The sequence below is a fragment of the Bacteroidales bacterium genome, from assembly GCA_035353855.1.
Classification (GTDB): domain Bacteria; phylum Bacteroidota; class Bacteroidia; order Bacteroidales; family CG2-30-32-10; genus DAOQAK01.
The window spans coordinates 1-57,671 of sequence record DAOQAK010000006.1; the positions used below are offsets into that span (position 1 = coordinate 1).

Genomic DNA, 57,671 nt, shown 5'->3' on the forward strand with positions numbered 1-57,671 from the left:
TTTAAGTTTTTTACATACCTTTGTTAATATCTATATTTTTACCGAACTATTATTATAACATAAATATTAATAAACTAAAATGAAAAAGATTCTAATAATTTTTTCAATTGTTGCTCTCTCATACTCTAATTATGGGCAGATAGTCTACCATGATTTCAATCCTGATATAGAAATTCAAATAAATCAAATGGAAGGAGATACAACAAAATCCGTATTAATTGATGTTAATAGTGATTCCATTTATGACTTAAAATTTAGTCTTCGTTATTGGTATGATTTTGCTACTCCACAAACTAATTATGCTTTCAGCACATCTGCGCAATCAATTAATGGAATGAAGGAAATAGCATATATCACACCATCAACATATTCATATTGTGACGCATTAGCATTAAATCAACTTGATACTATTTTTAATCAGTCAGATTGGGTAAATAGTGCTTATTTAATGTACACAGACCCTGCAATGTACACTAATTGTAATTCTTTTGGTAGTAATAAATACCTTGCATTCAGATTAGATACTTCTGGCAATATAAATTATGGATGGGTAAAAGCAAGCACTGCTATTTATCCTGGATACGGGCAAAATCATAGTAACGCGATTTTAACAATTAAAGAATTTGCATATAATTCAAATATTGGAGAAGGCTTAATTGCAGGAGATACATTAACAAGTTTAATCTCTTTTATTCATCAAATTAATACGGATGAACAAGATATTATTATTAAACCTAACCCTGTGAATGATTTCATTACAGTAAGTTCATTTAATAATTATTATGACAATTTAAAATTATATAATATGTATGGTCAAGAAATAATTACTTTGAAAAATATTAAAAATTATGCAAAAGTTGATTGTACTAGTTTAATAAGTGGTACATATTATTTGATATTATATAATAATAATAAGTCCATTTCAAAAAAAATAATAATCTGTAAATAAATTAAATAATATATAGCTTATACCTGATTAAAGCAATAGAACACAATTTAAGACGTTATATAATTTATTTTTAGCTGTAACAAAACCCATGATAATTTCGTCTTAAAATTTATGAAAAACACACTACTCCTTTTATCGATTTTTTTATTCCCTTTTGCTGCTAATTCTCAGAATTACTTTCAACAGGATGTAAAATATACTATTCAAGTTAAGCTTGATGATGTAAAACACGAATTGAATGCATTCGAAAATATCGAATACACTAACAATTCGCCAAACACATTAACATTTCTCTACTTTCATCTGTGGCCAAACGGTTATAAAAATGATTCCACTGCAATGGCAAAACAACTTCTGAAAAGTGGTAATACATTTTTCCATTATTCCGACAGTACAAGTAAAGGATACATTGATAGCCTCAATTTCAAAATAGATAATAAAAATATAAAATGGGAATACGACCCACAAAATATCGACATCTGCAAACTCTTGCTAAATGAGCCTTTAAAGCCGGGTCAAACAATTTCTATATCCACTCCTTTTCATGTAAAAATCCCAAGTCATCGTATTTCACGAATGGGACACGATGGGCAGTCCTATCAAATAACACAATGGTTTCCGAAGCCAGCAGTTTATGATATGACCGGATGGAATGAATTTCCATATTTGAATCAAGGTGAATTTTATTCCGAATTTGGAACTTTTGATGTTTACATCACACTACCCGAAAACTACGTAGTTGGCGCTACCGGTGATTTGATTGATAATGAAAAAGAAATTTTGTGGCTCGACAGTATTGCAAAAGCAACAAGTGAAATAAAAACTTACGACAGAAAAGACCTTGCTTTTCCTGCATCATCAGCCAAAAGCAAAACATTGCATTATCACCAGGAAAACGTTCACGACTTTGCCTGGTTTGCTGATAAACGCTATCATGTATTGAAAGGTGAAGTTGAATTACCATATACAAAAAGAAAAGTTACTACATGGGTAATGTTCACTAATCGCAGGGCAAACATTTGGAAAGGCGGAATTGAATATGTTAACGACGCCATTTATTATTATTCAAAATGGATTGGCGAATATCCATACAATCATGCAACTGCTGTTGATGGTGGTTTGTCGGCAGGTGGCGGAATGGAATATCCGAATATTACAGTTATCAGTTCAGGCGAAGATTCAATGGCTCTTGAAATGGTTATCATGCACGAGGTTGGACACAACTGGTTTTACAGCATACTTGGAAGTAATGAAAGAAAATTTCCGTGGATGGATGAAGGAATAAATTCGTTTTACGAATACCGATATCTGCAAAATAAATATCCCGGAAGTACTTTGTTTGTAGGGAAAGCAGATAAGTATATTCACCTCCCTGAACATACTGAACGTGTTGAAAGAAGCATTATATATGAAGTTGCCGCTCACCTGAATAATGATCAGCCTATAGGACTTTCAGCCGAAAAATATTCTTCGATGAATTATAGTGGAATTGTTTATGAAAAATCCGCAGTAGCTATGGCTTTCCTGAAAGACTACCTGGGTGAAGATAAATTTGACAAAGCCATGAAAGAATATTTTTCACAATGGAAGTTCAAGCATCCGCAACCAGATGACCTTAAAAATATTCTTGAAAAATCAACAAGCGAAAACCTTGATTGGTTTTTCAACGACATGATTAATACAAATAAAAAAATTGATTATAAAATTTGCAGTGAAAAATCATCTAAAGATTCGATTACACTGAAAATAAAAAATAAAGGAGAAATCAATTATCCTCTTGAAATTGCCGGATACTCTGATAATACAAAGGTTGCAAATAAATGGTTCGCTGGTTTTGATGGTAAGAAAAAAATAAGTATTCCATTTTCTGATGCAGATATGATTTGTATAAACAGAGAAAATAATTGTCCGGAATACAACAGAAAAAATAATTTTATTCGCACAAAAGGAATTTTAAAAAAATCAAAACCTTTGTGTTTACAACTTTTACCGGGCATTGACGATCCTTTAAAAACACAGCTCAGCATTACACCAATAGTTGGATTTAATTTATATAATGGAGTAATGCCGGGAGTTGCTATATATAATAACCCTATACCATTAAAAAAGTTTTCATATTTCGTTGCTCCGCTTTATGGAACTTTTAATAATACAATAAATGGATATTCAAGAGCAGGATTTACATTGCTTCCTAAATGTGATAAGGTACAGATGATATGGGTAGGTGCATCTTTCTCGCATTTTTCATATGCAAAAGAACCTTTAGAACTTAGTTTCTCGAAATTGGTTCCCGAAATACTGGTAAAATTTAAAAATAAAAATCCTCTAAGTCCAGTTCATTCTGAAATCAGGCTAAGAAGCTTCAATATTTATAAAGATATTGCTGAATGGGGATTCTCAGGAGATGGCAACGTTTTTTATCTGAAAAAAAATAAATATTACTTTGTAAATCAATTTTCATATAACCTTAATAATGTCCGAAAAATAAATCCCTTTTCATTTACTTTTAATGCGGAACAGGGAGAAGAATTTATGAAAGCATCTATTGAAGGGAAGTATAGAATTTCTTATAAAAAACCTTTTAAAGGTCTTGATATTAGGGCTTTTTTCGGAAGTTTTATTTATCATGATGAATCAATCTCAGAAGATTTTAGATATAAAATGGATGGGCTTCAAGGCTATAATGATTATCTGTTCAGTAATTATTATATCGGACGAAGCGAACGCAGTGGTATTTTATCTCAACAATTCAGTGAAGCCGATGGTGCATTTAAAGTTTATACTCCTCTTGGACAAACATGGGATTGGCTTGCGGCAATCAATTTAAAAACTTCTATTCCCGGTAAGATTCCTTTAAAACTTTATTCAGATATAGCCATACTTCCTGATAATAGTTCGGGTAGTATTATAAAAATTCCTTCATTCAATTTATATTATAATGCAGGAGTACAGCTAACAATAATTAAAAATATATTTGAAATATACTTCCCTCTCGTTATGTCAAAAGATATAAAGGAAACAAACGACCTTAACAAACTGAATTACTGGCAAACTATTCGTTATACATTTAGTCTTGAAAAAATTGACCCATTTAAACTGATAAGGGATATTAGATAATTCAAAAACTTAAATTAGTTTTTTTGGCGCCCTTACAGGGCGCCAAAAAAATTCTCGAATAATAGAATAAAAATTATATATTTGAGAATGAAATTTGAAGAGCAACTTGATTCTTTAATGGACATTACAAAACGAAATAAAATATATTTTGCATCCGATTGTCATCTTGGGGTTCCCGACTACAACTCAAGCCTGGAGCGCGAGAAACGTTTTGTTAAGTGGCTCGATTCAATAAAAAATGATGCTAAGGAATTATATCTGCTTGGTGATATTTTCGATTTTTGGTTTGAATATAAAACTGTTATCCCTAAAGGTTATACGCGCTTGCTTGGCAAACTTGCCGAACTGAGCGATGCCGGAATAAAAATTCATTACTTCACCGGAAACCATGATATGTGGATGTTCGGGTATTTACAAAAAGAACTGAATGTTCAGCTTTATAGAAAGCCTATCATCCTTGAAATTGAAGGGAAAAAATTATATATCGCCCATGGTGATGGCTTAGGCCCCGGCGACCATAAATATAAATTCATAAAAAAAGTTTTTGCAAATAAATTTTGTCAATGGCTGTTTGCCCGATTTCATCCTAATTTCGGGATAGGACTTGCAAATTATTTTTCTAAAAAAAGTCGTATCGCTAATGGAATCACCGATGAAATTTTTCTTGGCGAAAATGATGAACGATTAATTCAATTCATCAAGCAAACAGAAAAAGAAAATCATTACGATTTTTATATTTTCGGACATCGCCATCTGCCAATCGATATACTCATAGGGAACTCGCGCTACATCAATCTTGGCGAGTGGGTAAAAAATAATTCATATGCAGTTTGGGAAAACGAAAATGTTTTCCTGAAATATTTCAACGAATAAATTCTGATTAAAAAAATCTATTCTTTTAATATTTTTTTATTGAAGATAACCTTATCTGTCTTCACAGAAATAAAATACATACCTGCCGGAACATCTGAAAAATCAATAGTTCTGCTATATATGCCTGTTGAATTATCTACATCTTCATAAAATATTTTTTGACCAAGCACATTTGAAATCTGCACTTTAATATTATCAGAAGAATTATATTCAAAACCTATATTTAAATAATCTTTTGCAGGAACAGGATAAACAGAAAAATTATTTACGATTATTTCTTCATCAATACCAGCACCGTTTGTAACATATATATCAACAACTGCAGTATCGCTTCCACATTGATTGTATACAATGAAAGTTACAGTATACGTACCTGCAGCAGGATAAATATGAACAGGATTCTGTAACTGCGAAGTGCTGCCATCGCCAAAATTCCACAAATATGTTTCTCCATTTAATGAAAAATCATAGAAGTTTATTGTTAACCCATTGCTGCCATAATTCATATACGCAACCGGGTTTGGAGTAAATGTTATTTGTGCCGAAGTTGTGCTTGCTGCGCTGCATCCATGAATATCAGTTACTGTTACACTATAATATCCCATGCTTGTAACATGAATCATCGAGGTACTTGAGCCACTCGACCATTGATAAACAGAATACTGATCGGCAGTGTAAAGATTAACAGCAATAGAATCACCTTCACAGAAATTGGTTGGCCCGTCAGCAAGAATTACCGGAGGGTCTGGCGATTGATAATTTCCAACGATAATCACATTAGATGTATCGGAACATCCATTCGATAATGCAGCTATGCAATAATACGACCCTGCTGTTGTTACATGAATTGATGAAGTAGCTGCACTATTACTCCATTGATAAGTATTGTAACCAGAAGTTGAAATTAAATTTACATCTATAGGAGCATTATCACAGAATGATACCGGTCCATCGGCTGAGATCACAGGCGGTTCAAATGGCAACACTGTAATAGTTACATTATCTGTATTTACACAACCATTCAAATCGGTACTCGTTACTGAATATACAGTTGTCGAAGTCGGGTTGACCAATGTTGAATCATTATGTTCTCCATTACTCCAGGAATAATAATAGCCTCCTGTTGCAACAAGCTGAATATTTTGATATTTGCAAATTGAAGTAGATTGTCCTGCATCAATATTGGGTAATTGATGAACATTAACAATAATATTATCTGATGCTGAACATCCATTCACTCCTATTGTGGTTACTGTATATGTAGTGGTTGTTTGTGGATTGGCGATGGGGTCAGCAACAATATTTGAATTCAGATTAGTGTTAGGCTGCCAAATATATGAATCGCCACCGCTTGCATGAAGTTGTATTGAAGCACCATTGCATATTGCAACATCAGTACCGGCGCTAATATTAGGACTTTCTTTTACTGTTATAATTACCTTTGCAATGTCAGAACATCCAACACCATTCGAAACAGTAACATAATATGTTGTTGTGCTTTGCGGCGATGCTGTAGGGTTAGCAACTGTAGTACTGCTCAATCCGGCAGCAGGACTCCAGTAGTAATTTGTACCACCTGCCGCTGATAGTGTAATTGCACTTCCATAACAAATTGTTGTGTCATTGCTAACAATTGCAGTTACGTTCTGAACTACATTCACAACAACATCATCCATCGAGGTACAACCATGATTATCTGTAGCTGTTACATAATATGTCGTATTTGTAGTAGGTGTTGCAATAGGATTTGAAATAGTTGACGAACTTAATGTAGATGCTGGCGACCATACAAAACTTTGTCCTCCCGATGCATTTAAATATGCTTCATGTCCATTGCAAATTGTCTGGTCAATTCCTGCATTCACATATTCCGTATTATACAAAGTAATTTTAATATCATCTGTTCCTTTACATCCGTTTGCATCTGTAACAGTAACAATATATGTTATTCCGGATGTTGGAGTTGAAACAGGATTATAAACATTTGTTGCACTTAAAAAAGTTCCCGGCGACCATGCATATGAACCGCCTGCACCTGCTCCACTTGCATTTAAATTAAGATTAAAACCTGAACACATCATTGTATCATTTCCCGCAGATGCAACAGGATTCGGATTTACTGTAACAGTAATGGATGCTGATGTTGTGTTGAAGTTATCATTTGCTACAACTGTATATATTGTAGTTATTGTTGGCGAAATAACAGGATTAGTAATATTTGAAGTAAAACCTGCAGGATTTGAAGTCCATGAGTATGTATATGAACCATTTCCTCCTGTAGCAAAAGCATTCAATTGTGTAGATGCACCATAACATATCGAGTTTGGAGTTGCAGTAAGTGTGCTTATATTTATTGGGACTCCTGAAAGTGTTATATTAACCTGATCAGTGCCGGAACAACCACTTGCCCAGTCTAAAACAGTTAGTGTAAAAGTTGTACTCGAAAATAAATTTGTTGTTGTTGGATTTTGGTTTGTTGCATTTACCAGGCTATCAGCAGGAGTCCATGAATATGAATATGAACCACTGCCACCAGAAGCTGAACCATTAAGAGTAGTATATGTTCCATATGGAATTGAAATATCAACACCAGCATCTGCTATAGGAGGACTACTAATACTTATAGTTGCGTTTCCATTCATATTGTTTACACAGGATGTTGAAGGATTGGTTGCAACAACAGTGTATGTACCAGTTGTAGTTAAATTAGTAAAACACAATGCCGAGCCTGTTCCTGCCAAAGGCGCTCCTGTATTTACTCCATTACATTGTAACTGATAATCTACTCCTACTTGTGAAAGGCTTACACATACCGACAATCCTGTTCCACCTGTACAATATGAACCTCCACCTGAAACGGAATATGCAGTAGGCAAAGAACTTTGAGTTACTGTTGTATTTGCTGTATTCGTGCAACCATTAGCCGGGTTAGTTACAGTAACGGTATATGTTCCAGCAGTATTTACTGTTGGAATAGATGTATTTCCACCTGATACGATTCCCGGACCTGCCCAATTATATGTGACTCCACCGGTAGCAGAACTTGCACTTATTGTCCCTGATGTTACAGCACATGTTAAATTTAATGCAGCGCCCATTGTTACATCAGGTTGAGTGGTATTTGAAGAAACGGTTACAGTTCCTGTTCTGTTACAAGATGCTACTGTCACAGTAACTGTATATGTTCCGGCTGCATTTACTGTTGGTGTTGAAGTACCGTCTCCTGATACTATGCCCGGGCCTGCCCAGCTATATGAAACGCCACCAGTTGTTGATGATGCACTAATTGTCCCGCTAGTTGTTGAACACGTTAATGTTAAAGGCGAACCCATAGTTAAATCAGAACCATCAATTGTTAAAGAATATGTAACTGTTGAAGTTAAGCCTACATTGTTTGTAATAGCAAGCTGAACATTATATGTACCAGGGGCATCATAAATATGAGTAGGATTTGTATCAGCAGAGGTCTGACCATCACCAAAATCCCATGCATAGCTGGTTATAGGCGAAGTACTTGAACTTAAATCAGTGAAACTGGTAGCATTCCCGGCACATGCAGTCGAATATGAAAAATCAGCTGATATACCCAAACAAATCTTCTGAATATTATAACAAGCTCCTGTTGATGCAGCAAAACCCCAATATACTTCAGGATTTCCACTAAAAATATTACTTACGATATCGCCGGTATAGCTAAACATTTGCGTTCCGTCAAACCATACGTTTATTGTTTTGGTTGAAGCTGTCCATTGAAAACGAAAAGTATGATCATTCCCATCTTCTACTTCAGATGGATATCCTGCGGTATTTGTTGTTGAACACGAAACTAACTCATTCGATGTTAAATGAACGATATCGCCGTTTTTGTTCAACGACATGTGATCATAGGCAGGATCATTATCAGCACCATTCTCATAATCATCCATTACAACTCCTATAGAAGGAGTTATCCCATCGAAACCCATACCATCGCCTGTTCCGCCTAAACCACTGCTTACCGATTGAAGTACAAATGACATTCCATCACCACCACAGGGAGGGTTTGTATGATCATCAGCTGTTATACTTCCAAAATTTATATTTAAAATTATATCAAAAGAATTGGTTAAATTTAATTCTTTTGTATTCCACACGGCTCCGGCTTCGCTTGTGTTACTTGTTAATGTATAACAACCCGAGCTAGATGAAACAGCTGCACCAACAATATTAAACTGTCCGTTAGCTTTTCCTAAAAAAACAAAAACTCCTATTAAAGAAATCCATATAGCTTTCCTTAATACATTATCATTTTTTCTTCCCATAAAATATAAAGTATTTATTTATACCGATATTTGATGATATCATTTGAAAAACTTTTTATTAAAAAAACAAGTATGCAAGTTATGAAATTCAACCCTTTATGTCAATAGCAACCATTATTTTATAAAATTTTTAATCAGTCTATTTTTTATGTTTATATAACTTATGAGTTCTTCTATATTTTATTTGATATTATTAAACTAAATAAATAAATTTTATAAACATTTATAAAAAATACAAATATAGCTAAATGGATTAAGATTTCAATTTGCAAAATATTTATCAGTCAAATAAATTTTAACAAATCATGTCATTAATAAAATAAAAAACTCCCCTGAAGGATCAGAGGAGTTTTAATTCTATTTTTAATACGTTAATTTCTTATTATGACAAAGTTTCCATTTTTAACAACTTCGCCTTCGAAAACTATTTTATAAAAATATATCCCTTCGTTTAAACCGGATACATTTATTTTGAATTGCATATTATCAGGTTTTGTTGCGATTATTGATTTTCCTGATGGTTCAAAAATCTCAACATTCACTTTACTGATATCCATTCCATCGAATGAAAAATATAAATCATTATTTACCGGATTAGGAAATACTTTTATATTTTCTGTCATGATGTAATTTTCAATACCAACATTCGGGACAAAATATGTAGCCTCAAAACCCGAAGCAGTAATAGATGTGTTGGAAGTAAAAATAATTCTCATTTTCCCGCTGGGAGAAGTAATATCAGGAGGAATTGTTGTTCCCGAATAAATTCCAAGTGGCACGGAAGGATTATCGATATCAAGTATACGTACTTTATCATTTACAGGTTCAAGGTTGAAGCGATTGAAATGAAGTGTTACCGTTGCAGCATCAGTGGGAACAATGTCCCATTTACAATTTGAATTATTATCATAATTTGTAATTCCGCTACCATCGGTAATAGTATCTGAAAGTGCTGTCAATACTGTTGTTCCAGTGCAATAATCAGGATAGGCTTCCACTTTAGGCAGCACTTTAGATTTCGGGTCAAAAATAATTGATATTGGTTCTTTTGAAAAATAATATGTGTAAGTTTGATTATTCTGGTCGTTCATGACATGCACAATGGTATCAGTAAAATCACTAAAATCGATTTCCCATTCAAGAGGCATTTTGAAAAATGGAGCATTAGTTTGAATCTGCTCGGTTGTAATCTGCACTTTCCAAGTACCCGATGAATCCTCAACATTATAATGATTGCTATAATTCGGGTGATTCGGTTGTTTCAGCCATTCATTGAAGAACCATGATAAATCTGCACTGTAATGCGCACTTACCTTATTACAAAAATCATTGATAGTTGCGGCCTTAAACATCAGGTTAGGGTCAGTTGCATAATCTTTAATGATAGCAAAGAAAATACTATCGCCAACAATATTACGAAGCATATGCAAAACAAAAGGAGATTTACAATATGTAATTCCATAATCAAACAATATTGTTGAAGGCGGTGTTGTTGTTGCCCACGAGCTATCACTTATAGGCCATGCCGGAACGGGGTTAAAATAAAAATAATCACCTAATACATTATTCATTGCTGTGTTATATCCGCTTTCTCCACCTAAATGTTCATTCCAAAGAAATACAGAATACTGGGCAAATCCTTCTTTCAGAAAAATATCTGACCATGTTGCAGGCGTTATCAAATCACCAAACCAGTGATGTGCAAATTCATGAGTTGTTGTAGTTTTATCTGCCCAGCCTTTTGCATATAAACTTATTATTGTTTGATTTTCCATCCCTGCCCATGGAAACTGGCTGTCCAACGTAGCCCATGCGATTTTTTGAAAAGGGTATTCACCGTAAATGGAAGAAAAATAATCAGTCATTTCAAGCATCACATCTTTTAGCGGACTTATATCTTCACCATTATTGTAATAAAAAATCACAGGAATGCTATCATTATTATTTGAAGGTTTCTTCCAGTAGATTTCAGAAACATTATAGTTTTGATTTGATAGAATTGCCATAATAAAAGTTGCCACAGGATTCGCGCTTTTCCAATGATACCTCAAAGTATCATTAGTAGTAAGGCTATCTACCAATGCGCCATTAGAACACAACTCAACATCTTTTTCTGCATCAACAAAGACTTCAAAAGTAGCTTTGTCGAAAGTTTTATCCCAACAAGGAAACCAGCTCCTTGCTTTTTCTGGCGAACAATCCGTATACACAAAACCATTACCGGTATAAAATGCATAATCAATTACATCATTATGCCTGTAATATATTTTCACATCAATTGTATCACCTGGATTATATGTAGAATCTAATAATACTGTTAATGTATCGTTCTGATGAATAAATGATGTTCCAGCAAGTTTTACAGAATCAACAGTAAGGAAACTATCGATTGCATTCAATTTAATGCAGCTCAATAATGAATCGGCTAAAACAGTAATGGTTTCAATACCATTATAACTGTGCAAATACGGTGAAGAATAATTATCATGAAAGTTGAGTTCCAATTTGTAATGTAAAACATCGAATGTATGAAAAGTTACAACTTTTGAAGATTTTGATTTATAGATTTTATCTTGAACTGTATATGGATTGATAAAATCTTTTGTCATTACAAAACCTTTCTTCATTTGAGGGGGGTCCTGCGCAAATATTTTTCCTGTTATAAATACAACAGATAAAAAAATAAAAAGTAAGGGTTTTTTCATGGTGGAGTTTTTTACAAAAATAAAAAAATTATGTAAAAACCCTAACATAAATTTTATTAAGAATCGAGCCATTTTTTAAAAGCAGCCGAACGATATGAACTGACAATAATTTCTTTGTCTATTACCGGCTTTAAAGCAAGCTTAAAACAACTTTTAGGATATGTATGTATTTCATTAATTAATTCTCTCTTTAAGTAAAAAACTCCGCCGGTATAAAACGACGGAGTGATGGCAAGTACAAAAAAAAACACACAATTGATTATTCGCTACTTCCTTAAGACTACAAATTTTTCGGTTGTAATAATCTCACCATTATATATGATTTTATAAAAGTAAATTCCTTCTTTCAGGTTCAGCACATCAATAGTATATTGCTCGTTGTCCGGTTTTACTTTCATTACCGGCTGTCCTGTAAGTTCAAATATTTCAATTTCTGTTTTGCTTAATTCAATTCCTGTAAATGAAAATGTTAAAATTTTATTTGCCGGATTGGGATATGAAAAAATATTTATTTTCTCTTTGTTTATAATAGCTTCATCCTTGAAAGATTGAGAGAAAACTTGAAATGAAAATAGAAATGGAAGAAGTATAAGTATGAAGTATATCTTTTTCATGATTATTTTTTTTAAAAAAAACACCAAAGATTATACCAAAAAGAAGCCCTGTTATTTTTTTAACAGGGCTTACAAATATTAAATTTATTTTAATTTTTTAAGAAATCTTTTTTACTAAATCTACTAATCGTGTGGAGTAACCCAGTTCATTATCATACCATGAAACGACTTTAATAAAATTACCATCAAGTACCTGGGTTAATAGTGAATCAAAAATTGATGAATGAGGATTGCCAACAATATCACAACTTACAATAGGATCTGTGCAATATTCCATTATTCCCTTTAAAGAACCTTGTGCTGCTTTTTTCATCGCTTCATTGATTTCTTCTTTCGAAACTTTCTTTGAAAGCTCGCAAGTTAAATCAACAACTGAACCGTCAGGTGTAGGTACTCGCATAGAGAAACCATCCAATTTTTTATCAAGTTCAGGCATAACTAAACCAACTGCTTTAGCTGCACCTGTTTTTGTTGGAATGATAGACATAGCAGCAGCTCTTGCCCTGCGTAAATCTTTATGAGGAAAATCAAGAATAACCTGATCATTAGTATAAGAATGAATGGTATTCATTAATCCACGTATAATTCCAAAGTTTTCATGTAACACTTTCACTACAGGAGCAAGACAGTTAGTAGTACATGATGCATTCGAAATCAATTGATGTTCTGGTTTAATTTTATCATCATTTACACCTAGAACCACAGTAATATCAACATCTTCTTTACTATCTGCAGGAACTGAAAGAACAACTTTTTTTGCTCCGGCAGTTAAATGCCTGGTAAGTTTTTCCCTGTTACGAAAAACGCCGGTACATTCAATAACTATTGATACACCTAAATCTTTCCATGGTAAATTAGCGGGATCTTTTTCAGCAAATATTTTTATTTTATTTCCGTTAACAATTAAATATCCTTCTTCTGCGCTAACATCACCCTGAAATTTTCCATGAACCGAATCGTATTTTAATAAATGGGCAAGAGTTTTACTATCGGTTAGGTCGTTTATTGCCACTACTTCAATATCATTTTGTTTCAGAATCTGCCTGTAAGTAATTCTTCCGATTCTTCCGAAACCATTGATTGCAACTTTTATTTTTGCCATATCTGTATAAATTTAATGTTCGTAATTTTCTTCAAAATTAAAGATAATTTATCATTTAAAACCAAAAAGTGCTTCGTTTTTTATGAAGAAGAAGAATAAAAAGCATTTTTTTTCTATCTTATCAGACTAATACGGCCATAAATATTATGAAACTTCTTTAAAGCGTCTGTATATTTTATAACATATACATAAACCCCTTCAGGAGCTTTGCCTTCTGGTGTAGAGCCATTCCATCCTTCATTAATATCATTGGTTTCAAAAATCAAATTTCCAAAACTGTTAAAAATTTTCAAATTATAATCAAGTAATCCTATACCGTAGGCTTTGAATTCATCATTTTTTGAATCATTATTAGGAGTAAATGCATTGGGAACAAAAATGGTATTATCCGGTTGAACAACAACATAATTGTATGTAGAATCAACACAACCATATTCATTCCATACGGTTAATGTTACCAAATAAGTTCCTGTATCAGAATAGGTATAAAAAAAATGTTCCTGAGTAGATATATCACCGTTACCCATGTTCCATTCACGCTGTACTGCATTATCCGATTCATCATAAAATGCTATAACAGGATCAAAAATTGATACCACATCAGGATGAGGAGCAAAATAAGCCTTTGGCAACGGGTATATATGCATGATTTGCTGTAGAGTCATTGTATCAGAACAATAACTTCCATTTGTGGTAATTAATGTTACACTATATATTCCAGCTGTATTATATGTGTGTAGCGGATTTTCTATAGAAGAAACTGCACCATCGCCAAATTTCCATAGATAATGAGTAGTAGCATCTGTACTTTGCGAATGATTACTAAAAGATACCATTACAGGAACACAACCACCGGAATCAGAAATAGAAAAATCGGCTATCGGTATTGAATAAACAATCACTGGCACATAAGACGTGTTTAAGCAACCATATTCATCGGTTCCTACTACAGTATATAATGTAGATTGTATTGGAAAAACCACGGGACTGGCATCTGTATCCTGACCTACTAATGAAGAATCTATAGGACTCGAAGACCATATATATGAAACTCCACCTGTAACATTCAATGATACTCCTGAGCCATAACAAATTGATTGAGAAGCTGACGAAGCAATAATTGATGCCGGAGCTCTTACTGATACAACAACTGAATCAAAGACAGAACATACATTAGTGGCCGTAACATAATAAACAGTGGTTTGTAATGGACTTACTGTATTTGTAGCCCCTGTAATTCCGTTACTCCATTGGTAATTTGCACTTCCGGATGCAGAAAGAGTAATAGTACCACTGTTACAAATAGTCGTATCATCGCTAACTATAAGCCCTTCATTTATTAATGATACCGCTATATTATCCGTTGATGTATTCCCACATACATCACTAATGGTAACAATATATATAGTATTAGCTGTGGGAGTAACCGTTACCTCACTATTTGCTCCAGCTGAATTACTCCAATTATATGAATAAGGCTGTATCCCACCATTTGCGCTTGATGTAAGGGTTATATCAAAACCGGGGCATATGGCGGTATCGTTCCCGGCTATAGCAATAATCTGTGTATTATCGCGGATATATACTGTATCTGCCTGTAACCCTCCGCAAATAGATGTCTGAATAGTAATAATTACAGTTTCAATACCTTCGGTAATACCATCATTAATTGGAGAAATTATAAGTTCTGTAGAATTTTGTCCGGGGAGAATTGTAACACTTGAAGGTATTGTTGTATAATCTATCCCATTTAAAGCTGTCCCAGTAATAGTATAATCAATAGTTAAAGGTGAAGTGGTAGTATGACTCAATGAAAATTTTATAATTGCATCGTTACAACCTTCAATGGCCATGTTATCAACATTTGTTGAATAAGTAGTATTCATGCCCACTGCATTACTTGAGAAACTGCTTTCTTCAAGAAAAACCGCAGAATCTAAAACCGAATCACTGGCATCACCTACTGCCAATTTAATATGATATGAAATACAAGGCGTAACTTTACACCATGCTGTAATTACAGTTGTAAAACCATCATATACAATTGATAAACCACTTTCATTATCAACATAGTATTGAGAATATGAAGATCCGTTTACATTATTTATAGTTACAGGAGTAGAAGTTCCGGGGATCATTGCAATATTATAATTAGTATAAGTTCCACCATCAGGATTTTGACCTGAAATAAAAAACCCAAAAACATCATTAAAATGCGACCCTACCCACTCCGGGTATTCCTCTGAAGCGAATACATAACGAAACTTGATCGTATCAGATAAAGGAATAAAATCAAATTCCAATATACTTGCATCTTTTGTTTTATAACCGGGTATTAAACTATCAAGATCCGGATCGCTACCCGTTCCTAAAGCATACGAATTCTTGTTTCCCGCAACTGAACCTATAGGATACTCGTTATTAGCTCCATCTCCATTAACAAGCCCTGTTGCCATAATTATCCCCCCAGATAACCCGAGATTAGTTGGGATTGTATCTGTTGTAAAATATCCTATAGAGTTTGACGAACCATTATATGTAACATTACTCACAGCTACACCAGAACCAACTAATACATCTTGTACTAACTGTTGCGGTGTTAAAGATGTGTTAACGGAAAGTTGTGCCTCAACATTTGAGATAATAAAAATACAAATGACAATATTTATTATTCCCTTTATTTTCATCCTTTTTAACATACTCATTTTTTATTTTTTAAATGAATACGTTTAAATAGTTATTTTCATTATATTTTATGTCTTATCAAGGACATATAAATGTATAAATAATTTTATTTAAATTATTTATACATTTATATAAAAGAGACATACTACTATAGTTTATGGTTGCCTTAACAATATAAAAATTTAATTTATATTAAACATTTAATACGAATAAAAAACAAAACTGTTTTAATTATTACCACTTTATTTTCAAAAGGATACAAATTAATTTTAATATATTGCTCTTTAAAGTGAAAAAATATATAATTCTTAACATATAATAAAACTAGAACAAGTATTCGTTTATAAAATAAAAGTTTACGGTACAAAATTTCAAGTTAAAGGCAAGGTAAATATTATCGTTTTATAGGAATGAAGTAATTTTAATTATTTATTATTTTTACAAAAAATATTAAAATGGAAGATTTAAAAAAATATATTGAATCAAATAGCAAGCAATTTTTAAATGAGTTATTTGAATTTCTAAGAATACCATCTGTAAGTGCTAAGCCTGAGCATAAAGATGACATGTATAAAGCCTGCGATTATATTAAAAATAAACTAATGAACGCAGGTGCTGATACTGTTGAAATCATTAATACCAAAGGTCATCCTATTGTATATGGAGAAAAAATCATTGATAAAACGAAACCTACCGTTTTAGTATATGGGCATTATGATGTACAACCACCCGAACCCCTGGATTTATGGAAAAGCAAGCCATTTGAACCCGAAATCAGAGATGAGCGAATATACGCTCGCGGCGCTGATGACGACAAAGGCCAGTTATTCATGCATATAAAAGCTTTTGAATACCTTGTTTCAAAAAACAAACTTTTATGTAATGTAAAATTTATGTTCGAAGGGGAAGAAGAAGTGGGTTCGGTGAATCTTGAAGAATTTTGTAAAAACAATAAAGAAAGACTGAAATGTGATATAATCCTTGTTTCGGATACAGCTATGATTGCTCAGAACACTCCAAGTATTACAGTTGGGTTGCGAGGGTTAACCTATATGGAGGTAGAAGTAACCGGACCTTGTCGCGACTTGCATTCAGGACATTTCGGTGGAGCAGTTGCAAATCCGGCAAATATACTTGCCAAGATGATAGCATCATTAACCGATAATGATAATTGCATTACTATACCCGGATTTTACGATGATGTTTTAATTTTGACAGATGCTGAAAGAACCGAAATAAATAAAGCACCATTTGATATGGAGCATTATAAAAAGCAAATTGCAATCAATGAAGTACAGGGTGAAAAAGGATATACGACCATTGAACGTGTGGGTATAAGACCATCTCTGGATGTAAACGGTATGTGGAGTGGATATATTGGCGAAGGTGCAAAGACTGTTCTACCATCAAAAGCTGGTGCAAAAATTTCGATGCGCCTGGTACCCAATCAAAACCCTGAAAAAATTGCAAAACTTTTTGAAAAATATTTTTTATCCATTGCTCCCAATAGTGTAAATGTTACTGTAAAATCATTACACGGAGGTAATGGTTTTGTTGCTCCCACAAATACAATTGGATATGCAGCCGCAAGTAAAGCTTTTGAAACCACTTATAACAAGAAACCAATACCTGTAAGAGGCGGTGGAAGTATCCCTATAATTTCGTTATTTGAAAAAGAACTGGGAGCAAAATCTATACTTATGGGATTTGGCCTGGAATCGGACGCTATTCATTCTCCAAACGAAAGTTTTACATTATACAATTTCTATAAAGGTATTGAAACCATTCCATACTTTTATAAATATTTTGCCGAAATGATGAAATAGTACACTCCTTATTATGTTATAAAATCATTGAAATTATATGATCCTAAAAATAATTCTAATTAAATATCTTAATAAACGCATTATTTACGACCTAAATTATTTGCAGTTTTTTAAGGGAAATCGTATTTTTGATTTAATTTTATATATTTAGTTTGTGCGTTTCAGCCATTATAATTTTACTCTTTATTTGTGAACCTTATAAGCTCTAATGACCAAAATATTCTTGATATTATGTTTTCTTTGTATAACCTATTCACAAACGGTGAATACTTTAACAGGTAAATGGAAATTGATACAATATAAAGATGTTATTACAGGACAAACAGAGAACGAACCTGAAGAATATAAAAATTCAGAAAGCATGACATTTACTTTTAACGATAACCATTTACAGGGGAAATTTAACGGTATAACATTAAATAATAATACCAAAGGGACTTATAGCCTTTATGATAATAATAAAATTACTGTTAATTATTTTAGTCAAACAAAAATATCCGAACCATATTGGGGAAATAAATTCTGGGAAACCATTATTCAGGCTTCAAGTTATGCTATCAGTAACGATACATTAAATATATTTTATGACAATGATACCAAAGCAATGGTTTTTATAAGAAAACAGTAGAAATACCAAACCCTTTTCCTATCTTTAGATTTTCCAATTTTAATTTTTATCTTTGACAAATAAAATTTTATAATAATTTTCCGACAATTATCAAGGTAATAATGAAAACAAAATTATTTATTATTCTATTATTTATCATTGGTTTTTCAATAGGATGTCGCAAAGAAATCGATGTTCCGGATTCTCAAATGGAAAAGCTATTTGGGGAATGGAATTGGTATAAAACATCCGGAGGTACAGATGGTTTAACATACACACCATACAATCAGGGATACAACTTAAAAATTAAATTTACTGACAAAGGCATTTATAAAACATATAAAAACAAAGCAAATAATGGAAAAGCAAAATATGAACTGACTTTGGGTCCCACGATATTTGGAGGAAGTACTGTAGATTTGATTACATATTATTTTCATTATGGATTTGTAGGCTCCAAAGTCGACACTAATGTGCAATCAATTAAGTTTGGAGGAAACGATACTTTAGTATTGATTGATGAAAGCTATGATGGATATAATCATTATTATGTAAGGGCAGATTAATTTTCCTATATTTTCCTTTAGCAATTCTATTTTTCTATTTAGTAGCCTGTCCGATAATTTTACCTTTCAAGTTTATCCTGTAAGTACTTCCATCAATTTCGACCTGAGCTTCTTCATTTTTAAAAGATGTAGCTTTATCATATTTCAATGGGATAAATTCATTTCCTTTTTCATCAATAAATCCCCACAACTTCCCTTTCCTTACAGCAGCCGGTCCATCAATAAAAGGTTTTATTTCATCATAAGGAAATATTCTGACTAAAGCTCCAAAAACATCAATCATCTGATAATATTTACCTGATTTTACTATTGCATAACCATTATAAAAATTATACGCATTACTGTATTTTCCGGGAAATGCAATTTTCCCTGTTTTATTGATATAACGATAATATCCCGAATCTTTTACTACAGCTTTCCCATAAGAAAAGAAATCTGCCCAAACATATTTTGCAGGAATTACTTGTTTTCCTTGTATACTATAATAACCAAATAATCCATCCTTTTTTATTAAAGCAAGACCTTCTGTAAAAAAAGAATTATTCGTAGTGTTATAAAGTATATTGTCCAGTTCCATCGGAATCACCAGGCTACCTGTTTTGTCCAATAAACCATAATTTAAATCCATATCCTGAACCCGGGCAAACCCTTTTGCATAAGTTGTTGCATCGAGATATTGCAAGGGTATTAATTCTACTCCGTTTTTATCAACATATCCATATAATCCATTTAATTTAACAAGTGCAAGGCCATCAGAAAAATCATAAACTTCATTATATTTCATTGGAATGATCTCTTCTCCTTTTTTATTAATAAATCCCCACAACAGATATTCTCTTACTGCCGCCATCTCTTCGCTGAACTTTCCAATATTAGCATATTTGAAAGGAATTACCATTTTTCCTTCCTGCGAATAATAAGAATATTTATTAATACTATCATTATATGCTTTAATTATCCCATAGGTCTTCCATGAGTCCCATTCAATACTTACGCTATATTCAGGAGCAACTATAATTTTACCACTGCTGTTTACAACACCAACTTTTCCGTTGGCAGTTGTAATAACATACATGTTATCTGATTTCACATATGAAATGGAATACTCAAAAGGTAATAAAACCTGTCCTGAACTACTTATCAGCCCGAATTTATTAATGGTATTATTTGTATTTTCTTCAAATTTGTAATATCCTGCTATGGCAACATCGTTATTAAAGCTCTGGCAGTAATCATATATAAAAGGAATTGCAATGCTATCCTGCATATTAATATAACCCCATTTCCCGTTGAGGCTTGCAGCAGCATATCCATAACTGAAACAATCAAGCTCTTCATATTTACATGGAATAACAACATTATCTTTTTCATCAACAACTCCCCATAATTCATTTTTCTTTACATTAAACAAATTCTTATCCCTGTATTTTATAGGAATTGTTAAATTCATTAAAGGATCATAATCCCAAGTGATTTCTTCATATTTACAAGGGATGATCTCTTTACCATTTTTATTTATTATCCCTTTCATTCCATTCATAATCACATCGGTATATTTTGTAAAAATCGGCAAGCGAAATTCCCAGTCATATTTACATTCCACTATTGTTTTTCCTTTGCTATCTATCACTCCGTATTTGCCATATTTTTTTATAGTAACATTACCAAGTGGAAAATAATTTTTCTTTTTCTTATTCCATAAAACGGTATCTAATACGCATGGTGAAATTACATTTCCATTGATATCATAAAATCCATATTTTTTATTTTTCTTGACAAGGGCAATGCTGTCATAAAAATCATAAATATTGTCGTATTCACATGGAATAATTAATTTTCCAGATGGGTTTACCATTCCTGTTTTCTTGTCAAGACTTAATACCAGTCCAAATTTATCGTTGGTAATACTATTGTATTTGCAATCGACTATTATCTTTCCGTATTTATCATACAAACCAAATTTTTTATCTAACGATACCATATATAAACCCGGGTATGTTTTATTTTTAATAATATCAGAATAAATGCAAGGAATAATTTCTTTTCCGGTAAGATGAATGTAACCTGATTTATTGCCCACCATCACTAATGCAACGCTGTCTTCAAACGAACCAATATAATTATATTCACAAGCAATAACCTCATCCCCGTTTTTATTAATCATTCCATATTTACCATTTGAAAGTATTTTAATATAACCTTCTTTTGAAATGTATGAAAATGATTCAGGGTCCCAAACAATATCTTCGTATTTACAAGGAATTATTTCTTTTCCCGATTGATTTATCAATCCTGCTCTTCCTGCACGCTTAACTTTAGTAACGCCATCGGCAAAAACATAATCGGCATAATCATATTGCGCTTCAACCACTACAACTCCGGTAGCTTTATTTTTGTAGCCCCATAAACCGTCAACATTGAATAATGTAAGTGTATATTTTGTTGCAGGCTGGGAATATGAAAACAAAAAAGATAACACAAAAACAGAAAATAAGAAAACCTTTAAAGGATTCTCATATATACGATGAAATCTTTTAAAAAATAGATTAATCACAAAATAAAAATAAGCATTAAAGCGTAAAAATATAAAAAACCGTAGACATTTTAGTCATGGTTATATAAAAAAATATTATACTTATTTTATAATGAAGAGGTTACTTGATAAATAATAATTCCCTGTATTTTGGTAAAGGCCATAATTCATCATCAATTAATATTTCAAGGTTATCAACGTGTTGACGAATAATTTCAAAATATGATTTTACATTATCACAATACATTGTTGCTTTTTTCTTTGCATCTTCTTCAACATTTGCTTTTTTACGTTCTTCGATCATATCATGAACATTAAGTTGTATTGATTTTATATGCTCCGATATTTCAGTGATAAGCTTTACCTGGTAAGAGCTTTGATTTTTAAAATCTTTTTCAGGAAGAATATTTTTTAATCCGTTCACATTTTCAATTAACACATTCTGATATCTCAATGCTGTAGGGATAACATGATTCAGGGCTAAATCACCCAATACACGTGCTTCAATCTGAACCATTTTCGTATACATTTCATTACGGATGAAATAACGTGCATACAATTCCCTCTCCGAAAGGACTCCGGTAATTTTAAAAAGTTTTTTTGTTTTATCAGAAACATAAGCATCAAGAGCCCTGGGAGTATCTGCAATATTTGATAATTTACGTTTCTTTGCTTCTTCTATCCATTCGTCGCCATAACCATTCCCTTCAAATAAAATATTTTTTGAACAGCTGATATAATTTCTTAGGATCTTGAAAATTGCTTCATCTTTATTTGTATTTGCTTCTATCAATTGATCAACATCTTTTTTAAAATTCATCAGTTGATTAGCGACTATAGTATTAATAGCAATCATTGAAGGCGAGCAATTGACGCTGGCTCCAACCGGACGAAATTCAAATTTATCACCGGTAAAAGCAAATGGTGAAGTTCGATTACGATCAGTATTATCAAAAATAATTTGTGGAATTTTTCCTATGTTCAATTTTAAATCTGTCTTTTCATCAGGCGACATTTTTTCTTTTTTAACTTTTTTTTCCAGATCATTCAATACATTTGTCAGCTGTTCGCCAATGAAAACTGATATTATTGCAGGCGGAGCTTCATGTGCACCCAGTCGGTAATCATTACCGGCAGTAGCTACGGCGGCACGCAGTAATTCGTCGTTATCGTGTACTGCTTTAATAATATTTATGAAAAATGTTAAAAACTGCAGGTTTGTTTTTGGGGTTTTGCCGGGACTCAATAAATTCTTCCCTGTATTTGTAGCCATCGACCAGTTATTATGTTTTCCGGAACCATTAATGCCGGCATAAGGTTTTTCATGAAATAAAACCCGGAAGTGATGTTTTCGTGCCACTCTATCCATTAAATCCATCAGCAATTGGTTATGGTCAATCGCAATATTTACTTCTTCATAAACCGGTGCCAATTCAAATTGATTTGGAGCAACCTCGTTATGCCTTGTCTTTACAGGTATTCCAAGCCTCCATGCTTCAAACTCAAATTCTTTCATATAGTTTGAAATTCGTTCCGGTATTGAACCAAAGTAATGATCTTCCAGTTGCTGGTCTTTAGCAGCAGCATGACCAAAAAGTGTACGGCCTGTTAATACCAGGTCAGGACGGGCATAATACAATGCTTCATCAACCAAAAAATATTCCTGTTCCCAACCTAAAGTTGGAAAAACTTTTGTAATATTTTTATCGAAATACTCACAAACATTAACAGCAGCTTTATCAAGAGCATTTATAGATTTAATAAGCGGAGTTTTATAATCGAGCGATTCGCCGGTATATGAAATAAAAATAGTTGGAATACATAAAGTACCGTGATAGATAAAAGCAGGCGAAGTAGGATCCCAGGCTGTATAACCACGCGCTTCAAAAGTATTTCGTATGCCTCCGCTGGGAAAACTTGAAGCATCAGGTTCCTGCTGTATCAATTGATTTCCTTCAAACTTGGTAATAGAACGAACTCCTTCAACCGGTGAGAAAAAAGCATCATGCTTTTCAGCTGTTGCACCATTCAATGGATGAAACCAATGCGTATAATGTGTTGCACCTTTACTTATGGCCCATGCTTTCATTGCTGTTGCTACATGATCGGCAATACGGCGGTCGATGCCACTACCCTGTTCTATAACATTCATCAGATCATCAAAAACCTGCCCCGAAAGGTATTCACGCATAGCTTCACGGTTGAATACACAACTTCCAAATATTTCGGAAACCTTTTCATGACCATTTTCATTTGTAGTGATTTTGCGTTCAATGGATTTTTTGACTGCTTCGATTCTGAAATTTGACATTTTTATATATTTTTTGCAAATGTATCATTTTTTATGGGGGTAATTTATATTTTTTTATATTTTATTTTTAACTACCCCCCAATTTTTTATATAAAATATAAATTATATGTACATTTTTATAATGAATGAGAAAAAAAGAGCGGGCTGATGCAAAATTTGCATCAGCCCGCTCTTTTCATTTTTAGTTTATAAAAAAATCTTATTTCTTTTGTGTCGAACGTTTTTCAAATTCCTTTAATCCGCTATCAAGGAATTTAATATATCCTTCAATATCCAGATCGTATGCTTTAGGTTTAACAAGCATGCTATCATTTGTATCAAGAAGTACGTAGAATGGTTGTGCATTTGCCTGGTATTTATTAAGCTGGATCTCAGAATTTTTCTTTCCAAGAAGCTTTACCTGAATACCTGCATCATTAGTATACCATTCATTTTCGGGCAATTCAATAACTTTATCATCAACATATAAAGCTACCACAACAAACTTTTCACGTAATCGCTTCAACACTTCAGGATCACTCCATACTCTGTTTTCCATTTCACGACAATTTGTACATCCGTGCCCGGTAAAATCAACAAACACCGGCTTATTAAGTTTTTTAGCCACTTTCAAAGCCTGGTCATAATCATAATATCCTTTCAGTCCAAGAGGTAGTTTTTCCATCTTATCTGCATATTTGGGAACTTCCGGAAGGTCGCTTGATGTAACTTCACCGGCGCAGGTATTTTCACGAACAATCCTACTAATATCAAAATCCTGTGTTTCCATCGGAGGCAGCCATCCTGACAATGCTTTTAATGGAGCACCCCACAAACCGGGAATCATATAAACCACAAATGCAAAAACAAAAATCGCTGATAACAATCTTGGAAACGATTTCATCACGGGGTAATCGCTATCATGCGGGAATTTAATCTTACCCAGCAAATACATCCCAAGCAATGTTCCTATTACAATCCAGAATGCAAGATATACTTCACGATCAAGATATCTCCAATGATAAGTTTGATCAGGAACATTTAAAAATTTCAAAGCAAAAGCAAGTTCAATAAAAGCCAAGATAACTTTTACCATATTAAGCCATCCGCCTGATTTGGGCATTTTTTGAAGCCATCGTGGAAACAAAGCAAACATTGTAAACGGTAAAGCAAAAGCTAATGAAAAACCCAACATTCCTATAATTGGTTTAAGGAACTGTCCGCCAGCTGACGCCACAATAATCCAACCTACAATAGGACCTGTGCATGAAAACGAAACCAGTACAAGAGTTAATGCCATAAAAATAATTCCTACATATCCACCCCTGTCCTCTTGCGCTACTGATTTATTTACCATCCAGTTGGGCATAGTAATCTCAAAATAACCAAACATTGAAATAGCAAAAATCACAAATATCAGGAAAAATAAAATATTTGGAAGCCAGTGAGTAGCAAGCCAGTTACTGAAATCAACACCAAAAATCAAAGCGATTAATGTTCCAAATAAGGTATAAATAACTATAATTGATAAGCCATAAACAAAAGCCTGTATCTTCCCTTTACTTCCGCTTTTCATAAAATATGCAACTGTCATAGGGATCATCGGAAATACACAAGGCATAATAATAGCAGCTAATCCGCCAACAAATGCAAAAACAAAAAACCACCACAGGGATTTGTTTTTACCTGTAACATCACTATCATCATCAGTAATAGCAGCAGGAGCAGATGCAGTATCCTTTTCCACTTTTGGAACAGTATCGGTTTTTTCTATAGCTACTGTATCTTCTTTTACCGGCTTTGCTTTTTGATAGCCTGCAATATTTTTTATAACAAATTCCTGAGTAGGAAAAACACAAGATGTAGAGCATGCTTCGAAAACAATTTCGCCTTTTATATCAAAAGTTTTGTCGGTAGTAATATTTATTTTTTGTACGAATGTTACCGTATTCTTAAAAAAATACACGTTGAATTCAAAACCTTCATCATATTCTTCAATAGGTTTTGGCTCGTACATCTTTCCATTTAATTTATAATCCTTACTGTTTGCAAATGTGAACTGGATAGGTACAGGGCCTCCATCGGTATACGTCTTTTGAGAATACAGGTGCCATCCGTTTTCAATAGTAGCCTTAAAATATAAATTGGCTGTGGAATCAGATGTTTTCTGTGAAGAAAACGACCATTTTACGGGCTCAAATACCTGTGAAAAACCAATACTGCCAATCAGCATAAATACGAACAGTATAATATTTCTCTTTCTCATATGTATCAATTTATATTTAATTATTTATATATTTATATATGAAAGCAAAAATAGTAATTATTTTATATCAACATCAATAATTAATATTTTTTTTGTTTTAGGTTTAATCTTATACCTATTGTCTGTTCGCTGCCCTACCACCCACACAATATCATTGCCGTTACATAGCAGCCACGTATTTTCTTTATCCAATACCGAAAATTTCAAATCCGTATAAAAATCACTTAGCTTCTTCTTCCCTTTCATACCAAAAGGATAAAAGAAATCGCCCGTTTTCCATTTTCTTATTTTTAAAGGAAATTCCAGTTTATCACAATCAAGATAAGCAAGGCGTTTATCTTTTTTGATTTTTAAAGCGGGAGAATTTTCTTTAACAGAAAATTTCATTTTAACCGGCGCAGATATTGACTTTGTTCTTTCATCAATAAAATATTCCAAGCTATTTTCTTCATTCAGTATTGATGAAACGATAAGGAATCTTCTGTCTTTTATCAGCCTGTGTGTTGATGAATAAAATATTTTCCCTTCATCAGTTGTTAATGAATCGGTAATGTTATCAATTATTTCACCAGTAAAACCAAAAGGTTTCAAATATTCGTAAAGATAAAGTTCAGAATTATCATGCTTCAAAAGCTCAGTAATATCGAGCTTTATTAAAGATTTTTCACAGGCAACAATTTTATTTTTTTCTTTTTCTACAACTTTATTAAAAACACTTTCAATGGCGCTTACTCTTGAAATAGCCGATCTTATTGATCTTTCAACATCGGGATTCATTTCTTTAAGCAAAGGGATAAGTTTGTGGCGTATTTTATTACGCATGTATTTATCTGAACTATTACTGCTGTCTTCCCTGAATTTTATTTTTTTTGAATGAACATATTTTTCTATCTCATTTCGGCTCGTAAATAAAAGCGGACGAATAATATTCCCCTGCTTTACTTTAATACCGTGCAATCCGGCAATCCCTGTCCCTCTTATTAAATTGATAAAAAAAGTTTCTATCTCATCGTCGCCATGATGAGCAACAGCAATTAGATCATAATTGTTCTTTTTTCTTATCACCTCGAACCATGCATACCTTAACTCACGTGCAGCCATCTGGATAGAAATCTTTTTTTCATCGGCATATTTTCCCGTTTCAAAACGATTTATAAAAAATGGAATATTAATTTTTTTTGCTAATTGCTTTACAAATTTTTCATCACCATCCGACTCTTTATCCCTGAGCATAAAATTACAATGCGCAATTCCAAACTCAAACCCCGATTCATGCATTAAATCACATAGCGCCACCGAATCAATACCACCGCTAACTGCGACAAGTATTTTCTGGTTCGCTGAAAATAATTTTTCTTTTTTAATAAAGTTTTGAAATTTTTTTAGCATTATACTTTATTTCGAGAATTTTTATAAGGAATGTAAAGATACAAAAAAGAAGTTTGTTATTTTTAAGTCTTTTTATTCTTAATTTTCGTTTTACTAAAAAACTTGCCTGTAAGATGAATGAAACTTTTCAAAATAAATTTCCTCAAAGCATAAAAGAGCTGGAAAATTTTATCGACTGTTATCAGAACAAACTTGTGCATCATGCTTTTTTCAGGCTGGGCAATAAAGAAGAAGCCGAAGATATAGTTCAGGAAGTAATTATTAAAATGTTCAATGATCGAAATAAATATAAAGATTTGGCAAATCCTTCAAGCTATATATTCCGTATGGTTTCTAACAGTTGCATCGACAGGCTCCGAATGAAGAAAAACATTGAATATAAAAATGAAATCTTTTTAAAAAATATTTTAAATAATTATGTAGATGACAGCAGCGCAAAAATTATAGAAAAAGAAGAGTTCAAGCGAGTAAATGCAATACTTTCACGAATACCGGATGAACAGGCTGAAGTAATACGACAACGTGTTATTGATGAAATGAGTTTTACCGAAATAGCCGATATACTTCAGCTTCCGGCAACCACAGTAAAATCGCGATTCAAATATGGTATCACTAAATTAAAATCAATCATTCAAAAATCAAAGGAGGTTCAAAATGAACTGTAATATATTTAAAGAAAATATGGTCAATCTTTTTGATGAAGATATTTCTTCAGAAGAAAAAGATGAAATGCTGCAACACATTGAAAAATGTAGCTATTGCAGGCATGAATACGAAGAAATGAAATCGGTAATGTCCGAAATCAAACCACAAATTAAAATTAAAGCAAGCCGTGAATTGAAATCAAAAATTATGGAACAACTTAAAACGAGCGTAAACATGGACACACAGGAAAAAGGCAAGATCATAAAATTCAGAATGCCGGTATGGGCAAAAGCAGCGGCTATTGCGGCGGTTATAGTAATTGCCGTTATCATTGCACCATTTATAAAATTGAATTCTTCTGACACAAGCGGAGAAGTCTACGCCGCCAATGCATTATTCGATAAATCAATTGCCGCTATGTCAAACCTGAAAACAATTTATTTAAATTTAAACATCCGGACGCTTGTCAGAGATAATTTCGATTTGATTGAAATGGATAGCGATTTTGTAAAAAACGAAATTCGGGAAAATTTTTCTTCACCAAGAAAATGGAAAATGGAAAAACAAGGCTTAACCGTTTTAATGGATGGAAAAAATCAATATAAATACATAAAAGACGATATTGCTTTAAAAGCTGACACAAATTACGGATTCGTGGAATGGCTGCAAATACTGCTTAAGCCAACATTGATCATGGAAAATGAAAAAAAATTCTCGAAAGAAAATAATGCAAAATACACCATTGATGAAACGGGTGATAAAGTTGTTCTTACTGTAAAAGCAAAAGCATTGGGCAATTTCAAAAACGATTACATGCTGAATAAGACCATACTGGAATCGAACAATACAAGGATATACACTTTCGATAAAGAAACAAACTTACTGCTATCATTACAGGTTTATATTGAAAAAAACAATAAAGATGTATTGGTACTCGACACTAAAGAAATAAAATATAATATCAATATCCCTGATGAAACATTCTCGATAAAACTACCGGAAGGAATGAGCTGGACAGATGTAAAAACATTAGAACCTTCAAAATCGGACAATATGAAAAAAATAGCCAGTGAAGATGCTGCAAAAATATTTTTTGAAGGACTTGAAAATAATGATTGGGATAAAGTAAAAAATGTTTATTCATTACCTCTTAATAACGAAACCAAAGCATATTACGGCGGACTGAAAATTATCAGTATTGGCAAGGCTTTCAAGTCAGGTTTGTATCCGGGTGAATTTGTTCCTTATGAAATAAAATTAAAATCAGGGGAAACAGCCAAAGCAAACCTTGCCATAAGAAATGATAATAAAGAAAAATTATGGCAGGTTGACGGAGGGTTTTAATTTTAGCAAAATGTTTAATGGCGTTCACGGTTAAAAACCGTGAACGCCATTATTTTATTTAATACCTGTGAATATTACTATTCAAAACTTTTCACAAAAACCAAAACGATTCTTCAATCAGAATTTTTCATTTATAACTGATTTTTATTTGTTTGTCTAATTCCTGCATTACCGGAATAACTGTAAAATCAATAGTTTCATTACAATCACTTAAAAAAACATCACCTGACGGTGGTGTATATTCATTTTACTTGTTTGTTGAAAGATATAGCGGGTTAAGCTAATATTCTTGCATTCCGGCTACAATGTTATATTATTTTGTTTTATCATTCTTTACAGAAACACTGAATTCATACTGCATGCAGGTATCTCAAATTTCAGGAACGAATGAAATTTAAAAAGGCGTAAACCGAAAAGCCCAGAATAGAGTAGGTAAAACAAATATCAAACAAAATGAAAAAAATTGAAGATTTCACAAAAGGGAGCATTAATCTGAAAGAGCTGATGAATGCAAAAGAATTAAAAGACACCAAAGGCGGAACTTGCTTTATTAACACTGTGAATTGTGTAAGCGGATATGCTGTTTGCAATGGACAGAATTCAATTTGCTACACAGGAATGGCTAATTGTTCCGGTGGTTCGGGAGGTTGCACCACTAATGCCAGCACCGGCTGCACCGGCGATATGAGCGGCCCCGGAGGCGGTGGTTGTATTGGCGGAGTTAGAGAATGTTGGAGCAATCTTGCACCTGCATTATAATAAGCCAAGAACATTTATTTGTACAAATCAAAATGCAATTCTTCTGCTTCGTTTAAAAGTTGCAGAAGAATTGTTTCCCTTACTTCAATAATAATCTTCAACCATCTAAAAAATAAATTATGAATACAGAGAATAACGAAAAATATGTTTTAAATCCCGATTATAATTTCAGGAACGATGTTAAAAGAGCTATAATCATTGCTAACTCTTCGCCGCAATGCGAAGCCTCGAACAACGAATGGTTATCGTACATTCACCCGGCACAGGCAATGATATTGTCATTTTTTTCAAAACCCACCACCATCGAAAATGCTGTAGGCGAATTAAGTTCTTTCCTTAGTTTAAGCAACGATGAAACATACCATATCATTAAACCTTTTATTGAAAACCCCGAAGCTGTTTACACCGAATATGAAGGAATAAACTGCCAGTTCCCCAAACAAATCATCATCAAATATGAAGAGCATCTGAAAATAAACAATACTTACACTCCCGAAGATTTTATTTATAACGAATTGGATTTCGATTCGTCAAGACTTATCAAAGGACCTTCGCTGATAACAATAATGCTTACCAACATTTGCGTTACTAATTGCATTTATTGTTATGCCGACAGGAACGAAAAGATATCGTGCCAGATCCCTTTCTCACGAATCAAAGAGATGATAAGCGAAGCAAAACAACTGAAGATAAAAGATATTCATGTGGGGGGAGGCGAATTCTTTCTTTACAATAAATGGTATGAGCTTCTTTCCGAGTTAAAGGATCAAGGTTTTGAAAGAAATTTCATTTCGACAAAAGTTCCCATTACCGAAAATGATATTCTGAAACTGAAAAAATTTGGTGGAATCACTTTCCAGTTTTCATTCGATTCGCTTTCTGAAAATAAGATAACGAAAATACTTGGTGTTCGCAGAAACTATGTTTCGGAAATGAAAAACACCCTGGAAACTATGGATAAACATAATATTCCTTATCATGTGATTTCGGTATTGACAAAACTGAATTCGGATAAAAATGATTTGACAGAAATGTACAATTACCTTTCGACACTGAAAAGAATCAAGTACTGGCAGGTACGCATAGCATTCAAATCGCTTTACAGCTCAACTGAGTTTGAAAGCATCAAGCTTCAGAAAAACGAACGCCAGCAAGTGTTTGAGCATATTGACGAATTGAACAAACAAAATAAATTAAAAATAGATATTGATAAATCATACCTCGAGCGAGGATATTTTACTGCCAAAAAAGGAAGCAGATCATTTCCCGGTGCAACATGCACTGCCAACCGTTCGCACATGTATGTCCTTCCCGACGGCAATGTTACCATTTGCGAACAAATGTACTGGAAGAAACGTTTTATAATAGGCAATGTACTGAAGAATTCCATAGAAGAAATTTGGAACTCGCCGGCTGCGCTTAAATGGGTAAACTTTACAAAAGATGATTTCCGCAATGCCAGCGCTTGTAAGAATTGCGAGCTACTCGATGAGTGCAGCAATAAGTATCCGAATAAATGCTGGGCAGATGTTCTGAAAGTTTATGGCGATGAGAACTGGGACTTCCCCGACCCCAGATGTATCAAGGCTCCGCAGCTTATCAACGAGATAATTTAGTAAGTAATTTCTTCTTTTTACACTCTTTACAAACGAATGCGAACAAGGCAGACAAGTTGACAAGGCATAAGTTTACAAGAGAAGTCATACCGATTGTATATATGTAATAGTCCAATAAATTGTACTATAACATCTATGTCATCGGCATAACCATTGTAAAATTTAAAATATCCTTTGGACTATTTTAAATTAACAATTGGTATCAGAATGCTGAAGTGAGAATTCAGAATTATTTCTTTTATACCCTATACCCTTATTTGCTCAACTGTTCAACTGTTCAATTGTTCGATTGCTCAACTGTTCGATTGTTTAATTGTGGACTTGATTTCAATAAATTTCTTTGTGTCCTTTGTGAAAAAACTTTGCATGCTTTGCGGTTAAAAGAAAAGTTGATAAGTAGACAAGGCATAAGTTTACAAGAGAAGTCAGAATGCTGAAATGAGAATTCAGAATTGTTTTAATTCGTTTTTCTTTTATACCCTATACCCTTATACCTTTCAAATGTTCAGTAGTTTTTGGGTAAGGCGGCTGGTTTGGGCAAATGTTTCTTGTTGATGGTGTTTATACTATAACCCTTTGACTATTGACTAAACAAGTCGCTCAACCTTTCAACCAATAACATTTTCAATATCCAATGTCCAATTCTCAATATTGAATTTCCATGTTCATTTAATGTTTATACCATATACCCTTATACCTATATACCCTTATTTGTTCAATGGTTGACTGAATACTGAATTTTCTATTTACTATTTTCTATAAAAACAAAAAAGCCCGTCTTATGCAGACAGGCTCTAAAAACCAATAATATTACTAAAAAAAATTATTTTATTTCCCAGGTGTCGCCACTATTTAGTAAATCGTCAACGCATTGAATTTTTGAAGTAGCTTTAGCTGTTTTAATCTGTTCTTCAACAAGGTCGTCGTAAGTTGGGAACATTGCCGAACGAATTACTCCTAATGCAACAGGATATAATGGCGGAGCCATTTTAGCCAGCATCAGGTGAATACCGGGATCCTGGTCGTACTGGTCGTGAACCAAAAGATCACTTTCGGTAATTCCATTCTTACCAATTTCAACAACTTCGATATGTGTTCCTTTCAGGCGAAGCCCTTTATTTTTGTTTTTACCGAATATCATAGGTTCACCATTTTTCAGTATCAACTGGTTGTCGTCACGGGTTTCTTTTGAAGTAATTAAATCGTGAACGCCATCGGCAAAAATTACGCAATTCTGCAATACTTCAACTACCGATGTTCCATCATGTTTAGCTGCTTCAAACATAACTTCCGTCATCAGTTTAGGATTAGTATCCACCACACGTGCAAAGAAAGTTCCCTGTGCACCTAAAACCAGTTCGCCGGCATTGAAAGGATGTTCAATAGTTCCCTGTGGAGAAGTTTTAGTTACCGTGCCCATTTCTGTAGTTGGAGAATATTGACCTTTGGTTAAGCCATAAATCCGGTTATTGAAAAGCATGATGTTCAAGTCAACATTTCTGCGGATAATATGAATGAAGTGGTTGCCGCCAATAGCCATTGAATCGCCATCACCGGTAGCTACCCAAACACTCAGGTGCGGATTTGAAACTTTAGCGCCTGTTGCAATTGGATTAGCTCTTCCATGAATACTGTGAAAACCATAAGTATTCACGTAATACGGAAACCTCGAAGAACAACCGATACCTGATATCACTAAAAAATTTTCTTTTCTATATCCAATCTTGGGGAAAACATTTGCCAAAGAGGAAAGTATTGCATGGTCGCCACATCCGGGACACCATTTCACCATCTGATCGCTTACAAAATCTTCTTTCGACAGTGGTACTCTTGATCTTTCTACTGTTAAATTTTCTTCCATAGCTTAGTTCTCCTTTAATATTTTTGCAAATTCTTCTTTTAATTCATTAACGGTAAAGGGCAATCCCTGAATTTTATTATATTGATGATATGGAATTTCGGGGAAATTAATTTTCAGATATTTTACAAACTGACCGAGATTAAGTTCACACACAACAATTTTTTTGAAATTCTTAAGTATGTCTTTGGTATTTTTCGGTAGTGGGGAAATATTCCTGAAATGTGCTAGGCTAACCGATTTTCCTTCATCCTGCATTTCTTTCACCGCAGCTAAAACCGATCCATAGCTTCCTCCCCAGCTCACTACGAGTAAATCACCTTTTGCATCGCCAACAAGTTTTTGTTCGGGAATAAAATCTGCAATTTTTTCAACTTTTTTCTCGCGAAGATGGCTCATTAATTCATGATTTGAAGGATCCATTGAAACGGAACCTATACCATCTAACTTTTCCAGTCCGCCAACCCTGTGACGTAAACCTTCGGTTCCCGGTAAAGCCCATTTTCTTACCAGTGTTTCCTTGTCTCTTTTAAAAGGCTGATAATCGGGATCATTAGGTTTTGCAACAGGAGGATTGATTTTAGGCAGATCTTTTACTTGAGGAATTTTAAATACTTCCGAACCCTGACCTATATATCCATCAGTAAGAACAATAGCCGGAGTCATATGTTCCATAGAAAGTTTTGCTCCTTCATAAGCAGCATAAAAACAATCGGCAGGACTTGAAGCAGCAACAATAATCAAAGGACCTTCGCCATTACGTCCATATAAAGCCTGGAGTAAATCGGATTGTTCCGATTTTGTTGGTAATCCTGTAGAAGGACCACCACGTTGTACATTCACGATAACGAGTGGAAGTTCAGTCATTACAGCCAGTCCGATTGCTTCCGATTTTAATGAAAGTCCAGGACCTGATGTGGTAGTACAAGCCATTGAACCGGTAAAACTGGCGCCAATAGCTGAACATATACCTGCAATTTCATCTTCTGCCTGGAAAACTTTTGCACCTAATGATTTGTGTTGTGCAAGCTCCATCAGGATTTCAGTTGCAGGAGTAATAGGATAAGAACCCAGGAATAACGGACGTCCTGAATTCTCTGAAGCTGCAAGTAAACCCCATGCAGTAGCAACATTTCCGGTAATATTACGAAATTTGCCTTTATCTGTTTTTGTGGTAGCAGGAACTTTAAATGTAGAATGAATAATTTCAAGGGTTTCTGCAAAATTGTAACCGGCCCTGATAACTGCTTTATTCACTTCAATCATCTGGGGTTTTTTCTTGAATTTCCTTTCAAAGAATTCATCTGTAGTTTTGAAATCACGATTAAAAAGGAAATATGTTATGCCTAATGCAAACATATTTCTTGTTTTGCCTGCTGTTTTATTATCAATGCCTTTATCTTTAACTGTAGCTAAGGTCAAAGAAGTTATAGGAGCTTTTATCAGCTTGTACTCATTAAGACTTCCATCTTCAAGCGGGTTATTCTTATAACCGGCTATTTTAATGTTTTTTTCATCAAAGGTATCGGCATCAACTACAATGGTTGCACCTTTCTTTGCCCATTTCAGGTTTGCCTTCAGTGAAGCAGCATTCATTGCTACCAGCACATCAGCCAAATCGCCCGATGAGTGAATCTTACTATTACTTATACGTGCCTGAAAACCGGAAACACCTGCAATAGTATTATGTGGTGCCCTTATTTCGGCAGGATAATCAGGGAACGTAGCTATAGCGTTTCCTGCTAAAGCAGCTGCATCAGCAAAAAGATTGCCCGAAAGCTGCATTCCATCACCCGAATCGCCTGCAAAACGAATAACTGCATCGTGCAACTCAACTACCGTATTTTCTTTTTTTGACATAATTATTTAGGGTTTTTAATTTGTTGCGAAATTAAAGAGATTTTAATTCATTATCTCCTTGAATACTATAAATTTTTCGCAAAGGTATTTGTTAATTGAATAACAATAAAAAAAAATCTGTGTTTTTTTTAAATAAATCATTTATACATCATATGTTTCAAGAGATATAAACATATATATACTATTTAAATATTTTTCTTTTTTTATTAAAATAAATTTTTTTACAACTTTTTTTGCAACTATATAAATAATCCAAATATATTTGCACCTGAATATAAACTTTAAAACTTACTAAAATGGCTTATAAAATTGGTGACGATTGTACTGCATGCGGCACATGTAAAGATGAATGCCCTGTTGAAGCAATATCTGAAGGCGACATCTATAAAATTGATCCTGATGTTTGCACAGATTGTGGCGCTTGCGCTGATGTTTGTCCTGTTGAATGCATTAAACCGGAATAATACATCGGAAAAAATTAATTCCGAAGATTCGGAACAGAATTTACCAAACATCCCGCAATTTGCGGGATGTTTGTGTTATATAGAATCATTGATACGGTAATAATATATCATACATGCTGACTCAAAACCAGATAAAATTCGTTCGTTCGCTGCATTTGAAAAAGTTTCGTGATGAACAAAGGCAATTTATTGCTGAAGGTCCAAAAATAATTAATGACATCATTGAAAAAGGATTACCTGTAGTTTCATTGTTTGCAAAAAATGAATGGCTGGATAAAAATACTGAAACCATAAGTAAAAACAATATCAACTATTTTGAAGTTAACGATAAGGAACTGGAACGTATCAGCTGCCTTAGTACTCCCAACCAGGTTCTGGCTGTATTAGATTACTTTCCTGGTAAAACTTTTTCAATAAAATCATTTTCAGGAATAACTTTAATACTCGATGGAATCAGCGACCCGGGGAATTTTGGTACGATTATCAGAACAGCCGACTGGTTTGGTATTACAAACATAATATGTTCTGAAAATTGTGTGGAGTTATATAATCCAAAAGTAATCCAGGCTACCATGGGTTCATTTTTAAGAACAACCATATATTATACAAACCTCGAAAAATTTCTTTCTATAAATAAAGGCAATGCTTATGTTTATGGCGCTTATATGATAGGTGAGCCATTATACAATGCCACAAAAAAGGAAAACCCGATTATCATTATTGGAAGTGAATCGAAAGGGATATCACCCGAATTAGAAAAATATATCAATATAAAGATTGCAATTCCACTACAGAATAAAGCAGAAACAACACATGCGGAATCGCTGAATGCATCTATCGCTACGGCGTTGATTTGTTACGAATTTACAAAACAGCAATAAGAACAATTATCTTTTTGGCGGATTATATCCACGTTGTTTGGCCATCTCTTCAAGTCTTTTCTGAAACCCGGATTTTTTTCGTGTACTCGATTTCCTTTTGTTTTCCTGTATTCTTGCATGTATTTTTTCTTCATTAATGGTTTTGCGGATAATCCACATCTGAAGGAAGGTAAACATGTTTGCAAGGAAATAATAATAATTAAGTCCGGCTGAAAAATCGTTTAGTATTCCAAGAAACATTATGGGCATGGCATAGGTCATGAATTTCATTCCGGGCATCTGTTGCTGGGTTCCCATTAACTGGTTATTCAACCTGGTATATATAATTGTTGAAATCGTCATAAGAAGACAGAATAAACTTATATGATCGCCATAAAAAGGAATCTTAAAACCAAAATCATAAATGGAATCATATGATGACAGGTCGGTTGCCCATAAAAAGCTTTGTTGCCTAAGTTCAATAGAAGCCGGGAAAAACCTGAATAATGCAATAAGAATAGGCATTTGCAGTAACATGGGAACGCAACCCGCCATTGGATTCACCCCGGCTTTTTTATATAAAGCCATTGTAGCTTGCTGGCGTTCCATCGCTTTTTCTTTTGGGATCTTATTGTTTATTTCATCAATTTCCGGTTTCAGTACACGCATCTTTGCCCCTGAAAGATATGTTTTATATGCAATCGGAAATAACACTATCTTTAAAATTATTGTAAGAATTAGAATAATGATACCATAGCTTATTCCTGTATTTTCAAGCCAGTTAAAAATAGGAATAACAGCGAATCGGTTTATCCATCCAAGAATATAAGGAGAACTCCATCCTAATGGTATCTGTCTTTCCAGGTCAAGATCGTATTTGCGTAATGTTTTATAATGGTTAGGACCAAAGTACATACGCATTGGGAATGATTGCAACGATTTATTATCAACAGGTACCGTAAGTGTTGAAGTACATGATTTATTAAATTTTGCAGTATCGCTCATATTGGTAGCTATTTTCCCATTCAGGAATCCGTTATCAGCAATCATTACAGAAGAAAAGAACTGTTGCTTATATCCTATCCAGGAAATTTTTGTTTTTAAATCTTTTGAATCGCTTTTGGTTTCTGATAAATAATCAACTTCATCTTCGTAATACTTATAATAAATAGTTGAAGAAGCACGTTCTGTTTTTAAACTTTTTTCCAGTTGATTCAGGTTCATGTTCCAGTTTAAATCCATTGAACTTTGACTGGCGGTAATTATTTCGCCCATTCCAACCAGGTTGATACTGGTTTTTATCATATACTCATTTGCAGGGATGGTGTAACAAAGTTCAATATATTTACTTCTGTCGGGATTAACAGCTGAATCAGGGAACAGGCGCATAGCAATTTTTACAGAATCATTTCCGCTTAATTTTATACTGTCCTTTCCGTTGAATTTCTTTGTTAAAATTGAAGCAGAATAATTCAGTTCTGAAGTGTTAATTACCCTGTTATCGGCATAAAATTTCAAACCAAAAAGTGAAGAATCAGAATGATATAATACAATAGGTTTTTTATCAAAGGTTTTATAATTTTTAAGTTGTATATAACAAATGCCTCCGCCAAAAGTGTTAAATTTAAATTTTGCAATTTCATTTTCAACGATAATTGTTTTCTTTTCACCTTGTGCCGAACCTGCAAATATTCCCAGTTCATCTTTTTGTTTTACAGAAACAGATGAATCGTTGGATGTTTTTACTGAACCGGTATCCGTTTTTAATGAATCACTTTTCAGTTTTTTTATCTTACTTTCGGCAACTGCGATCGAGTCGTTTTTCTTTAACGCTAAAGCAATCGAATCCTGTTCATGCTGCCTTTTTTTTATTTCCGCTTCGGAAGGACGATTGATATAACTGAAAATGGCCATTATTCCAATGATCAAAACCAGGCCTATGATTGTATTTTTATTCATTTATTATATTTTTTTGAGTGGGCAAAGATAAGGGTTTTACCAAACCTGACAAACTAATCATATTCCAAATACATTTGTAACCGATACCGAAAAGTTTGACGCTACAAGTGCAAAATCATTTCTATTAAAAAATTTCATATTCATTAAAAGTGGGAATAAAATAGGTGTAACCCGCTCTGGTCATGTTTTACAAAATTTGTATGAACGAATATTTAATGTCAGAAAAATATTTATTTTTTATTTGCAATTGCAGCTCCAACAAAAGCAACAAACAAAGGATGAGGTTTTGCAACTGTGCTTTTATATTCAGGATGAAACTGAACACCAACAAACCATGGATGAGTAGGAATTTCCATCATTTCAACAAGATTATCCTTGGGGTTTATTCCAACAGGTATCATACCTGCTTTAGTAAATGATTCCAAGTATTTATTGTTGAATTCGTAGCGATGACGATGACGTTCCGTGATCTGTTCTGTTTTATAAATTTCAAATGCTTTTGTTCCTTCTTTAATTTCACACGGATAAACTCCCAGTCTCATGGTACCGCCTTTACAGGAAACTTTTTTCTGTGCTTCCATAATATCAATAACAGGGTTTGTTGTTCGCGGATTCATTTCAGTAGAATGAGCATCTTTTAAACACAGCACATTCCTTGCAAATTCAATAACGGCACACTGCATACCCAAACAAATTCCCAAAAATGGAATCTTATTTTCACGCGCATATTTTATTGCCATTATTTTTCCTTCAATTCCTCTTTCACCAAAACCGGGTGCAACTAATATCCCGTTAAGATCCTTTAATTGTTCTTTTACATTTGATGCATCTATATTTTCGGAATGCAGCATTTTTACTTTTACCTTGCATTGATGAACAGAACCGGCATGAACAAAAGCTTCGCTAATTGATTTGTATGCATCTTTCAGTTCAACATATTTCCCAACTATACCAATATTCACTTCACATACGGGATGCTGCAATTTATAAAGAAACTCTTCCCATTTAGCCAGGTCGGGTTCTTGTTTTTCCGACATGTTCATTTTTCGTAAAACAACTGCATCCAGCTTTTCTTCACGCATTAATATTGGCACCTTATATATTGTATCTACATCAATTGATTCAATAACAGAAGAAGCATCAACATTACAAAATAATGCAATCTTATTTTTCTGATTTTCGCTCAAATGCCTTTCGGTACGACAAATCAACACATCTGGCTGCACTCCCAGTTCGAGCAACATTTTTACACTGTGCTGTGTAGGTTTTGTTTTTAATTCTCCGGCAGCGGAAAGGTATGGCACCAGCGTTAAATGAACAACAAGGCATTTATTTCCCAATTCCCAGCGCATCTGGCGAACCGTTTCAATATATGGAAGAGATTCAATATCGCCTACAGTGCCTCCAATTTCAGTAATAATAAAATCAAACGACCCTTCATTGCCAAGCAATTTCATGCGATATTTTATTTCATCAGTAATATGAGGAATTACCTGAACTGTTTCCCCTAAATAATCGCCACGCCTTTCCTTTTCAATAACCGACTGGTATATTCTGCCGGTAGTAACATTATTTGCCTGTGATGTGGGCATGTTTAAAAAACGTTCATAATGACCAAGGTCGAGATCTGTTTCTGCACCGTCGTCGGTTACATAACATTCACCATGTTCATATGGATTAAGCGTTCCGGGATCGACATTAATATAAGGATCGAATTTCTGAATGGTAACCGCATATCCCCTTGCCTGTAAAAGTTTTGCAAGCGAAGCTGAAATAATCCCTTTTCCCAGCGATGAAGTAACGCCACCTGTTACGAAAATATATTTTGCAGAAGACATAGTAATTTTATTAAAAAATAAGTGCGCAAATTAAAGAATTATTATGAATTACAAGTAATAATATAATCAAAAGAAATGAACAGTTGAAACGGAAATGATTTTGAAGTTAGTTTTAGTTATTGTCAATGGTTGATTGGTATAGCGACTGGTCAGGGTTAAAGTTGAAAGGGAATATGATTACTTACAACCAATAACATTCACCCTGACTAGCTGCCTCACCTTACAACCATAGACATATTAAATAAACTCAAGGATATTAAGTTAGTTTAGTTATTAAAATCAAAGTTAAAACTGAAAATAAAATTCACAGATTTTATATATTGCGCAAATTTTAAATTATGGAAACCTTCAGAACTGTTTTTGACATTCCCGAATCGGAAAGTAAAATAAATTATTTGACGAAAAGTATTTTTATTGGCTCATGTTTTACAGAAAGTATTGGGAATTACCTGAAAGAACTGAAATTCCCAACTATAGTCAACCCGTTCGGAATTGTTTATAATCCAATTTCTATCATTAACTCTATCAAATTTTTATTGGGCGAAAAAAAATTCTCTGAAAAAGATCTGAACTTTTATAATGATGTTTGGTTCAGTTTTTACCATCACAGCCGTTTTTCCGATACCGATAAAAAAAAATGTTTAGAAAAAATAAATGAGACCATTCACGCTTCGTCAGAAGGATTAAAGCAAACCGAATTTATATTTATCACTTTTGGTACATCATTTATTTATACGCACAGGGAAAAAAATATTATTGTTAACAATTGTCACAAACTCCCTTCAGATACATTTACCAAATCATTACTTAATGCAGAAAGAATTTTTTCAGAATACAGTGAATATATAAGCAAACTAAAAGCTGCAAACCCTTCCCTGAAAATTATTTTTACTGTAAGCCCTGTACGCCACATAAATGATGGCATTATTGAGAATCAGCTTAGCAAATCAATATTATTTGTAGCAGTACATAAAATAATTGAAAAATTCAATAATTGTTTTTATTTTCCCGCATATGAAATAATGATGGATGAATTGAGGGATTACAGATTTTACGCCAGTGATATGATTCATCCGAACGAAACTGCAATTGAATATATTCGGAATCGATTCTCGGAAACTTATATTGATGCATCTTCCCGTGATATTATGTGTGAAATAAATAAACTGGTGCAGGCAAAAAATCATAAAGCATTTTTCCCTAAAACAGCTGATTTTGATAAGTTCATGAAAAAATATTTACAAAAAGTATCGGACTTAAAGAAGAAATTTTCTTATCTCGATTTAAAAGAATTTGAAGAATATTTTAAATAATAAAAACACAAGTTTATAAAAAATTTTAGCTCTTCAATAAAAAAGGGAGCTAAATTCGCTCCCTTTTATTTTTTATTGACATAAATAACTTTTCAGCAATTTGCTTCGTGAAGTATGTTTCAATCGGCGAATAGCTTTTTCTTTTATCTGTCTTACTCTTTCCCTTGTCAGATCGAACTTTGCACCGATTTCATCAAGGGTAAGCCCATGACTAATTCCTATACCGAAATATAATTTAATAATATCGCGTTCACGTTCAGTAAGTGTAGATAATGAACGTTCAATTTCTTTTGAAAGCGATTCAAAAATCAAACCTTTGTCGGTATTTGGAGTTTCATCGCCTGAATATACATCCAGAAAACTAATATCCTCGCCCGGAATTATTGGTGCATCAACCGAAAAATGACGTGTATTTATTTTCATTGCATCAACAACTTTTTCTTCAGGTAAATCAAGCGATTCAGCAATCTCATCGGCTGAAGGCAAGCGTTCATATAGTTGTTCCAGGCGTGAAACTTCTTTTGAAATTTTATTTAATGATCCCACCTGGTTCAAAGGTAAACGGATAATTCTGGCTTGTTCGGCAAGAGCCTGTAATATGGATTGACGAATCCACCAAACAGCATACGAGATGAATTTAAATCCCCTGGTTTCATCAAAACGCTGAGCTGCTTTTATTAAACCAAGGTTTCCTTCATTTATCAGGTCAGGTAAACTAAGGCCCTGGTTTTGGTATTGTTTTGCTACTGATACAACAAAACGTAAATTTGCTTTGGCTAATTTTTCAAGAGCCTTCTGGTCGCCGGCTTTAATTTTTTGTGCCAGTAAAACTTCTTCTTCCGCAGTAATTAATTCTTCCCTTCCTATCTCTGATAAATACCTGTCTAATGAAGCCGTTTCACGGTTTGTAATTGATTTTGTTATTTTAAGTTGTCGCATATATCCCTTCCTCTATTTCTTGTCTAAACTACCTCAATATCGTGGTTCTTTTTTCTTAAAAAGAATTGCAAAAGTACTATATTTTTTTTGATATATTAATAATAATTTTTCATAAAATAAATTAACATCTCAATTATACTGAAAAGCAAGATTTTACAATATAGAAAACTTACATTCCAAAACCATAATATGCATGCATTCCGTTTGAATAAATTCCTTCAATCAACACACCACCTTTTTTTTCTTTTAAAGCTGTTTTTAAATCATCAAGAGTTTTTATCTGTTTCTGGTCAATTTTAGTAATGATAAATCCTTCACGTACACCTGCATTTTTCATCAATCCTGCATCAAGCTTCGAAACCTTTAATCCATTTTCTATTCCTAATTCTTTTAATTCATCAGCAGAAAGTGTTTCAAAAGTTGCTCCTAATAATGTAGTAACGCTTTCTTCTTCGCTTTTTACTATTTCTGTAGTATTATTTATATTTTTCAATTTAACAGAAATTTCTTTTTCTGCTTTATCCCTGATGTAAGTAACTTTAACCACATCACCCGGTCTGTGTGTAACTACAGCTTCCTGTAACTCGGAACCACTATTTATTTCTGCTGTACCAATTTTTGTAATCACATCACCCTTTAACAGACCGGCTTCTTCTGCTGCACCAGCATCAGCAAGCGACGAAATACTGATTCCTTTTACTTTGCTTAAACCTTTTTCTTTAGCCAATTTACTATCTACTTCTTCATATGTAATACCAAGGTATGCACGCTGTACACTTTTGTATTTAACAAAATCATCAACGACTTTTTTTACGATATTTACAGGTATGGCAAATGAATAACCTGAATACGAACCGGTATTTGAAGCAATGGCGGCATTAACACCTATAAGTTCTCCTTTAGTATTTACTAGCGCACCTCCACTATTGCCAGGGTTTACAGCCGCATCTGTTTGAAGGAACGATTCGATAGAAGAATTTTTTCCAAGAATATTTAAATTGCGTGCCTTTGCACTAATTATCCCGGCAGTAACGGTTGAAGTGAGGTTAAAAGGATTTCCAACAGCCAGCACCCATTCACCAACTTTAACACTATCGGAATTCCCATAAGAAAGATAGGGTAAATCTTTTTCATCAATTTTTATTAAAGCCAGGTCGGTTCCGGGATCGGTACCTACAATTTCCGCTTCATATGTTCTTTTATCATTCAAAGTAATTTCAATATAATTGGCATCCTGTACCACATGATTATTTGTTACAATGTAACCATCGGAAGTAAGGATAACACCGGAACCGGATATTTTTGCAGGCGAATAATAATTTTTTGAACCCCAGGGATCCCATGAACCTCCAAAAAAATCATCGTATACAGAACTCTTTTGCTGATATTCTGTTTTTATATGAACTACTGCATGTACTGAAAGTTCGGCAGCTTTAGTGAAATCGAGATTGGCAGGAATCACAACCGGAGATGATGAAGGAGCCTGCTGAAAATTATTGTTTTGAAATTCTTTTGCTGCCTGTGTTTTGTTTATCACATCAGTTTTGCTTACCAAATAGGATGTTGATACAGCAAACAATCCGCCTGTAAAGGCAACCAACATAAAAGTCATAATTTTTTTTGCTTCCATATAAAATAATTTTTTTTTAAAACTCGCTTAGGTTATCAATTTTTATGCCTTGAAATATAAATGTCAGTATCGACAACCACTATATTTTCAAGGTATTTTCAAAAACGACAACATATTCATGATATTGTTAGTCCATTGTTAAAAATTGTTAAGCAATCTTATATCGCAAACTACTGCTATTTTTTATACTTTTGCAAATAAAATTTATCTGACAGCTTGTCATTAGCCTAACATGAAAAAAAATAAAAATCGTTTTGCGTTTTTACTGGTAGGAATACTTATAGGGTTCCTGGTAGCATGGAGTATGATATGGTGGCAGGGAAGTTCAGGTGTCAGCAGAAATTTATTTAAAAATGTAAAAAACTATTTCAGCAATTTATTTAGCAACAACGACAAAGAAGATTACACGCTGATATCTGATAACAATACAGACAATAATAAATACAAACCCGATCCACTACTCAATCCAAAACCTAAAACCGATTCTGTTTATTTCGATTCTACCGGTATTGACTTATCCAATCCGGATGCTCTTGATGAATTTCTCGCTATGTATAATGGGGAATTGCCCGATTCATCATTATTTGATTCTATTTTAAAAAATCAGAAAAATGTTGATATCAATAATTACAATGATAAATCATCCGGAGATATCAAGGTTAAAAAAGATAAACTCATCTATGCAAAATATTTTACAATTCCCGGCTTAGAAGAATTTTTCAGCAATGACAAAATAGATTCATTATTGATCGATGAAAATGTTCATGAAAAAAGCAGCAACAAACTTCTTGTTGAATTCTGGAAATCACCAATAAATTATAAAGGTTATAAAACAAATAAAAACAAACTGGTATTATTCGGTATTGATCAATTAAATATGATCTCATTTAAAATGCAGAATAAAATCCTTTATATGAAATATACTTCGGATTATTATCAGATCGACCGTTCGGTTGAATTCAAGTCGCTTATTCCACTTAATAATCCCAATATTATAAGTCAACTAAGTAACCGATGAAAATTAATTTTTCCAAATATCAGGGTGCCGGAAATGATTTTATCATGATTGATAACAGAAGTCATATCTTTAAGAATTATATAAACCAGGCATCCGTTATATCTTTTTTATGTCATCGTCGGTTTGGCATAGGCGCCGATGGACTTATACTGATTAACAAAAGCAATGATGGTGATTTTAAAATGGTTTATTTTAATTCCGATGGAAAAGAAGGAAGTATGTGTGGCAATGGGGGTAGATGTTGTGCAGCATTTGCACACGATTTGGGAATCATAAAAAGTAAAACTGTTTTCAGCGCTACCGATGGATTTCACCAGGCACAAATCATTGCTGTTAATAAAAACGAAACCATTGTAAAACTTCAGATGTGTGATGTTTCAAATATTATTAAAGAGGAAAAATATTTTATTATAAATACCGGTTCGCCGCATTATGTTACGTTTACAAAAAACGTAAAAGACATGGATGTATTTACTGAAGGGAAAAAAATCAGGTATAGTAAAGCATTCAAAAAAGAAGGGATCAATGTAAATTTTGCAGAGCCTTTGGATGGACATATTTTTGTAAGAACATACGAACGTGGTGTGGAAGATGAAACACTTTCATGCGGTACCGGATCTACAGCTACGGCAATTGCAGCAAACGAACTTCATTTACTTAAAGGCAACACCTGTAATTTGATTACTCTTGGCGGAAATCTTTCGGTATATTTTAATAAAATAAACAAAACACAATATACCGATATATGGCTTCAAGGGCCGGCAACCTGCGTTTATAAAGGAGAAATATCCATTTAAAAATTTAGAAAAAATTATCATGAAAGGGAAAAATATTTCTTTCCGCGCTCCCGAACCCGCTGATATTGATATTCTGTATAAATGGGAGAACGATACACGTATCTGGCATTTAAGTAATACTGTAGCTCCTTTCTCGCATCATTTACTTGAAGAATATATTCTGAATGCTCAACAGGATATTTATGCTGCAAAACAATTGCGATTAATGATTGTTGAAACTGACAACAATAAAACTATTGGGTGCATCGACCTTTTCGATTTCGACCCGTCAAACCAAAGAGCAGGTGTCGGGATTTTAATCAGCGAGGAATACCGCAGCAAAGGCTATGCATCACAAGCACTCGAAATTCTGACAGATTATGCTTTTAATACTTTACATCTTCACCAGTTATTCTGCAACATTACATCCGATAACGAAAACAGTCTGAAGCTTTTTAAAAAATTCAAATTTGAAATCATCGGGCTTAAAAAAGAATGGATTCTGCAAGGCAAAACATGGAAGGATGAATACATTTTACAATTAATTAATAAATAATTTCTTTTTCAAATGGCTAAAAAAGGAAAATCAGTTTTTTTTAAAATAATAGTGATCACGGGTGTTTTGTTAATACTGGCAGGAATCTTCACTGCATACAAAGCATATACTATCCTATACAAATCAAATGTTAAGCTTGACGATAAAAATAGTACTTACCTATATATAAAAACCGGTTCCGATTTTAATGAAGTATTAAATCAACTCAATACAAATAAAATAATTTCCGATGCTTCATCATTTGAATGGCTTGCCGATTATAAGGATTATAAGAATCATGTAAAACCCGGCAAATACACGATCAAAAATGGAATGAACAATAATGAACTTATTAACATGCTGATGTCGGGCAGGCAAGAACCTGTAAAGCTTGTATTTAATAATGTGCGTACCAAATATCAGCTTGCCGGAAAAATGTCTTCACAGCTTGAAGCCGATTCGTTATCAATAATTGAACTGCTTGATAATGCAGATTACCTCGATTCACTTGGGTTTACAGTAGATAATGCTATTGCTGTTTTTATTCCAAACACATACGAACTCTATTGGAATACTTCTGCCAAACAATTATTTGAAAAAATGAAAAAAGAATTCGATAAATTCTGGAACAACAGTCGTAAAACAAAAGCAGAAAATGCAGGACTATCTCCTGTAGAAGTTGAAATTCTTGCATCCATAATACAGGAAGAAAGCCGGAAATATGACGAAATGCCCACTATTGCAGGTGTTTACATCAACCGCCTGAATAAAGGAATGAAATTGGAAGCAGATCCAACAGTTAAATTTGCAATTGGTGATTTTTCAATCAAACGTATTTTGAAAAAACATTTGCTCACTGATTCCCCATACAACACATATCAAAACAAAGGACTACCACCAGGTCCGATATGTTTACCCGATTCACGAATAATCGACAAAGTCCTCAATTACGAAAAACATAATTATTTATTTTTCTGTGCAAAGCCTGATGGCTCGGGATATCATTCATTTGCCAAAACCAGCGCTGAACATTCGCGCAATGCACAAATCTATCATCAATACCTGAACACGCTTAAAATAAAATAGAAGCTCATTTTATAGCTATTTTATTTTTTTATGATTTGCATCATTATTTTTTTTAATTTAACATTTAAAATTACAATTGCCTATGCAAGCCATAACCAATCTCTTCGAAGAAAGTGTAAAAAAATTTGGTAAGAATGCGTATCTGTACGAAAAAAAAGATGATACTTATCAATATTTAACTTATAAAGAGGTTCATCAAATTGTATATCAGTTAGCTTCAGGACTTTTAAATATAGGTGTAAAAAAAGGTGACCGTATTTCAGTTATCTCAGAAGGAAGGAACGATTGGGTTATATCTGAACTGGCCATTTTATATGCCGGGGCAATTAATGTTCCTTTATCTGTAAAATTAACCGAACCTTCCGAACTTGAATTCCGGTTAAAACATTCAGAAGCGCATTATATCATTTCTTCTGTTTCTCAATTAAAAAAAATAAGAGAAATAAAAGCGAAATTAAATTTAGTAGAAAAAATTATTGTTCTTGATGCTTTAGAAAAATATGAGGACAAAGAAATTTTTTCAGGTGATGTAATCAAGGCAGGTGATGAATTTCTTAAAACAAACCTAAAAGATTTTAATGAAAGATGGCAATCCGTAAAAGGTGATGATATTGCAAATATTTGCTACACTTCAGGCACCACTGCCGAACCAAAAGGCATCATGCTTTCGCATCGCAATTATACAGCAAATGCGGAACAATCGTTAAGCCTGATGGATGTTCCGGAATATTACACATCCCTTTTGATATTACCATGGGATCACGCATTTGCTCATGCCGTAGGAATATACAGCATCATGAAAGCAGGAGCATCCATTGCCTCTGTACAATTGGGTTCTTCGCCCATTGAAACATTAAAAAATATTCCAATAAACATAAAAGAAATCAGACCTCATTTCCTGTTAAGTGTTCCGTCGCTCGCAAAAAATTTCAAGAAAAATATTGAAACAGGAATAGCAGCTAAAGGAAAATTCATCCAGAAATTATTCAATAAAGGAATAAAGCTCGCCTATTATTATAATGGCATGAGTAGTTTTGAAAAAGGAAAAGGGAAACGCATTTTCCTTAAACCAATATTAAAATTATTTGATATAATTATTTTTAAAAAAATTAGAAAAAATTTTGGCGGACGGCTTCATTATTTTATTGGCGGAGGAGCTTTGCTTGATACTGAAATTCAGAAATTCTTTTACGCGATAGGAATACCAATGTTCCAGGGATATGGCCTTACTGAAGCATCTCCGGTTATCTCATCCAATTCTGAAAGAAAACACAAAATAGGTTCATCAGGTTATCTGGTTTCAAATCTGAAATTAAAAATTTGTGATACCAAAGGGAATGAACTACCGGCGGAAGAAAAAGGTGAAATTGTGATACAAGGCGAAAATGTGATGACCGGTTATTGGAAAAATCCGGAAGCTACTGCCGAAACTATACGGAATGGCTGGCTTTACACCGGCGATCTGGGTTATATCGACAAAGATGGATTCCTGTTTGTTTATGGTCGTTTCAAAAGTTTATTGATTGCTGATGATGGCGAAAAATACAGTCCTGAAGGAATAGAAGAAGCTTTTATCGGGCAATCGCAATACATTGATCAATGTATGCTTTATAACAATCAAAATCCATATTCTGTATGCTTGATTGCGCCTAATGTTACAAATTTAAAAAAATGGATAGAAGAAAATGGACTTCGCTTTGATTCGAACGAAACGGTGATAAAAGCATTGAAATTAATTGAAAATGAAATAAGTTTATACCGTAAAGGAAATAAGTTTGACGGGGTGTTCCCGCAACGCTGGTTGCCATCAGCAATAGGAATAATAAGCGAAGCATTTACTGAAGAAAATCATATGATGAACAGCACTCTTAAAATTGTAAGAGGAAAAATAATCGAGCATTATAAACCTACTATTGATTTTTTGTATATGCCGGAAGCAAAGGATATTTGTAACTCAAAAAATATTTATGCAATGAAAGAAATTTTCAGGAATTTCAATTTATAAATATTCTGCATATTAACATTATAGTAAGGTATCAGAAGGTTTGTTAATAAAATTTATTTTTATTCATATATAAAATTTTATATTTTTACCGATAACAAAAATTAAACTCTAAAATAATATGAAAAGAATTGCAGCTATTATTTGCATTTTTGCAACTTATTTTTCGGCACAGGCGCTGAATCCTTCGAGGACTTATTCTGTTTCTCCATCTGATTACGGAATGACTTATGAAGAAGTTTCAATCACTACAGAAGATAATGTTACATTATTCGGATGGTTTTTTAAAACTACCGAAGCCTCAACAAAAGTAATGATAATGAGCGATGACGGTAATGGCAACATGGCAGATAACTTTGAACTTGCCAGTAATTTCATTACTCTCGGGTATAATGTATTGATGTACGACTACCGTGGATACGGTAAAAGCAGCGACTTTACCATAAACAATAATTTTTTTATTTATGCCCAGTTCCAGAAAGATATAGAAGCAGCCATTGATTACATAAAAAAATACCAGGCTAAATTGCGTTCTATTAATTTATATGGAATAGGAATAGGCGCAGGACTATCATTATCAGTTGGAGCCAACCATGCTGAAATTACTAAAATCATTGCTGATTCCCCTTATAATAATTTCGAGAACATGAAAAAAGTCATCAAAGAAATAAATGGCGCTGATGCATTATTTCCATTGGCATATAATAAAAATTATTTAGAACCTACGTATGCACTCGAATCAAAAGGCGGCACATTAGCAGGGATATTTTTTATTGCCGGAGAAAATGAAAATATCTTTAATCAGAAAATTGCAAAAGAACTCAGCAAGATTCGTAGCAGCATAAGTTCTACATACATTGTAAAAGGTGCAACTATGTCTACTACTTTCTCCTCGAACAAATCAAAATATTTCGACGAGATAAGTAATTTCCTGAAATAAAAAATATTCTATTTATAAAAAGGAAGTCAAATCTGGCTTCCTTTTTTTATTTTTGCACCTTACAATTTTAAATTTCAAACTTAATACTTTATAAATATTAATAAAATGGGTGCATTTAAAGCTTATGATATCCGCGGGGTATATAACAAAGATTTCAATAAAGAAGACGTTTACAAAATAGGTTTTTATTTACCCGAATTACTAAACGCATCTAAAATCCTTGTAGGACGTGACGTTCGCACATCATCACCGGAAATTTTTGAATATCTTTCAAAAGGAATAATCGATAGCGGAGCAGATGTTCACTACATTGGTCTTTCTACAACACCTATGGTATATTACCTTACAGCGAAATATCATTTTGATGCATCGGTAATGATCACAGCTTCTCATAATCCAAAAGAACATAACGGGCTGAAAATTTCAAGAACCAATGCGTTGCCTGTGGGCTTTGATACAGGACTTGGAGAGTTGGAAAAGCTTGTTAAATCAGCAAAGCCAGAGGCTGTTTCAAAAAAAGGAAAGATAATCGAAATGGATATTCGCAATGAATATATTTCTTTTTTGAAACAATATCTAAGCGATTATTCCAATTTAAAAATAGCTGTCGATTGTTCAAACGGCATGGCTTGCCTGCTTATCAAAGAATTCCTGAATAAAGACATTCAATATTTATATGATGAACTTGATGGGACTTTTCCCAATCACGAAGCCAACCCGTTGGAAGAAGAAAACGTGGAAGACCTGAAACGTTTGGTATTAAAGGGAAAATGTGATGTCGGCGTAATATTCGATGGGGATGCCGACCGCGTAATGTTTGTTGATGAGAACGGAAAATTTGTTTCACCAGATTTAATGATTGCTGTTCTTGCTCACTATTTCCTCGAAGAAAAAGGATTAAAAGGAAATATACTGCAGGATATACGCACATCAAAAGCGGTAGCAGAATATATTGAAAATTTCGGAAGCAAAATGCACATGTGGCGTGTAGGCCGTGCTTATGCAGCCATGAAACTTCGCGAAATAAACGGGATATTTGGCGGTGAACTGGCAGGTCATTATTACTTCAAAGATTTTTATTATTCCGATTCAGGAATAATGGCATCGCTTATTATTCTTGGCGTTTTAAGCAAGATGAAGAAAAAAGGGATTTCATTTTCACAACTTATAGGCAATATTGCTAAATATGCAAATTCGGGAGAAATAAATTTCGAGATTGAAAAAAAATCAGAAGCAATGGAGCAAATAAAAAATTATTTCACTTCGCTCGAAAAACCTGTTGCCTTCTATGATTTCGATGGATACCGTATTGAATTTAAAGACTGGTGGTTTAATGTGCGCCCTTCGAACACCGATCCATACCTGCGTTTCATAGCCGAAGCAAATAATCAAAATTTGCTCAACGAAAAAATCGAAAAAGTAAAAGAAATAATAAAAGGTATTTGATTTGAAATTAAAAAACATAACCATATCACTTATTTTATTGCAAATATCTTTTGCTACACTGGCAAAAAGTATTTCGTTTCCGCCTGATACGCTTAATAAAAAACGCTTACATGCAGTAATCGCAACCGAAGCAGTTACAGTTGCAGGAACATTATACTTGCTAAATAACTTATGGTACAAGGATTATCCGCGTTCTTCATTTCATTTTTTTAACGATAATAAAGAATGGTTGCAAATGGACAAAATCGGTCATGCCACTACATCCTGCTCTATTGGCGCTGTTGGTTATTACTCGTTAAAATGGTGTGGTGTTGAAAACAAAAAAGCGATATGGTACGGTGGCGGATTAGGTTCTGTTTATATGCTTACAATTGAAATTCTCGACGGACTTTCGAGCGAATGGGGCTTTTCGTTGGGCGACTTTTCGGCAAACACATTTGGCTCGGCGGTTTTTATGAGTCAGCAATTGGCATGGAATCAGCAACGAATTGTATTCAAATGGTCGTATCATCCTACTGAATTCGCTGATTACAGACCTGATTTACTCGGCAGCAATTTCCAGGAGCATATGTTGAAAGATTACAACGGGCAAACTTACTGGCTTTCCGGGAATATTTCTTCTTTTCTAAAAAAAGATTCTAAATTTCCGAAGTGGCTCAACGTTGCTGTTGGTTACGGTGCAAATGGAATGATTGGTGCAAACGGAAATCCTGATACATATAATGGCGCTACAATGCCGGTATTTAAAAGATACAGGCAGTTTTATATTTCTCCGGATATTGATTTTACACACATTCCAACAAAATCAAAATTTTTAAAAGCAGTTTTTTACACATTGAACTTCTTAAAATTTCCGGCTCCAACATTTGAATTTTCAAAAGAAAACAATCTGAAGTTCCATATTTTATATTTATAAAACCTGTTTTCTGAAAGCAGCTTTGTGCAATTTTATATCTTTGCAAAATAATTTTTCAAAAATGAAAATATCAGTATTTATAATATTATCGTCATTTATATTTTTCTCAGCTTGTAAGCCAGGCCCGGAAAAAATTGACAACATGCTTAATGAAGCAAGTGAAAAAATAAGAAAATCCGATAATAAAGGAGCTATTGAAGAACTCACAAAAATTATCGGGTACGACAAAGAAAATTATAAAGCATATTATTACCGCGCTAATGCAGAATTTAATTTAAGGCAAACCAAAGAAGCTATTGCTGATTACACTAAAGCCATTGAAATAAAACCCGATTATGCCGATGCATTTTTTAACAGGGCCAGTTGTAAATATTACCTCAATGATACCGATGGAGCCTGCAACGACTGGCATAAAGCTTTTGAACTTGGGAAGCCTAATACCGGGGATATGCTGAATAATTGCGACTAAAAAACTTTACATAGTTTAATAATTTTCCTTATGAATTTAAAACCCGGCGACAGAGTCAGTTTCCTGAACGAAAAACGCGATGGTATTGTAAAAAAGATTTTACAAAATAAAATGGTTATTGTTGAAATTGAAGATGGCTTTGAAATACCTGTAATTTCAAGCGATCTGGTAAAGGTGAATGCTTTCGATGACGAAGAACAAAACGATAATAAATATTCAAATCGTAAGAACGATACACAACCTGAACCTGAAGAAAGATTCCCTGAACGATTTGGTTTTGATACTTCATTAACAGAAGATTTAAAATTAAAAAAAGGATTTTATATTGCATTTATTCCCGAAAATGATGAACAGATGCTGCAAGGCAATTATGCTGTTTACATTTTAAACAACACCAAACAGGATGCACTCTTCACTTATTACCTTAAAGAAAATGATAAATACATCTGTACCGATTTCGATCGTGTTGATGAAGCATCAGCGCTAATGTTATCGAATATTGATAAGTCGCAATTTGAAAAATGGGAGCATATTAAATTTCATTTTATTTATTTCAAAAAAGAAAATGAAATTTTTAAAAATCCTGAAGTAATTGATATACGCGTAAAACCGCTTCGTTTCTATAAAGAAGAAAATTATAATTACGTACCGGCAATAGGTGAAAAATGTTTTTTAATTCCTTTGTCAGAAAAAGAAGTACAACAACCCGAAGAATGGAAAGAAGAGCAATGGAAAAACGAAAAAGTTTTAAAATCGCCCGGTATTAAAATTATTGGACATATAAAGGATATGGCGAAACCTTCACCATTCCCCAAAGAACACATAATTGAACATGGCGTTGCCGAAGTTGACCTTCACATTGAAGAACTTGTTGATGATTTGTCAAAATTTAAAAACAATGATTTTTTAAATTTTCAAATTGAATATTTTATAAAAATGCTGGATAGTGCTATTGCCAATAAATTTAAAAATATCATTTTTATTCATGGCGTAGGTAATGGAAGCTTAAAGAAGGAAATTATTACCAAGCTGAAAAATAATTATCCCGACCTTTCATACCAGGATGCATCAATGTTAAAATATGGTAAAGGGGCAATAAATATTTCACTGTAATATCACCAATTTGAATATTTACTAGCAAATTCGTACCTTTGCATTTCAAAGAAACTGTTCTTTCTATTACTGGCAGCACGTTCTATCGCTCCGACTTTTAGTCGGGGAGGAAAGTCCGGACAACACAGAGCACCATACTTCCTAACGGGAAGGTTCCTGATTATATCGGGAAACAGAAAGTGCCACAGAAAATTACCACCCGTCATTATTGACAGGCAAGGGTGAAAACGCGAGGTAAGAGCTCACGACACGGTTTGGCAACAAGCCGCGGGGGTAAACCTTATGGGTTGAAAGGCCAAATATACCGGGAATTTTACCAATTGGTAGATAAAGGGCTGCTCGCCCGCTCCCGGGGGGTAGGCTGATTGATCACGACAGTGATGTCGTGGATAGATAAATGATAGAATTCCATTGAAAGATGGACCACAGAATCCGGCTTACAGTCCTGCCAGAAATAAAAAAAACCCGTCATTACTGGCGGGTTTTCTTTTAAACATCTTCTTCAATTAAATCTTTTTAACATTTATAGCGTTTGGGCCTTTTCGACCTTCGGTAATGTCAAAAGAAACTTTGTCATCTTGTTTAATTTTTTCAGTTACTGCTGAAAGGTGAACAAAAATCTCTTCACCTGTTTCGTCAACTTTAATAAAGCCATAACCTTTGGCTTCGTTGAAAAATTTTACTAAACCTGTTTTCATAAAATAAATTGTAATAATTAATAATTAGTATTTTGCAAATTTACACAAATTTTATGAATAATCAACTGTGAATAACTAATTCCTTATATAAAACCTTAACCCATTATTAATTATTAATTTAGCCCGTTTTAATTAAATTCATAATCATGAAAAAAATTATCATTGCTGTTTTCGCACTGATACTAACCACTACAGCCATATATGGTCAAAAAACTTTAGTATATATGGATCCGGTGGCAGAATATCAAAAAGGACTTGATTTATTCAGCAAAGAAAAATATAATCCTGCACTGGAATCATTCTCGAAAATTATTGATGCCATCAGCGATCCACAATCGGATATGCGCATTACTGCTGAATACTATGCGGCAATCTGTGCCGTTGAGCTTTACAACAATGATGCGGAATACCGTTTAAAAAAATTCATTGGGAATTATCCTGAAAATTCAAAAGCTAAAATGGCAGGATTCCAGTTAGGTAAACTTGAATACCGACAGAAAAAATACCGCAAAGCTTCAAAATCATTCGAAAATGTTGATGTTTACGATTTAGCCAATGATGAACTCCCTGAATATTATTGCAAACTCGGGTATTCCTATTTTATGCAGGACGAGTATGATAAAGCAAAAAAACAATTTTATGAAATAAAAGATATTGATACAAAATATTTCGCTGCTTCAAATTACTACTATGCACATATAGCTTACAATGAAAAAAATTATGAAACGGCTTTAAAATGTTTTAAGAATATTGAAAACGATAAAGATTTCGGTTCTATTGTCCCCTATTATATTGTACAGATCTACTACCTCCAGGAAAAATATGAAGATGTAATTAAATACGCCCCTACCCTGCTCGATTCGGCCAATGCCAAGCGTGTTGATGAAATAACAAGAGTATTGGGAGAATCATATTTTAAAACCGGTGATTATAAAAATTCTATTTCTTACCTTGAAAAATATGCTTCCATTACAAAAAATACGATAACACGTAAAGACAATTACGAGTTGGGTTATGCCTATTATAAAGCAGGTTCTGACATTTCAAAAGCCATTGAATATTTTGAAAAAGTTACCACCGAAAGCGATTCTCTTGCTCAAAATACGTTTTATATACTTGGCGATTGTTACCTGAAGAACAACAATAAAAAATTTGCTAAAAACGCATTCCTGTCAGCTTACAAATTATCGTTCTACCCAGATATAAAGGAAGACGCTTTGTATAATTACGCCAAGTTATCATATGACCTGGCATTGAACCCATATAATGAAGCCATCACTTCTTTCCAGAATTATATGAAAAATTATCCTTCTTCACCCAAAGTTGAAGAAGCAAGAAGATACCTGATCAGCCTTTATCTTTCAACAAAAAATTATAAAGCAGCCCTTTCTTCGCTTGATAGCATGAAAAACCGCGACACCCAGATGAATATGGCTTACCAGAAAATTGCGTACTACAGGGGTGTTGAACTCTTTAATAATAAAAATATTTCCGGCGCTATTGAAATGTTCGACAAGTCAAATAAATATCCTATAAATAAAACCATTAAAGCGGAATGCTTTTACTGGAAAGCCGAAGGACTTTACAGAAATTCAGAATTCGATTCTGCCAAACAGGTTTATGAAGATTTCCTGTTGTTGCCCGGAGCCTTTAGTCTACCAACGTACAACGATGCTTATTACAATATTGGTTATTGCTATTTCAAACAGAAAGAATATAAATCTGCCAATAAAGCATTCCGGAAATATACCGGGAATAAAGATA

41 protein-coding genes and 1 other RNA gene (1 of these 42 running past the window's edge) are annotated in these 57,671 nt (G+C 33.6%); 25 read left to right on the top strand and 17 right to left on the bottom strand.

Annotation, left to right across the window (positions count from 1 at the left end; genetic code table 11):
* Positions 1–79: 79 nt before the first annotated feature.
* From PKK00_02360 to PKK00_02370, 3 genes are all read left to right on the top strand, one after another.
* Positions 80–949, top strand: a complete 870-nt coding sequence (locus tag PKK00_02360) for a T9SS type A sorting domain-containing protein (protein HNW97237.1) — start codon at positions 80–82, stop codon at positions 947–949.
* A 111-nt stretch (positions 950–1,060) separates the two neighbouring features.
* On the top strand, positions 1,061–4,066 hold the full coding sequence (locus tag PKK00_02365; GenBank protein HNW97238.1) for a M1 family metallopeptidase: 3,006 nt from the start codon (positions 1,061–1,063) through the stop codon (positions 4,064–4,066).
* 87 nt (positions 4,067–4,153) lie between these two features.
* Complete coding sequence (locus PKK00_02370; GenBank protein ID HNW97239.1) at positions 4,154–4,939, top strand: UDP-2,3-diacylglucosamine diphosphatase; 786 nt, start codon at positions 4,154–4,156, stop codon at positions 4,937–4,939.
* Between the two features lie 17 nt (positions 4,940–4,956).
* On the opposite strand, the gene PKK00_02375 is transcribed toward PKK00_02370, so the two are convergent.
* From PKK00_02375 to PKK00_02400, 6 genes are all read right to left on the bottom strand, one after another.
* Complete coding sequence (locus PKK00_02375) at positions 4,957–9,240, bottom strand: PKD domain-containing protein (protein HNW97240.1); 4,284 nt, start codon at positions 9,238–9,240, stop codon at positions 4,957–4,959.
* Positions 9,241–9,611: 371 nt separating this feature from the next.
* Complete coding sequence (locus tag PKK00_02380; GenBank protein ID HNW97241.1) at positions 9,612–11,945, bottom strand: M1 family aminopeptidase; 2,334 nt, start codon at positions 11,943–11,945, stop codon at positions 9,612–9,614.
* A gap of 56 nt (positions 11,946–12,001) precedes the next feature.
* Positions 12,002–12,196: a hypothetical protein gene (locus PKK00_02385; GenBank protein HNW97242.1), complete on the bottom strand. Its 195-nt coding sequence runs from the start codon at positions 12,194–12,196 to the stop codon at positions 12,002–12,004.
* Positions 12,197–12,211: 15 nt separating this feature from the next.
* Positions 12,212–12,559 carry a T9SS type A sorting domain-containing protein gene (locus PKK00_02390; protein HNW97243.1) on the bottom strand — a complete coding sequence of 116 codons (348 nt, stop codon included), beginning with the start codon at positions 12,557–12,559 and terminating at the stop codon, positions 12,212–12,214.
* A 97-nt stretch (positions 12,560–12,656) separates the two neighbouring features.
* Complete coding sequence (gene gap, locus PKK00_02395; protein HNW97244.1) at positions 12,657–13,661, bottom strand: type I glyceraldehyde-3-phosphate dehydrogenase; 1,005 nt, start codon at positions 13,659–13,661, stop codon at positions 12,657–12,659.
* 113 nt (positions 13,662–13,774) lie between these two features.
* Complete coding sequence (locus PKK00_02400) at positions 13,775–16,348, bottom strand: choice-of-anchor L domain-containing protein (protein HNW97245.1); 2,574 nt, start codon at positions 16,346–16,348, stop codon at positions 13,775–13,777.
* Positions 16,349–16,801: 453 nt separating this feature from the next.
* Here PKK00_02400 and PKK00_02405 point away from each other — a divergent pair, with 453 nt between their 5' ends.
* From PKK00_02405 to PKK00_02415, 3 genes are all read left to right on the top strand, one after another.
* The gene (locus PKK00_02405; GenBank protein HNW97246.1) at positions 16,802–18,172 is read left to right on the top strand and encodes a dipeptidase; all 1,371 of its coding nucleotides are present in this window, start codon (positions 16,802–16,804) and stop codon (positions 18,170–18,172) included.
* A 208-nt stretch (positions 18,173–18,380) separates the two neighbouring features.
* Positions 18,381–18,800 (top strand): hypothetical protein, encoded by a 420-nt coding sequence (locus tag PKK00_02410; protein ID HNW97247.1) that lies wholly within the window; start codon positions 18,381–18,383, stop codon positions 18,798–18,800.
* 101 nt (positions 18,801–18,901) lie between these two features.
* A complete protein-coding gene (locus PKK00_02415; GenBank protein ID HNW97248.1) occupies positions 18,902–19,345 on the top strand; it encodes a hypothetical protein in 444 nt (147 codons plus the stop codon).
* Positions 19,346–19,379: 34 nt separating this feature from the next.
* On the opposite strand, the gene PKK00_02420 is transcribed toward PKK00_02415, so the two are convergent.
* The 4 genes from PKK00_02420 to tilS all read right to left on the bottom strand — a co-directional run bounded on the left by PKK00_02420 (position 19,380) and on the right by tilS (position 27,823).
* Entirely contained in the window at positions 19,380–21,824 is a 2,445-nt protein-coding gene (locus tag PKK00_02420; protein HNW97249.1) for a WG repeat-containing protein, read from the bottom strand.
* A gap of 175 nt (positions 21,825–21,999) precedes the next feature.
* Positions 22,000–24,189, bottom strand: a complete 2,190-nt coding sequence (locus PKK00_02425) for a glutamine synthetase III (protein HNW97250.1) — start codon at positions 24,187–24,189, stop codon at positions 22,000–22,002.
* Positions 24,190–24,388: 199 nt separating this feature from the next.
* Positions 24,389–26,434: a protein-disulfide reductase DsbD family protein gene (locus tag PKK00_02430; protein HNW97251.1), complete on the bottom strand. Its 2,046-nt coding sequence runs from the start codon at positions 26,432–26,434 to the stop codon at positions 24,389–24,391.
* A 57-nt stretch (positions 26,435–26,491) separates the two neighbouring features.
* Positions 26,492–27,823, bottom strand: a complete 1,332-nt coding sequence (gene tilS, locus PKK00_02435; GenBank protein ID HNW97252.1) for a tRNA lysidine(34) synthetase TilS — start codon at positions 27,821–27,823, stop codon at positions 26,492–26,494.
* A gap of 113 nt (positions 27,824–27,936) precedes the next feature.
* Between tilS and PKK00_02440 the strand changes: the two genes are divergently transcribed.
* The 4 genes from PKK00_02440 (at position 27,937) to PKK00_02455 (ending at position 32,187) form a co-directional block, all read left to right on the top strand.
* Entirely contained in the window at positions 27,937–28,488 is a 552-nt protein-coding gene (locus PKK00_02440) for an RNA polymerase sigma factor (protein HNW97253.1), read from the top strand.
* Complete coding sequence (locus PKK00_02445) at positions 28,478–29,812, top strand: hypothetical protein (protein HNW97254.1); 1,335 nt, start codon at positions 28,478–28,480, stop codon at positions 29,810–29,812. The genes PKK00_02440 and PKK00_02445 overlap by 11 nt, the downstream gene beginning before the upstream one ends.
* Positions 29,813–30,265: 453 nt before the next feature.
* Complete coding sequence (locus PKK00_02450; GenBank protein HNW97255.1) at positions 30,266–30,571, top strand: hypothetical protein; 306 nt, start codon at positions 30,266–30,268, stop codon at positions 30,569–30,571.
* A gap of 119 nt (positions 30,572–30,690) precedes the next feature.
* Entirely contained in the window at positions 30,691–32,187 is a 1,497-nt protein-coding gene (locus tag PKK00_02455) for a radical SAM protein (protein HNW97256.1), read from the top strand.
* Positions 32,188–33,010: 823 nt separating this feature from the next.
* On the opposite strand, the gene PKK00_02460 is transcribed toward PKK00_02455, so the two are convergent.
* Entirely contained in the window at positions 33,011–34,048 is a 1,038-nt protein-coding gene (locus tag PKK00_02460; GenBank protein HNW97257.1) for a 2-oxoacid:ferredoxin oxidoreductase subunit beta, read from the bottom strand.
* Between the two features lie 3 nt (positions 34,049–34,051).
* Positions 34,052–35,905 (bottom strand): 2-oxoacid:acceptor oxidoreductase subunit alpha, encoded by a 1,854-nt coding sequence (locus PKK00_02465; GenBank protein HNW97258.1) that lies wholly within the window; start codon positions 35,903–35,905, stop codon positions 34,052–34,054.
* Between the two features lie 296 nt (positions 35,906–36,201).
* Here PKK00_02465 and PKK00_02470 point away from each other — a divergent pair, with 296 nt between their 5' ends.
* Entirely contained in the window at positions 36,202–36,369 is a 168-nt protein-coding gene (locus PKK00_02470; protein HNW97259.1) for a 4Fe-4S binding protein, read from the top strand.
* A 113-nt stretch (positions 36,370–36,482) separates the two neighbouring features.
* The gene (locus tag PKK00_02475; protein HNW97260.1) at positions 36,483–37,250 is read left to right on the top strand and encodes an RNA methyltransferase; all 768 of its coding nucleotides are present in this window, start codon (positions 36,483–36,485) and stop codon (positions 37,248–37,250) included.
* Between the two features lie 6 nt (positions 37,251–37,256).
* Here PKK00_02475 and yidC read toward each other — a convergent pair whose 3' ends face one another.
* Together yidC and PKK00_02485 are read right to left on the bottom strand one after the other, a co-directional pair.
* Positions 37,257–39,188, bottom strand: a complete 1,932-nt coding sequence (gene yidC / locus PKK00_02480; protein HNW97261.1) for a membrane protein insertase YidC — start codon at positions 39,186–39,188, stop codon at positions 37,257–37,259.
* A gap of 230 nt (positions 39,189–39,418) precedes the next feature.
* A complete protein-coding gene (locus PKK00_02485; GenBank protein ID HNW97262.1) occupies positions 39,419–41,026 on the bottom strand; it encodes a CTP synthase in 1,608 nt (535 codons plus the stop codon).
* A gap of 338 nt (positions 41,027–41,364) precedes the next feature.
* Between PKK00_02485 and PKK00_02490 the strand changes: the two genes are divergently transcribed.
* Entirely contained in the window at positions 41,365–42,339 is a 975-nt protein-coding gene (locus PKK00_02490; GenBank protein HNW97263.1) for a GSCFA domain-containing protein, read from the top strand.
* A 72-nt stretch (positions 42,340–42,411) separates the two neighbouring features.
* On the opposite strand, the gene PKK00_02495 is transcribed toward PKK00_02490, so the two are convergent.
* Positions 42,412–43,278, bottom strand: coding sequence for an RNA polymerase sigma factor RpoD/SigA (locus tag PKK00_02495; GenBank protein ID HNW97264.1), 867 nt, complete (start codon positions 43,276–43,278; stop codon positions 42,412–42,414).
* Between the two features lie 169 nt (positions 43,279–43,447).
* Complete coding sequence (locus tag PKK00_02500; GenBank protein ID HNW97265.1) at positions 43,448–44,908, bottom strand: Do family serine endopeptidase; 1,461 nt, start codon at positions 44,906–44,908, stop codon at positions 43,448–43,450.
* A gap of 232 nt (positions 44,909–45,140) precedes the next feature.
* On the opposite strand from PKK00_02500, the gene PKK00_02505 reads away from it, so the two are divergent.
* The 11 genes from PKK00_02505 to rnpB all read left to right on the top strand — a co-directional run bounded on the left by PKK00_02505 (position 45,141) and on the right by rnpB (position 55,665).
* Entirely contained in the window at positions 45,141–45,926 is a 786-nt protein-coding gene (locus PKK00_02505) for a hypothetical protein (protein HNW97266.1), read from the top strand.
* Positions 45,923–46,723: a diaminopimelate epimerase gene (gene dapF / locus PKK00_02510; protein HNW97267.1), complete on the top strand. Its 801-nt coding sequence runs from the start codon at positions 45,923–45,925 to the stop codon at positions 46,721–46,723. The genes PKK00_02505 and dapF overlap by 4 nt, the downstream gene beginning before the upstream one ends.
* A gap of 19 nt (positions 46,724–46,742) precedes the next feature.
* A complete protein-coding gene (locus PKK00_02515) occupies positions 46,743–47,258 on the top strand; it encodes a GNAT family protein (protein HNW97268.1) in 516 nt (171 codons plus the stop codon).
* A 12-nt stretch (positions 47,259–47,270) separates the two neighbouring features.
* Positions 47,271–48,323 (top strand): endolytic transglycosylase MltG, encoded by a 1,053-nt coding sequence (gene mltG, locus PKK00_02520; protein HNW97269.1) that lies wholly within the window; start codon positions 47,271–47,273, stop codon positions 48,321–48,323.
* Between the two features lie 82 nt (positions 48,324–48,405).
* On the top strand, positions 48,406–50,328 hold the full coding sequence (locus tag PKK00_02525; GenBank protein ID HNW97270.1) for an AMP-binding protein: 1,923 nt from the start codon (positions 48,406–48,408) through the stop codon (positions 50,326–50,328).
* A gap of 118 nt (positions 50,329–50,446) precedes the next feature.
* The gene (locus PKK00_02530; GenBank protein ID HNW97271.1) at positions 50,447–51,265 is read left to right on the top strand and encodes an alpha/beta hydrolase; all 819 of its coding nucleotides are present in this window, start codon (positions 50,447–50,449) and stop codon (positions 51,263–51,265) included.
* 105 nt (positions 51,266–51,370) lie between these two features.
* On the top strand, positions 51,371–52,711 hold the full coding sequence (locus PKK00_02535; GenBank protein HNW97272.1) for a phosphomannomutase/phosphoglucomutase: 1,341 nt from the start codon (positions 51,371–51,373) through the stop codon (positions 52,709–52,711).
* A gap of 1 nt (position 52,712) precedes the next feature.
* Positions 52,713–53,627, top strand: a complete 915-nt coding sequence (locus PKK00_02540) for a DUF2279 domain-containing protein (protein HNW97273.1) — start codon at positions 52,713–52,715, stop codon at positions 53,625–53,627.
* A gap of 61 nt (positions 53,628–53,688) precedes the next feature.
* Positions 53,689–54,096 carry a tetratricopeptide repeat protein gene (locus PKK00_02545; GenBank protein ID HNW97274.1) on the top strand — a complete coding sequence of 136 codons (408 nt, stop codon included), beginning with the start codon at positions 53,689–53,691 and terminating at the stop codon, positions 54,094–54,096.
* A gap of 30 nt (positions 54,097–54,126) precedes the next feature.
* Entirely contained in the window at positions 54,127–55,209 is a 1,083-nt protein-coding gene (locus tag PKK00_02550) for a DUF2027 domain-containing protein (GenBank protein ID HNW97275.1), read from the top strand.
* Between the two features lie 69 nt (positions 55,210–55,278).
* An RNA gene (gene rnpB / locus PKK00_02555) (RNase P RNA component class A) lies at positions 55,279–55,665 on the top strand.
* Positions 55,666–55,715: 50 nt separating this feature from the next.
* On the opposite strand, the gene PKK00_02560 is transcribed toward rnpB, so the two are convergent.
* Entirely contained in the window at positions 55,716–55,907 is a 192-nt protein-coding gene (locus tag PKK00_02560; protein ID HNW97276.1) for a cold-shock protein, read from the bottom strand.
* A 146-nt stretch (positions 55,908–56,053) separates the two neighbouring features.
* On the opposite strand from PKK00_02560, the gene PKK00_02565 reads away from it, so the two are divergent.
* Positions 56,054–57,671, top strand: partial view of a tetratricopeptide repeat protein gene (locus PKK00_02565; GenBank protein HNW97277.1) — the 5' portion only. It continues 1,526 nt past the right edge of the window; 1,618 of the gene's 3,144 nt are visible here — the first part of the coding sequence; it begins with the start codon at positions 56,054–56,056; the stop codon falls past the right edge of the window.

Excerpts from the sequence above, each read along its gene's own strand:
- PKK00_02470 (HNW97259.1), top strand. The coding sequence starts at position 36,202 with ATGGCTTATAAAATTGGTGACGATTGTACTGCATGCGGCACATGTAAA.
- PKK00_02430 (HNW97251.1), bottom strand. The coding sequence starts at position 26,434 with ATGAGAAAGAGAAATATTATACTGTTCGTATTTATGCTGATTGGCAGT.
- PKK00_02450 (HNW97255.1), top strand. The coding sequence starts at position 30,266 with ATGAAAAAAATTGAAGATTTCACAAAAGGGAGCATTAATCTGAAAGAG.
- tilS (HNW97252.1), bottom strand. The coding sequence starts at position 27,823 with ATGCTAAAAAAATTTCAAAACTTTATTAAAAAAGAAAAATTATTTTCA.
- PKK00_02485 (HNW97262.1), bottom strand. The coding sequence starts at position 41,026 with ATGTCTTCTGCAAAATATATTTTCGTAACAGGTGGCGTTACTTCATCG.
- PKK00_02400 (HNW97245.1), bottom strand. The coding sequence starts at position 16,348 with ATGAAAATAAAGGGAATAATAAATATTGTCATTTGTATTTTTATTATC.
- PKK00_02380 (HNW97241.1), bottom strand. The coding sequence starts at position 11,945 with ATGAAAAAACCCTTACTTTTTATTTTTTTATCTGTTGTATTTATAACA.
- yidC (HNW97261.1), bottom strand. The coding sequence starts at position 39,188 with ATGAATAAAAATACAATCATAGGCCTGGTTTTGATCATTGGAATAATG.
- PKK00_02365 (HNW97238.1), top strand. The coding sequence starts at position 1,061 with ATGAAAAACACACTACTCCTTTTATCGATTTTTTTATTCCCTTTTGCT.
- PKK00_02425 (HNW97250.1), bottom strand. The coding sequence starts at position 24,189 with ATGTCAAATTTCAGAATCGAAGCAGTCAAAAAATCCATTGAACGCAAA.
- PKK00_02515 (HNW97268.1), top strand. The coding sequence starts at position 46,743 with ATGAAAGGGAAAAATATTTCTTTCCGCGCTCCCGAACCCGCTGATATT.
- PKK00_02460 (HNW97257.1), bottom strand. The coding sequence starts at position 34,048 with ATGGAAGAAAATTTAACAGTAGAAAGATCAAGAGTACCACTGTCGAAA.
- PKK00_02525 (HNW97270.1), top strand. The coding sequence starts at position 48,406 with ATGCAAGCCATAACCAATCTCTTCGAAGAAAGTGTAAAAAAATTTGGT.
- PKK00_02505 (HNW97266.1), top strand. The coding sequence starts at position 45,141 with ATGAAAAAAAATAAAAATCGTTTTGCGTTTTTACTGGTAGGAATACTT.
- PKK00_02405 (HNW97246.1), top strand. The coding sequence starts at position 16,802 with ATGGAAGATTTAAAAAAATATATTGAATCAAATAGCAAGCAATTTTTA.
- PKK00_02455 (HNW97256.1), top strand. The coding sequence starts at position 30,691 with ATGAATACAGAGAATAACGAAAAATATGTTTTAAATCCCGATTATAAT.
- PKK00_02415 (HNW97248.1), top strand. The coding sequence starts at position 18,902 with ATGAAAACAAAATTATTTATTATTCTATTATTTATCATTGGTTTTTCA.
- PKK00_02500 (HNW97265.1), bottom strand. The coding sequence starts at position 44,908 with ATGGAAGCAAAAAAAATTATGACTTTTATGTTGGTTGCCTTTACAGGC.
- dapF (HNW97267.1), top strand. The coding sequence starts at position 45,923 with ATGAAAATTAATTTTTCCAAATATCAGGGTGCCGGAAATGATTTTATC.
- PKK00_02440 (HNW97253.1), top strand. The coding sequence starts at position 27,937 with ATGAATGAAACTTTTCAAAATAAATTTCCTCAAAGCATAAAAGAGCTG.
- PKK00_02545 (HNW97274.1), top strand. The coding sequence starts at position 53,689 with ATGAAAATATCAGTATTTATAATATTATCGTCATTTATATTTTTCTCA.
- PKK00_02375 (HNW97240.1), bottom strand. The coding sequence starts at position 9,240 with ATGGGAAGAAAAAATGATAATGTATTAAGGAAAGCTATATGGATTTCT.
- PKK00_02530 (HNW97271.1), top strand. The coding sequence starts at position 50,447 with ATGAAAAGAATTGCAGCTATTATTTGCATTTTTGCAACTTATTTTTCG.
- PKK00_02465 (HNW97258.1), bottom strand. The coding sequence starts at position 35,905 with ATGTCAAAAAAAGAAAATACGGTAGTTGAGTTGCACGATGCAGTTATT.
- PKK00_02475 (HNW97260.1), top strand. The coding sequence starts at position 36,483 with ATGCTGACTCAAAACCAGATAAAATTCGTTCGTTCGCTGCATTTGAAA.
- PKK00_02370 (HNW97239.1), top strand. The coding sequence starts at position 4,154 with ATGAAATTTGAAGAGCAACTTGATTCTTTAATGGACATTACAAAACGA.
- PKK00_02560 (HNW97276.1), bottom strand. The coding sequence starts at position 55,907 with ATGAAAACAGGTTTAGTAAAATTTTTCAACGAAGCCAAAGGTTATGGC.
- PKK00_02360 (HNW97237.1), top strand. The coding sequence starts at position 80 with ATGAAAAAGATTCTAATAATTTTTTCAATTGTTGCTCTCTCATACTCT.
- PKK00_02445 (HNW97254.1), top strand. The coding sequence starts at position 28,478 with ATGAACTGTAATATATTTAAAGAAAATATGGTCAATCTTTTTGATGAA.
- PKK00_02495 (HNW97264.1), bottom strand. The coding sequence starts at position 43,278 with ATGCGACAACTTAAAATAACAAAATCAATTACAAACCGTGAAACGGCT.
- PKK00_02490 (HNW97263.1), top strand. The coding sequence starts at position 41,365 with ATGGAAACCTTCAGAACTGTTTTTGACATTCCCGAATCGGAAAGTAAA.
- PKK00_02550 (HNW97275.1), top strand. The coding sequence starts at position 54,127 with ATGAATTTAAAACCCGGCGACAGAGTCAGTTTCCTGAACGAAAAACGC.
- mltG (HNW97269.1), top strand. The coding sequence starts at position 47,271 with ATGGCTAAAAAAGGAAAATCAGTTTTTTTTAAAATAATAGTGATCACG.
- gap (HNW97244.1), bottom strand. The coding sequence starts at position 13,661 with ATGGCAAAAATAAAAGTTGCAATCAATGGTTTCGGAAGAATCGGAAGA.
- PKK00_02410 (HNW97247.1), top strand. The coding sequence starts at position 18,381 with ATGACCAAAATATTCTTGATATTATGTTTTCTTTGTATAACCTATTCA.
- PKK00_02390 (HNW97243.1), bottom strand. The coding sequence starts at position 12,559 with ATGAAAAAGATATACTTCATACTTATACTTCTTCCATTTCTATTTTCA.
- PKK00_02535 (HNW97272.1), top strand. The coding sequence starts at position 51,371 with ATGGGTGCATTTAAAGCTTATGATATCCGCGGGGTATATAACAAAGAT.